Genomic DNA, 47,507 nt, shown 5'->3' with positions numbered 1-47,507 from the left:
CGCAGCTGATCGGGTGGACAGGTCCCCTGGGGTTGCGGGGTTGCTGCACTCGCCGGTCCGTCGAGCTGTGGTCGAGGAGCTGGCGGCGCTGCCACCGACCGAGCGCAACGTCGGTCTGACGGCACTCGAGCTGGGTCGGAAGTTGTCTCTGCACTCCACGACGATCCGTTTTCACGTCGACCAGTTGGTCGCGGCGGGGGTGCTGGACTTCTACTTCGCGCGCAGCGGCGGCGTCGGGCGACCCAGCAAGTGTTATGTGCTCCGGGAGCGGTCCCTGGGAGAGAGTGCGACGGGGCCGTCCGGGCGGGAGCCGTTCACGATGCTGGCCGGTGTGCTCGCCTCCGCACTGTCGGCCGACGAAGCGGACCCGCTCACGCCGGAGGAGGCGGGCATCCGGTGGGTCGCGCGGCGGGCCCAGCAGGCCCCGCCACGGCTGCACGACCAGTCGGCGCAGGGCAAGGTCGGCCAGGTCGTCGAGCTCCTTTCCGAATGGGGTTACACGCCGGACACCACGGTCGGCGACGACGGTGTGGTGGACATGACCCTGCGTGGTTGCCCCTTCCTCGAGCTGGCTCACACGCACCCCGACGTCGTGTGCGGGATGCATCGTGGCCTGCTTCACGGCGCACTGGAGGCCGTCGGGGAGGCCGGCGCCCGGGTCAGCCTTCAACCGTTCGTCGGGCCCGACACCTGCCGTGCCCAGATCCTGCTCCGCGGTGTGGACGCAGCGGCCGACCCGCCCTTGGCCGCTCCCGCCCACACGGAAACCACCAGCCCTACCGAACCCACCAAGGAACGCCCATGACGTCGCTCGAAGACCCGTTCGCGACCCTGCTGGCCAAGGAGCAGGAGCAGGGCGCCCCGGCGACGGGGGGCGAGGCTGCCCAGCGAGACCGGGCCGCGGCGAGGGTGGACCTGGGTCTGAGCCCGAGCACCGAGGAGGACATCGTCGACCTGCTCGCCGTGGGCGAGGAGCTGATGACCAAGGCGCGAGCCGGCGTCACCGGCCGCGCGGTCCGCGCCGTGGTCCGACAGTCCGGCCAGATGCTGATCCTGCTCGCCATGCCAGCAGGTGGTGGGCTGCCCGACCACGACGCCCCCGGCCCGGCGTCTCTGCAGTGCCTCTCCGGACAGGCTGTCCTCGTGGCGGGGGACCGGTCCTGGAGCCTGCGTCCGGGGTCGGCCGTGATGATCCCGCAGGAGCGGCACGAGGTCCGTGCGCTCACCGACAGCCTGTGCGTCCTGGCCGTCTCCCTGCCGGTCTGAGCGCCCGACCCGGCTCCCCAACCGCTCACGTACTGTCGGCCCTGTGACCCCGCACCTGTCCCCGCTGGTCGAGCCTGGACCAGCGCTGACCTCGGCTCAGGTCTCCCGCTACTCCCGGCACCTCCTCGTGCCCGGGATGGGCCTGGAGGCCCAGCGCCGGTTGCTCGCGGCACGGGTCGCGGTCGTGGGCGCCGGTGGGCTGGGCAGCCCGATCGTCGCCTACCTGGCAGCGGCTGGCGTGGGGCACCTGACGATCATCGATGACGATCGCGTGGATGCCACCAACCTGCAGCGTCAGGTGATGCACACGACTGCTTCGATCGGCGAGCCGAAGGTCGACTCGGCCGCCGGCTACGTCGCTGCGCTGAACCCCGACGTCTCCGTCGCGGTGCGTCATACCCGCATCACGCCGGACAACGCGGTCGAGCTGCTCGGTGGGCACCACGTCATCCTCGACGGTGCGGACAACTTCCCGACTAGGTATGCCGTGTCCGACGCCTCGGTCGAGCTCGGGGTCCCCGTGGTGTGGGCGGCGGTGCTGCGTTTTGATGCGCAGCTGTCGACGTTCGTGCCGGGGGTTGCCGACGCGGTGAGCCTGCGCGACCTCTTCCCGGTGCCGCCGCGAGCAGAGGACGTCCCCTCCTGCGCGGAGGCGGGGGTGCTCGGCGCTCTCGTGGGACAGGTCGGGTCCATCATGGCGGCGGAGGCGGTCAAACTGATCTGTGGCTTCGGTGAGCCGCTCGTCGGTCGAGTGCTGTTGGTCGACGCCCTCACCCAGCGCATCCGCGAGGTGCCGTTGCGCCCGGTCGGGGCTGATCTGGTGCAGATCGAGCGCGAGCCGGTCCGTGAGCTGATCCCGCTGGAGGAGATCTCAGTCGAGGAAGTGCGAGACCTTGGGCGCGAGACGTCCTCGCCGTCGCCGATCGTGCTGCTTGATGTGCGTGAGCCGGGGGAGCATGCGCTCGGCACGGTGCCGGGTGCCCTGACCGTGCCCGTGGGCGAGGTGCTCAGCTGGGACGAGGTCGATGGACACCTTCCCGGTGGGCCGGTCATCGTCTACTGCAAGTCGGGCCCCCGGGCCAATCGTGCGGCGGTGCACCTGGTCAAGATCGGCCACCCCGACGTGCGGGTGATGACCGGTGGGATGCTGGCCTGGATCGAGCGTGTGGACTCGAGTCTGCCGACCTACTGATGCCCTCGGGCCGACTTGCTCTCACCAGCCCACCTGCCACGGAAAGCCGCCACGAATCCCATGAACCAGCGCCCCGACCACCCTGTCGACCTGCTCATCCTGGCGGGCGGACGTGGCGAGCGGCTCGGGGGCGCCGACAAGGCTGCCCTTCTCGTCGGTGGCACCAGCCTGCTCAGCCGCATCCTCGGCGGGGTTGGCCCGGACGGCGCCGAGCCCCTCGGTGGTCAGGTCGTGGTCGTCGGCCAGACCCTCGTGCCGGACGGCATCTTGGTCACGGTGGAGGAGCCGCCGGACGGTGGCCCGGTGGCGGGGATCGCGGCAGGGCTGGAAGCCCTCGACGCCACCGACCGGCAGAGCGTGCCGGAGTGGGTCGCGGTGATCGCCGTCGACCAGCCCTCCGCGGCCAGAGCTCTGGCCACGCTGCGTGACCAACTGGCCGTGGTGCCCGAGAGTATCGACGCGGTGAGTCACGTCGACGCGTCCAACCACCGGCAGTGGCTGCTGGGCCTCTATCGGCGGGACCGTCTCCAGGCCGCGCTCACGTCGCTGCCGACGGTGCACGGCGCCAGCGTCCGCACCCTCGTCTCAGACCTCGCCTGGCTGACGGTCACCACGGACCAGAACGATCTGGGCGACGTCGACACCTGGGAGGACGTGCGGGTGTGGGAGGAGCGCCTCGCCCGGCCTGATCCAGATCTGAGAGACTGAGGCCATGGCAACGGTCAGGTACTTCGCCGCCGCCGCCGAGGCTGCGGGCACCACCATCGAGCACGTCCAAGCCGACGACCTCGGGGCTCTACTGGACGAGATCGTGCAGCGGCACGGTCGCGAGCTCGCCAGCGTCCTGGAGCGCAGCTCGGTCCTGCACGAGGGGCAGTATGTCCGCGATCGGGGCGTGTCACTGCCCAGCGACGCGGTCTTGGACGTGCTGCCACCCTTTGCCGGCGGCTGAGCCGGCGATCAGAGGCCCAACGGATCGCCGCAGTCTCGGCGACAAAGGGCGCGGCGTCAGCCGCCGATGGCGCTCATCGGACGTGGCGGCTGCAGGAAGCCCGGCTCGTTAATGCCGTGCCCGGGCAGTTTGGCGCCGATCGACGCGCAGAAGAGTGCCGCGAGTTCATCGTCTGAGGCACCCGCTCGCAGAGGGTCACGCAGGTTGGTCTCGCCGGTGGCGAAGAGGCAGTTGCGGACCTGACCGTCAGCCGTCAGCCGCACCCGGTCGCAGGTGCCGCAGAACGGCATCGTGACCGAGGCGATGACTCCGACCGTGGCTGGTCCGCCGTCGACCAGGAAGAGCTCGGCCGGCGCGCTGCCCCTGGTGTCGTCGGGCATCGGGGTCAGCTCGTAGACGGTCTGCAGCCGCGCCATGATCTCGGCGCCGGTGATCATCTGGCTACGGTCCCACTGGTGCTGGGCGTCCAGCGGCATCTGCTCGATGAAGCGCAGCTGATAGTCGTGCTCGAGGGCGAAGCCCAACAGGTCGGTCGCCTCGACGTCGTTGATCCCACGCATCAGCACCGTGTTGAGCTTGATCGGCGCCAGGCCGGCCTCCGCTGCTGCCTCGATGCCGGCGAGGGTGTCCTTGAGGCGGTCCCGCTTGGACAGCTCGATGAAGGTCTCGCGCTTGAGGGTGTCGATGCTGACGTTGACCCGGGTCAGTCCGGCCTCGACCAGCGCGCCGGCGACCTTGGCGAGTCCGACACCGTTGGTCGTCATGGAGATCTCGGGAGCGGGGTCGATCGCGGCCAGCCCGGCGACGACGTCGACCAGGTCCCGGCGCAGCAACGGCTCGCCACCGGTGAGACGGATCTCGTCGATCCCGAGGGAGACGGCGATCCGGGCCAGCCGCAGCATCTCCGGCGTGGTCATCATGGTGTCGCGGGCCAGCCAGGGCACGCCCGCCTCGGGCATGCAGTAGGTGCAGCGCAGCGAGCAGCGGTCCGTCACGGACAGACGCAGGTCGCGGTGGACGCGGCCGTACTTGTCGACGAGCGGCCCCCGCGCAGGCACGGGGCCGGTCTCGACGTCGGGAGGAGAAGCGCCAGTTGAGTGCTGGGTGGTCGGCGGTGGGCCGATCGTGACCCGTTGGGTCGTCATATCAGTGGTCACCTCCGGACACCTGGTCAAGCACGTGTGGCAGTAACGGTCCGAGCACGTCGATTCCTTCCTGGACCGCCGAAGGACGGCCTGGCAGGTTGATGATGAGGGTGCCCCCCACGCCATGGTCGTCGGGCCAGTCCGCCACGCCGACCAGGCCACGGCTCACGGCCGCGTAGGGGGTGTGTGCGCAGCCTTCGCGGCGCAATAATTCCGCCAGGCCAGGGTTCTCCCGGGTCAGGACCTGTCGGGTGCCTTCCGGCGTGAGGTCGCGCGGGCCCATGCCGGTGCCGCCGGTGGACACGACGAGCCGGTGCCTTGCCTGGATGGCCTCCCGCAGTGCGGCCGCGACCGATTCGACCCCGTCTGGCACGACCACCGGCCCGTGGACGTCATACCCCAAGGACGTCAGCGATTCTGCGAGGATCCTGCCGGATTCATCGCAGCGGCGGCCGTCGGAACTGCGGTCAGAGATCGTGATCGCGACAGCGCTGAGCTGGGTTCCGGGACGTCGGGGGTGGTCGTGGGTCATGACGTCAGTCTACGTAGCCACAGATCAGCCACGCAGTCCCGCACTCAGAGCAGCCGCGAGACCGCCCGCTGGGCGTCCTGCAGAAAACGCAGCACGACCCGCCTCTCCGCCTCGTCCAGCGCGGCGTCGATACTGGCCAGCTCGACGAACATCGGCATCAGGTGGCCCAGAAGCTCGTCCCGGCCGCTGGCAGTGGCGGCCACCACGGTGCGTCGCCGGTCTGTCGGGTGTGGCTGGCGCTCGGCATGTCCGCGAGCCTCGAGCCGATCGATGATCCCGCTGGCTGCTGCCGACGTCACCCCGAGGCGCTGGGCCAGCTCGCTAGGACCGCTGGGGTGCTCCATGACGTGCTCGAGGACGGCCATCTCGGTGTGGGTGAGCTGCGCCTTGCGGGCCAGGGCTGGGGTGGCGCGCGCGCTGGTGGCCAGCAGCAGGCGCAGGCTGTCCAGCGTCGAGCTGCGGTCCCAGTTTTCCACCCACTCGCCCGCAGTCTGATCGGCGGCACGCCGATCGTGCGCGCGGACCGGAGACGTGTTATTTTCCATCTAAAGTATCTCACTTAATTAGCAATCTCGTGACCTACAGGGTCAGCATACGACGGAGGTCACCACCGGTGTCCAGATTTGTGAACTTCATCATCGGTCGGCGCAGCGCCTGGGCCGTGCTCGTGGCCGCGTTGCTCGTCGCGGCGGTAGCGCTGGGCGGGATCGGTCAGGCGCAGCGGGACGGGACCGCTCTGGACGCCCTGCCCGTCGGCTACGACAGCACGGTCGGGCAGGAGCTGCTCGACCAGCTTCCCGACGAGGGCACCTCGACCGCGCTCATCCTCTTCACCACGGACACCGAAGACATCAAGGCCGCCCTCCCTGCGCTCGCCGAGGTCGTGGCGGGCGTGCAGGCCACGTATGGAGCGCCGGTGCCGCCGGGCGCTGCCCCCGCGCAGGGGGCAGGCGGACCGCCTGGGGGCGCGCCTGTCATCCCGGCGAAGGATGGGACGGCTGCCTTTACGGTCCTGACCCTTGATGCGCCGACCGCGACCGCCGCCGCCGAGCAGGTGAGTGGCCTGCGCGCCGCCCTCGATGCTGCTGTCCCGGACGGGATCACCGCACAGGTGACCGGGCCGGCGGCGATCCAGGCCGACCTCGCTGCGGTCTTCGACGGCGCCAACATCACCCTCCTGGTCACCACCGCGAGCATCGTTGCGCTGCTGCTGATCGTTACCTATCGCAGCCCCGTCCTGTGGCTCCTGCCGCTGTCGGTGATCGGGGTCGCCGACCAGGTCGCGTCGGTGGCGGCCACCCATGTGCTGCGTGCCACGGGCGTCCCGTGGGACGAGTCGACGATCGGCATCCTGTCGGTGCTGGTCTTCGGCGCCGGCACCAACTACGCGCTGCTCCTGATCTCCCGCTACCGCGACGAGCTGCGCCGCCATGAGTCACGCGCTGACGCGATGGCCGTCGCGCTGCCACGGACCGCGGAGGCTGTGGTCGCCAGTGCCAGCACCGTCGTGATCGGCGTCCTGTGCCTGCTCCTGTCGGCATTCCCGACGACCCGAGGGCTAGGGCTCGCGTGCGCGGTGGGCATCGTGATCGCTGCGCTCGCGGTCCTCGGGGTCCTGCCAGCCGTGCTCGTCCTGGTCGGCCGGTGGGTGTTCTGGCCGCGCGTGCCGCGGGTAGGGCAGGAGGGCCTGGCCGACCACCGTTCCCTGTGGCGCCGCGTCGGTGACGCCGTCGCCAAGGCTCCCGCCGCATACATCGTCGGTGTCCTTGCCGTCTTGGTGGTGATGGGAGCGGGGCTGACGCAGATGCGTGCCGGGCTGGCTCCCGCGGACCAGTTCCTGGAGACGCCTGAAGCCATCACCGCGGCGCAACGTCTCGGCGAGTCCTTCCCGGCCGGCACGTCCGACCCGATCCTGGTGGTGGCTCGCACCGACGATGCGGGGCAGGTGACATCGCTCGCGGACGCGGCCACCACGGTCGAGGGGGTCTCGCGGGCCACCGCGGTGGACCCGGTCGAGGGGATCGGCCAGGTGCAGGTGGTCATCGACTCCGAGAGCGGGACGCGCGGGTCCGTCGTCACGGTCGAGGCGTTGCGTCAGGAGGTCGCCAGCGCAGCCGCCGCTCACAACCTCGCCGACGTCTATGTCACCGGTGGCGAGGCGAGCATGATCGACGCTGACGACGCCAGCTCCCGCGACCGGTGGGTGATCATGCCGCTGATCCTGGTGCTGGTCGCCGGAGCGCTGATGCTCATCCTGCGGTCGGTGCTCGCCCCGGTGATCCTGGTGGCGACCGTGGTCGGCACGTTTGCGGCTGCGCTGGGGGTGTCGTGGTGGTTGTTCACGGGCATCTTCGGCTTCGCCGCGATCGATGCGAGCATGCCGTTGCTCGCCTTCCTCTTCCTCGTCGCCCTGGGGATCGACTACAACATCTTCCTGATCACCCGGACCCTGGAGGAGGCGCGCGACCACGGCACCAAGGAGGGTGTCCTGCGGGCCCTGGGTGCCACCGGCGGGGTCATCACCAGCGCCGGCATCCTGCTCGCCGCGGTCTTTGCGGTGCTCGGGGTGCTCCCGTTGGTCGTCCTCGCCCAGATCGGCGTGGTCATCTGCATCGGGGTCCTGCTCGACACCCTGATCGTGCGGACCGTGCTCGTCCCGGCGATCGTCCGCGTGCTCGGCGAGAGGTTCTGGTGGCCGCGCTCGGTCGTCGGCGCAGGCGGCAGTCATCGTCCCGAAAGGGTGGAGGCGCTTTGAGGGCGGACGCTCAGAGGATGAAGCGGAAGAGCGGGCTGTCGTGGGGGATCGGCTCGACCTCGATCGAAGACGCATCCATCCGCTGCAGCAACGGCCCCAGGTCGTCCTTGGAGCCCAACTCGATGCCGACCAGAGCGGGGCCCGTCTCACGGTTGTTGCGCTTGACGTATTCGAACAACGCGATGTCGTCGTCCGGCCCGAGCACGTCGGCGAGGAACTGGCGCAGCATCCCCGGCTCCTGCGGGAAGTCGACGAGGAAGTAATGCTTGCGCCCCTCGTGGATGAGGGAGCGTTCCATCACCTCGGCATACCTGAGCAGGTCATTGTTGCCGCCGGAGATCACGGCGACCACCGTCTGCCCGGCCTCGATGCCTAGGGAGTCCAAGGCGGAGGAGGCCAGCGCGCCGGCGGGCTCGGCAATGATGCCCTCGGTCTGATAGAGCGCGATCATCTCGGTGCAGACCCGCCCTTCGGGGACCGCGACCAGCTCTGGCGAGTGCGCGGCGACGACGCGATAGGTCCAGTCGCCCGCGCGCTGCACGGCCGCCCCGTCGATGAACCGGTCGATCTCCGGCAGCGTCGTCGGTCCACCCTTCCAGGTGGCCTCGATCATGCAGGCGGCACCGGCCGGTTCGACGCCGACGACCCGCACCTGCGGGTGGCGCTCGGACAGCCAGGTCAGGGCGCCGGACAGCAGCCCGCCACCCCCGACCGGCACGACGAGGACGTCCGGTGGGGCCGGCAGGTCCTCGACGATCTCGCGGGCGATCGTGCCCTGCCCGGCGATCGTGTGCGGATGGTCGAAGGCCGGCACCAACGTGGCGCCCGTGCGACCGGCGTCCTGCGCCGCAGCCGCCGCGGCCTCGTCATACGTCCGGCCTCCGATGATGATCTCCACCCAGTCGCCACCGAGTTGCGCCACCCGGTCCCGCTTCTGACGCGGGGTGTTGCCGGGCAGGTAGATCCGCGCGTTGACACCGAGCGTCGAGCAGGCGTGCGCCACGCCCTGGGCATGGTTGCCGGCGCTGGCACACACGACGCCTGCCCACACCTGCTCGCTGTCGAGCTGGGCGATGAGGTTGGCGGCGCCGCGACCCTTGTAGGAACGGACCGGCTGCAGATCCTCCCGCTTGAGCCAGACCCGGGCTCCGGTGGCCTCCGAGAGGCGGGTGCTGGACTGCAGCGGCGTGCGGGTCACCCGACCGCTGATGCGGACGGCGGCGGCATCGACGTCGTCGGCGGTGGGCAGATCCGGTAGGTCGTGCACGGCCCCCGTCGTGGGTGGCCCGCCGCGGACGGCGTCGTGACCGACGGCTCCGTCGCTCACGCGTCTGCCTGACTCATCTCGGCATGCTCGAGCCGGGCGATGGCCAGGTGCGCGAGAGCTGCGGCCTGGTCGGCGAGCACGGCGTCGTCGAAGAGGACCTCGGCCGAGTGGTTCCAGGAGACGGTCGTGGGGTCGAGCTCAGGTGGGGTGCACTGTAGGAAGAAGAAGGTGCCCGGCACTTCCTGGAGCACGTAGGAGAAGTCCTCCGAGCCCATGAGCGGGTCGGGCCGATCCTCGACGCGCTCGGTGCCGAAGACGCCGCGCAGCTCCTCCAGCACCCAGGCTGACTCGTCGGGGTCGTTGATCGTGACGGGATACTGCACCTGAAAGTCCACGGCCGCCGTGCAGCCGTGCGCCGCCGCGATCCCCTCGGCGAGGCGAGCGGTCTCCTGCCGCATCGTCTCCACGCTCTGCGCCGACAGGGTCCGCACGGTCGCGCCCAGAGCTGCGGTGTCGGGGATGACGTTGATGGCTTCGCCGCCGGAGAGCTGGGTGATCGTGAGCACGACCGGGTCGAAGACGCTGAAGCGACGGGTGACCATTGTCTGCAGGTCGGCCGCGATGGCGACGAGGGCGGCGACGGGATCGATCGCGGTGTGCGGCTGGGAGCCGTGACCGCCCTTGCCCGTGACGGTGATGTGCAGCGTGTTGGATCCGGCCAGCGCTGGCCCTGATCGCTGCCAGAAGACGCCGTGCTCCCCGGGAGAGACGTGGATGCCGTAGGCCGCGATCGGCAAGTCGCCGGAGGCCTCGAGCAGTCCCTCCTCGAGCATCACCTTGGCGCCGCCGTAGCCTTCCTCGCCCGGCTGGAACATGAACAGGACGTTGCCGGCCAGCTCTTCCCTTCGTGCGGACAGCAACCGTGCCGCACCGACCAGGCCGGCGACGTGCAGGTCATGCCCGCAGGCGTGCATCGCGCCGTTCGCGGAAGCGTAGGGCAGATCGGTCGCCTCCCTCACCGGCAGCGCGTCCATGTCGCCGCGGAGCAGGACCGTCGGGCCGGGGCGGCCCCCACGCAGCACCGCCACGATGGAGGTGGTCGCGGTGCCCGTCGTGATCTCCAGCGGCAGCCCCTCCAGGGCGTTCAGCACGAGCTGCTGAGTCTGCGGCAGGTCCAGTCCGACCTCGGGGATCTGGTGCAGCGCGCGCCGCAACTCTACGAGATCGAAGAGGTGGGAAGCGGCATCGGTGAGGAGCGTCATACCTCCCGATCCTAGGGCTGCCCCGGTCGCCCCGACGCCACGTCACCCCACCCTTTCCCACCGGACGGTCGCCGTTGCCGGACCAGACGGTCGTTCCTGCCACTCCGGACGGTCGTCCCGGTCAGCCGAAGAGGATCGCGGCCTCATCCCACTGGTCGCGCGGGACGCACTTGAGATGGCTGGTCGCGTCGGACAGGTTGACGTTGACGATGTCGATGCCGTGCAACGCGACCATCGTGCCCCAGAGACTGTTGCTCACCGCGTCGATGGCCGCGGTCCCGAAGCGCGTCGCGAGCACCCGGTCGTAGGAGCTGGGCACGCCGCCCCGCTGCAGGTGGCCGAGGGTCGTGTTGCGGGCCTCGATGCCGGTGCGCTCCTCGACCATCCGGGTGACTTGTTCCCCAATGCCGCCCAGGAGGGGGCGACCGAAACCGTCCACCCGGTCGCTCTCGACCTGATCGTCCCCGGCAAAGGTGAAGCCCTCGGCGACGACGACCGTCGGTGCACGGCCACGATCCTTCGCCTGCTGCACCCAGCTGCATACCTGCTCCCGCGTCACCGGGACCTCAGGGATGAGGATCGCGTGCGCGCCGCTGGCAATGCCGGCGTGCAGCGCGATCCAGCCGACGTGTCGGCCCATGACTTCCACGACCATGCAGCGCCCATGCGCCTCACCGGTCGTCCGCAGCCGGTCAATCGACTCCGTCGCGATGGAGACAGCAGTGTCAAAACCGAACGTCCGGTCGGTCGCGCTGAGGTCGTTGTCGATCGTCTTCGGCACCCCGACGACGTGGATGCCGTCGTCGTGAAACATGCGGGCCACGGTCAACGTGCCCTCGCCGCCAATGGCGATCAGCGCGTCGATCTCATGCTGGTCGAGGATCTCCCTGACGCGCGTGGTGTCCTGGCCGCCGTGGACGAAGGGACTGACTCGGGAGGTGCCCAAGATGGTGCCGCCCACCCTGGAGAGTCCGCGGACCTTCTGGCGCGGCAGCGGGACGATGAGGTCATCCACCAGCCCCCGGAAGCCGTCGCGCACGCCGACGAACTCGTGCTCGTAGATGCGGTCGCCCTTCAGGACCACTCCTCGGATGACCGCGTTGAGGCCCGGGCAGTCACCACCTGCGTTCAACAGCGCGATCTTCATACCGGGTCCGTCCTCGTGGGGGCTCTGACAACGCGAACGCCGGTCATCTGAGACCGGCGTCGTTCTCCGGCCCCAGGGTATGACGTGAGGTCACCCCACTGCCAGTCCGTCCAGGTCGGAGACGGCGGGGCACCGGCCGACGCGAGCCCTGTCGATGTGGGAGGCTGTGCCGCAGGCGGCTGCTGGACCGGGCGGCTCGCGTCCCTGTTTCGCTGATCCCCGGAGGAGCTCCCCAGTGTCAACCGCAGCAGTTAGCACCCGACCAGGAGTCCTGGCCGACCGTCTCGTGCGGCGCAGTTCTGTGCTCACCGATCTCGCGCTCGTCCTCAGCGGCACGGTGGTCGTCGCGCTCCTGGCCCAGGTGACCATCCCGCTGTGGCCGGTGCCGATCACCGGACAGACCCTGGCCGTCATGGTTGTCGGCGGGGCCCTGGGCCTGCGACGCGGTGCCGCTGCCCTGTCGACCTACCTGCTGGCTGGCCTGGCTGGCCTTCCGGTCTTTGCTGGCGGTCTGGCCGGACCCGCCTACCTGCTGTCCCCGACGTTCGGCTTCATCCTCGGCTTCATCGGCGCTGCGGCCCTGGCCGGGTGGGCCGCCGAGCGTGCCTGGGACCGCAACGTCGTCCTGGCCATGATCGGCTTCGGCCTCGCTACGGTCGTGCCGTTCGTCTTTGGCGTCCCGTGGATGGCGGCGGTGCTCGGCATGAGCGACCCCGCCCAGATCCTGGCCGCGGGGGTAACGCCGTTTATCGTGCCCGGCCTCATCAAGGCCGGCATTGCGGCGGTCGCCTTCCCGTTGGTGTGGCAGTTCGTGCGCCACGTCGACACGAAGTAGTTACGCCGCCACGCACCGCTCTGACGTGCGGATCAGCAGCACGCATCACGCACGCGCATGCTCAGCCGTCTTCGGCCTCCTCAAGGGCGGCGCGTGCGGCGTCGCGAGCCTGGCGGGTCGTCACGATGTCCTCCTGTGCTGCGACAAGTAGGGCGGCCGCCTCCTCGCGGGCTTCGGTGGCGCGATCCAGTTGCTTTCGGGCGCCAGCGAGCAATCGCTCGGCCTGCGCTACCTGCTCAGCCGCCACGGTCGCCTCACGATCGGCAGCCGTGTCCACCTCGGCCGCCTCTCGCCGAGCCGCCCGCGCAGCAGCCACGGCCTTCTCGCACTCATCGAGCTCCATCTCCAGCTCGGCGACCCGCTCTGTGTTGGACGCGTCTGAGTCTGAACCCGAGACCCCCGAACCCGAGTCTGGGTCTGGGTCTGCGACCGGGACCGCAACCGGCATTGCCAACGGTTCGTCCTGGTGCTCCGTCTCCTCTATGGGGTCGGTGTCGGGGGAGTCTGGATCCTCCGCGTCATCACGACCACCCTGGATCCGAGTCAGCACGACCCCGGTGCTGGTGCGCGCCACCGCATCCGCGACGTCGACCTCTCCGAACCCGCTGTAGCTGAGCGCTCGAGTCAGGCTCCCGCTGGTCGCGACTTCCGTTGCGGCTGCATCAGCCAGGGCGGCCACCCCGGTGTCTCGCACTTCTGCCTCAACCCCACTCGTCAGGCTCCCGCTGAGGGAGTGGGCGCGGGCAGCTGCGACCCACGCGGCGAGCACCTCATCGCGCTCCTCGCGCAGAGCGGCCATGCCACCCGCGTCGAGAGCCGCTTGGGCGTGTCGCAGACGGGTCCCGACGTTGACCAGCAGCCCCACCACCGGATCACCCGCCCGGACCAGCGTATTGATCGCGTCCGCCGACACGCTCGGTTTGCGCAGGGCACCGATCTCCTTGGCGACGTCCCGGTGGCCCGCGGCCTTCAACCGGGTCACCCACTCCTTTCGGACGGACACGAACTCCGCCGGGGCCACGCCATACACGGCCCAGACGGCACGGCTCAGGCCCTCCTGCGGCCCGGGGTCGCCGTCCACTGCTTCCATGACGAGGACAGTAGAGGACGGGCCACCGGAAAAGCAGCGGTGACCGTTCGGTGTGGCTGTGGTGACCATCCGGTGTGGCTGTGGCGACCGTCCGGTCACTTAGGGTGGCGTCGTGACCCAGGACCTGCACATCGTGCCCCTGCACGTGTTGGACACCGACGTCGACCTGCACGTCACCGGCCACGACGCGGCGGGCACTGCTGCCGCCATCGCACAACGTTGGCACCTCGCGCTGCGGGAGGGCGAGGGCAGCCTCACCGCCACCGTTGTCGAAGCCGCGCTGCTTCCCCCCGACCGCGACGAGGCCGCCCCGTGGACCCGGGAGGAGACCGTCGTCCACCACTCCGACCTGCCGAGGTTGTTGCAGCTGCTCACGCAGTCGGTGACCTACGCCGTGATCGGGGCGCGTTCGGGTGAGCTGCTGATGCTCCACGCCGCCGCGCTCGCGCACCCCGTCACGGGTGCCGCCGCGGGCTTCGTCGCCCCCGGCAACACCGGCAAGACCACCCTGTGCCGGACCCTCGGCCCGGAGCTGAGCTATCTGACCGATGAGACCCTCGGGATCCGTCGCGACGGCACCATCGCGGCCTACCTCAAACCGTTGTCCACCCGCCGCACCGACTGGCTGGGCGTCAAGGACGAGCAGGCGCCGGGTGCGCTGAGGCTGCAGGCGCCACCTGCGCCGCCGTGGATCGCGGGCCTGGTCATCCTGGAGCGTGATCCCGAGCACGCGGGGGAGCCGCTCGTCGAAGAGCTCGACACCCTCGACGCGGTCATCGCGCTGACGCCGGAGTCCTCGGCGTTCATGAAGACCGAGCGTCCCCTGCAATGGCTCGCCGACGTGCTCGAGCGCACCGGGGGAGCCCGCCGGGCAACGTACGGCGAGGTGGCGCAGCTGCGGCCGCTGGCGCACGAGATCTGCGGACGGCCTTCGCCGTGGTGACCTATCGGAGCGTCCCCGGCCATGACGAGCTGCACCGCCACGGGGAGTCACTCGTCCTGCTCGACGGGATGGTCCAGCGGATCTCCGCGCTCGGGACCGTGGTCCGCGCGCATGCCGTCGAGCCGGCCACCGTCGAGGCCCTCGCGGCTGCCCTGGAGGAGGAGTTCGGTGCGCCACCGGAGGACAGCACCGTCGAGATGACCCAGCGGTCCCTGGACGCCCTCGTCGAGGCCGGGTTGCTCGAACGTCTCGGCGACTGAATCGACCTATCCGCCCTTCTGTTGCACACTTGCGGTCGTGTCCCCCGCCCCGTACCTCGCGCTCGTGCTGGGGCTGGCTGCGATCTGCCAGCTCTTCGCCTACCGGGTGCGGGTCCCTTCCATTCTTTTCCTGCTCCTCACCGGATTCGCCCTCGGACAGCTGGTCCGACCCGATGACGTGCTGGGCCGGGAGGTGCTCTTCGCTGGCGTCAACATGTGCGTGGGGATCATCCTCTTCGAGGGGGCTCTGTCCCTGCGGTTCCGCGACCTTCGTGGTCTGAGCAAGGCGGTATGGCGACTCTGCACGGCGACAGTGGTGCTCGCTTGGGCGCTCATCACCTCCGCGGCACTGGTCGCCGGGATCGCCTGGGAGCTCGCGCTGCTCATCGGCGCTCTGCTCGTGGTGACCGGGCCGACCGTGATCGCCCCGATCCTGCGTCAGCTGCGACCGACCCGGCGCGTCGCCTCGATGCTGCGGTGGGAGGGCATCGTGGTCGACCCGATCGGCGCGATCCTGGCGGTACTGGTCTTCCAGGCGATCATCGTCGGAGCACCCGAGGGCGCGTTCGCGACCGCGGCCCTCACGCTCGGCAAGACCGTGCTCGTCTCCACGGTTCTGACCCTCGTCTTCGGCGGGCTGCTCGAGCTGGCCCTGCGCAAGCACCTGATCCCAGATTTCCTCGACGGCGTCATCTTCCTCTCGGTCGCCGTCGGTGCGCTGGTCGTCTCCAATCAACTGCAGGCCGAGAGCGGGCTCCTGACGGTGACGATGCTGGGCATCTACCTCGCCAACCGGCCCGGCCTCAACCTGACCCACGTCCGGGAGTTCAAGGAGGACCTGCAGGTCCTCATCGTCGGGGTCCTGTTCGTGCTCTTGGGCGGCCGCGTCAGCCCCGAACGCGTCGTGGCGATCGCGCCGACTGCCCTCATCTTCGTGTCCCTGCTCATCTTCGTGGTCCGTCCCGTGTCGATCTGGCTCGGGCTGATGGGCAGCTCGGCCACCCGCCAGGAGCGGACGCTGCTGTCCTTCATGGCCCCTCGTGGCATCGTCGCGGCCGCGGTCGCGAGCATCTTCGCGCTGGAGCTGGAGCGCGCCGCGTCCGAGGCGAGCCTCGCCGCGTCCCACGGTGGCCAGAGCCCGCAGGAGACCTTGGCGCTGCAGGCGTATGCCGAGCGTCTGAGCACGCTGCTGGACTCTGCCGTCGACCTGGTCCCTCTCGTGTTCGTCACCATCGTGGTGACCGTGGCTGTCTACGGGCTAGGGGTGGGACGTCTCGCAGAGCGGCTGGGGCTGGCCACCACGGTCCCCAGCGGAGTGCTCTTCGCCGGTGCGCCGGCGTGGGCCAGGCAGGCAGCGGACCTGCTGGCCAAGCTCGACGTCCCCACGCTGCTCGTCTCGCTGGCACCGGGGGAGGTGAGGCAGGCCAGGATGGCCGGGCTCCGGATCGAACGCACGCACATCCTGTCCGAGTATGCGGTCGAGGACATGGAGCTGGCGGGCATCGGCTCCTTCGTGGCGAGCACCTTTGACGACGAGACCAACTCGACCGCGGCCCGGGAGTTCGCCCGCACCCTCGGGTCCCAGCACACCTTCGCCCTGGGGCGCCAGGAAGATGGCGTCAAGGACACCCAGCGCACCGCGTCCAAGCTCACGACGCAGCTGGCTTTCGATCCGCCGTTGTCGGCCCCACAGCTGGAGCAGCGGCTCCACGAGGGGATGCAGGTGCGCCAGACCAAGCTGACCGAGAAGCACACGCTGTCGATGTTCAGGGAGCGTCAACCCGACGCTGTGCTGATGTTCTACGTCAAGGACGGCACCGCCCACGTCGTGTCGACGGAGACGACGGTGCCGGAGACGGACTCGACGCTCCTCGCCCTCGTCCGGCCGCGTGGCGGGCCCAACGCCTAGCGCTCGCCACGGCGTAATCTGCAGGTGTCCCCGCGAGGGCCTGTCCCCCCTCGCACACCTTTGAAAAGAGGCACCTCGTTTGACTCTGCCCGTCGGCGCGTTGCAGCTCGCGCCGCGCGCCCGCACCCTCGCCTTCGTCGCCCTCATCATGGGCGGGGTCGGCATCGGCATCACTGAGTTCGTGACCATGGGCCTGCTCCCGCAGATCGCGGACGGCGTCGTCGTCTCCATCCCGGCAGCCGGCCACACCATCTCGGCGTATGCGGTCGGCGTCGTCGTGGGGGCTCCGCTGGTCGCGCTCGGTGCCGCGCGGCTGCCGCGTCGCGGGGTGCTGCTCGTGCTCATGGTCCTCTTCGCGATCGGCAACGCCCTGAGCGCGCTCGCGCCCACTTACGGCACCCTGATCGGCGCGCGTTTCCTCGCGGGGCTGCCGCACGGCGGCTACTTTGCCCTGGCCTCGCTCGTCGCCGTCGGGATGGTGCCGAAAGGGCAGGGCGGTCGGGCCGTCGGCACCGTCATGCTCGGCATCCCGATCGCCATGGTGATCGGTGTCCCCCTAGGCACCTGGGCGGGTCAGATCCTCGGGTGGCGGATCGCCTACTGGGCCTGCGCGGTCATCGGGATCCTCACGGTGGTGCTGATCCGGATGTGGGTCCCACATTTCGCAGGGGAGCGCGATCAGTCCTGGCGCACCGAGCTGAGGGCCTTCGGGGAGGTGCAGTTCTGGCTAGCTCTGCTCACCGGTGCCGTGGGCTTCGGCGGGATCTTCGCGATGTACTCCTACATCGCCCCCACCATCACCGAGGTCACCGGTCTGCACCAGAGCTGGGTCCCGGTCTTCCTCCTCGCCTACGGCCTGGCCTCGATCGTGGGCACCTGGCTGGGCGGGCGGCTCTCGGACTGGTCGATCCTGCGGACGCTGGCCCTGACCGGCCTCGCGTCGGCGGTCTCGCTGCTCGCCTTCTGGCAGACGTCGAGGTGGGCACTGCCCGCGCTGCTCACTGTCTGTCTCATCGCGGTCGCCGGGTCGGGCTGGGTGGTCACCCTGCAGCTGCGCCTGATGAGCGTCGCCGGTGATGCCAAGACGATCGGTGCCGCCATGAACCACTCCGCGCTCAACATCGCCAACGCGCTCGGTGCCTGGCTCGGCGGCCTGGTCATCACTGCTGGCTATGGCTATCGCGCGCCCTCGCTCGTCGGTGCCGCCCTGTCGATCGCTGGGCTCCTCGTCCTGGGCACCTCGTTGCTGATCCACCGCAGGCAGCGCAGATAGGCAAGCCTCGCCACGCTGGCGGCGTGGTCCGGTCCAGCGACAAGGTGGGTGACATGAGCACGGAACTGCACCACATCGAGCCCGTCAGCTCCGCGACCGCCTCCCGGCTCAACTGGCTGCGGGCCGGCGTCCTCGGCGCCAACGACGGCATCATCTCCACCGCTGGCGTGGTCATCGGGGTGGCGGCCGCGACGCCGGAGCGGACCGCGATCCTGGTCGCCGGCCTGGCGACCCTTGCCGCGGGCGCGATGTCGATGGCGGTGGGTGAGTACGTCTCCGTCAGCACCCAGCGCGACAGCGAGCGAGCCATGCTGGAAAAGGAGCGGCGCGAGCTCGAGGACTTCCCCGAGGAGGAGCTCGAGGAGCTGGCGGGGATCTACCGCGCTAAGGGGATCAGTGACGAGCTTGCGCACCAGGTCGCGACCCAGCTCACCGCGCACGACGCCCTCGCCGCGCACGCCGAGGCCGAGCTCAAGATCGACCCTGACGAGCTGACCAACCCCTGGCATGCGGCGTGGGCCTCGATGGTGGCCTTCACCCTCGGCGCGATCCTCCCGCTGGCGGCGATCCTGCTCACGCCGATCGCCTTCCACGTCGTGGTGACCGTGAGTGCAGTCCTCCTCGCGCTGGCGCTGACCGGCGTGATCAGTGCCTACCTGGGTGGATCGGCCACCACCCCGGCGGTGGTCCGGGTGGTGCTCGGCGGAGCGCTCGCCATGGCCATCACCTGGGTCATCGGGACCCTGGTCGGTATGCAGGTCGGCTAGGCAACGACGCGCGCGCAGGGCAGTCACGGCATACCCTGAATTCATGACCGACCAGCCCACCACCCTCCTGATCCTCGGCGCTTCCGGTGACCTCACCCAACGGCTTCTCCTGCCGGGGCTGGGCACCCTTTTCAAGGAGGAGCCGCAGCGCGCGGTCACCGTGGTCGGAGCTGACCGCCTCGAGCTGAGCGACGACGACTGGCGCAGCAGGGTCCGTGGGGCGATGGCGCAGGCGCAACTGCCGGACGACCTGGCCGCTCCCGTGGTGGACGGCACCAGATATGTGCAGACGGATGCCCTGGACCAGGGTCAGCTGAGCTCACTGCTGGCAGCGACCACGGAGCCGCTGATCATCTACTTCGCGCTGCCCCCGTCGGTGACGGTCAAGGTGTGCGCGTTGCTGGAGAAGATCGGCGTCCCTCGGGGGACCCGGCTGGCGCTGGAGAAGCCGTTCGGGAGCGACCTAGCCTCCGCGCGCGAGCTCAACAAGCAGCTGCTGCGGGTGGTGCCGGAGAACGACATCTACCGGATCGATCACTTCCTGGGCGTCAACACCATCCTCAACCTGCTCGGGATCCGCTTCGCCAACCGACTGCTCATGCCGATCTGGTCCAACGAACACATCGATCGGGTCGAGATCACCTATGACGAGTCGCTGGCCTTGGAGGGCCGGGCCGGCTACTACGACAAGGCCGGTGCGCTCCTGGACATGATCCAGTCGCACCTGTTGGAGATCCTGGCTTTCTTCTCCCTCGAGGCGCCGGCGACGATGCACGCCGAGGAGATCCGCTCGCTCAAGGCGCAGGTGCTGCGCGCGGTGCACCCGTGGGGGCACGACCCCGCGTCCGCATCGCGGCGTGCGCGCTACACGGCGGGGACCCTCGGTGACCGGCAGATCCCGAACTATGTCGACGAGGACGGAGTCGATCCCCAGCGTGGGACCGAGACGCTCGCGCAACTGACCCTGCAGCTCGACAACGCCCGGTGGGCGGGGGTGCCGTTCGTGCTCCGGTCCGGTAAGGCGATCGGCACCGCGTGCAAGCGCATCACCGTCACCTTCAAGGCGCCGGCTCACGTGCCCAGCGGCTTCAAGGACAGCCCGAGACCGGACCGTCTCATCCTGGACATCAAGCCCGGCGCCGTCACGCTGGACCTGTCGATGAACGCCGAGGGCGATCCTTTCGAGCTGGAGCAGAAGGAGTTGCAGGCCGAGCTGGGCAAACCGCGGATGCTGCCCTACGGAGAGATTTTGGGCGCCATCCTGGACGGCGACCCGTTTATGACGATCCGCGGCGACGAGGCAGAGGAGCTGTGGCGGATCGTGGAGCCGGTGCTGGCCGAGTGGGAGGCGGGCCACGTCGAGCTGGAGGAGTATGCCGCTGGCTCGGCCGGGCCCGAAGGATGGGACAGGCCGCCCCGCTGACCCGCCTGGCTACAGTGCGGACATGGTATTCCGGGAGGTCGGGCAGAGGATCTGGACGAGCAGTCCGCTCACGCAGGCGCGGCGGGGCGCGCTGCGCGCAGGCACGTCGGCGCTGTCCAGCACCTACAGCGTCTACAAGGTCCACCCGGCGACGTGGCGGTTCACCGCGACGCACTACCAGCCGTGGATGGGCGACTTCGCCCGCTGGCATGCGTGGATGACCTGCCAGCTGGCCTCGCTCAACGTGCCCGCCTACCGGGCGCACCTGGCCGAGCACGACTGGCGCTTCCGCTGGTGGGACCTGGACAACTATCCGCCCACCGACAAGGAGTCCTACGTCAAACGGCACACGGAGGCGCAGCGCTCGCGGCGGGGTGTGCTGGAGCTGCGGGGCACCATCGTGGACGAGTCCTCCGGGAGTTCGGGCACGCCATACAACTGGGTCCGCGGCCGCGACGAACTGGCGGACGTGCACCGCAACGTCGCCGGCTTCGCCTCGCTGATGATGCGCGGGGAGGACCGGCTCTTCGTGATCAACGCCTACTCGATGGGCGCGTGGGCGACCGGGACCAACACCGGGATCGCGATGGCCAAGATCGCGATGGTAAAGAACACCGGCCCCGACCTGGACAAGATCGTCGACACGCTGCGCCACTTCGGTCCGGAGTTCACCTACCTGGTTGCGGCCTATCCACCTTTCCTCAAGGACCTGCGCGACCGCCTCGATGCGGAGGGCTGGGACTGGCCGGCGTGGCGGATGCACGGGTTGGTGGGCGGAGAGGGCATGACCGAGGCGCTGCGCGACTACTGCGAGGAGCGCTTCTTGACGGTGCGCTCGGGCTACGGCGCCTCCGACCTGACCATCGGGATCGGCGGAGAGACGGACCTGACGGTCTGGCTGCGCCGCGCGCTGCTGGCCGACCACGACCTGCGTGAGGCGGTGCTCGGGCCCGGAGAGGCCCGCACGCCGATGATCTTTCAGTACAACCCGCTGGAGACCTACCTGGAGACCACGCCCGAGGGTGAGCTGCTGTGCACGCTCACCTCGACGTCGGTGCTCTCGCCCAAGCTGCGCTACAACATCGGCGACGAGGCACGGTTGATGGACTGGCACGACCTGGCCGCGGTGCTGCGCGCCAACCCGGAGTGGCAGCTGCCGGCGCGGGAGGCGTTCCACAAGCAAGGTATGAAGCTTCCGCTCCTGCTGCTTTTCGGCCGCGCCGACTCCACGATCTCCTTCATGGGTGCCAACATCTATCCCCAGGACGTCGAGAACGGTCTGTACACCGACGAGCGCCGAGCCGCCCAGATCGCCTCCTTCACGCTGACCCTGGAAGACCGTGACGGCGACGCCACCAGCCAGACACCGACCATCCACGTCGAGCTGCGGCCAGAGGTGGCGCTGGCGGACGCCGAAAGGGATCAGCTGGCAGCCGACGTGCGCACGGGAGTGGTCGCCTACCTGGCCCGCACCAGCCGCGACTTCGCCCAGTCGCTGGAGGAGAGCGATCGCAGCGACGACATCGACGTGCGGGTCCACGCTGAGGGCACCGGGCCCTTCGCCGGCCAGCCCGACAAGCTCAAACGGGTCTACCTGAGTCGAGACGGGCGGAGCAGCTGATGGCGACCAGTGCACAGCAGCAGCAGGCGGGCGCGATCTTCGTCGGTGCCACCAGTTACAACTCCCCGTTGGCCTGGCTGCGCCTGAGCAAGCGGTGGAGCGCGATGATCCGAGGGCTGCAAGAGATGCCTGGCTACCTGCACCACCAGGTCTACTGGGATCCGCCGTTTGCCCTCGGCACGATCGGCTACTTCGCCACGCGGGAGGATCTGCTGACCTTCGCGCGCAGCGACATCCACCGTGGCCTGATGCAGTGGGTCACCGACGGCACCAAGCACGCCACCGCCGGCTACATCCGCCTCTACGACCTGCCGGCCGGTGACGCTGCCGCCGCCGGGGACCAGCAGCCCGAGGAGGAGGAGCCGGATGCGCACGCGTGACTTTTCCGCCGCCCCGGCGCTGGCCCAGGCAGAAGCGATGCTGACGCTGATGCCGCAGGGCGGGGACTACCACGTCGCGGCCTCCCCGCGCTGGCTCCTGCAGGTCCGCAGACAGCTGCGCTCGGCGCCCGGGCTGGTGCGCCGTGAGTGGCTGCGTCCCGGGCCCCGCCCGACCGGGGTGGTCGCCTTCTTCAACGAGTCCGCCCAGGCGCAGTCGTTGCTCGCTGCGCTCGAACAGGCCGGGGTCGCGGTCAGCGCCCAGCTGCATGTCGCCCACCCGACGGGCTACAGCAACGGTTCCTGGAGGGTGGAGAGCAGCGAGATGACCCACATCGAGCACTTCTCGCGGTTGCCCGGCGAGGGACAGCCACCGAGGGTGGCCGGTGGCCCCGGTGACGCGGCCTCGGAGGCCGGGTGATGCAGGTCCGTCGGGTCCGCACCCGTGCGGATCTGCGGGCCTTCCTGCGCCTGCCGGACTGGGATCCGCGTGTCGCCAGTCACGGTGTGCCGTTGTGGCACAGCTCGATCCGGCTGTGGTGGTCCGGCAAGGGGCCGCACCGCAGGCACGGGCCGGTCGAGCTCTACCTGGTCCGGGACCACACCGGAGCGGTCCGCGGCCGCACGACGCTGCATACCGACGCGCGCCTGGATGCCAAGCTGGGGGAGGCGACGCTGCTGCTGGGGGCGACCGAGTTTGCCGACCGGGAGGCGCTGGCGGCGATGGTGGGGTATGCCGTGCGCCAGGCTCGATCCCGCGGGTGCACCCGTCTCCTGGGGCCGGTGTCGTTGCTGCCCAACCAGGTCGGCGGCGTGATCACCTCAGGTTTCGACAAGCCGGGCTTCCTGGACGGGCCGTGGAACCCTGAGCACTACCCCGCCGACTGGGAAGCGCTCGGGTTCGAGCGCACCTGGACCGGAGCGACCTGGCGATGCGAGGACGTCGCGCGACTGGATCCGGACAGCGTCTTCCCGCTCCAGCCCTCGGACGATGCTCTGATCGTCCGACGCGGCAACCGGCGCCACCTGGCCGAGCAGCTCCCGATCCTGCGCCGGATGCTCAATGCCTCCTTCGCTGAGTTGGGCTATTACACCCCGATCGAGGCGGACGAGCTCGAGGCGGCGACCGACGGGCTGGCCCACCTGCTGGACGAACGGCTGCTGCTCTGGCTGGAACGCGACGGCGAGCCGGTCGCGTTCGTGCTCGTGGTGCCGGACCTGACGGGCTTCGTGCGCTCGCGTCGTGGGCGGATGTCGCCGGTGGACCTGGTGGCTCTGATGGCAACCAGGGGGCGCTACCGCCGCGACGCCGTGCTCATCATCAAGGGCACGGTGCCAGATGCTAGGGGCCTGGGGTTGATGCGTCGGCTCTCCCATGAGCTCCTCGTGGGCCTGCGCGCGGGTGGTTATCGGAACCTGTCCGTGACCTTCATCGAGGATGACAACTCCGGCTCGCAGTCGCAGTTCGTCGCGATGGGGGGAGAGCCGCTGCACGAAACGTGCTTCTACACGCGGCCGGTCGGGCTGGCGGACGACGACGACGACGAGGAAGGAAACCTCGTGCTCGCGGCGCGAGATGATTTGAGCGAAGGCAGCGATGCCCCTGCAACCACGCGGTTGCTGGCTCGTGGCGCTGACTGGGGCCGCGCCCCGAGCGCGCACAACACCCAGCCGTGGCGGCTCCGACCGGTGGACGAGCGGACCCTGGCCCTCGGCTGGCACGCTGACCGCGAGCTGAGGGTGGGGGACCCGACCCGGCGCGACCTGATGCTCTCCCTGGGGGCGCTCACGCTGGCGCTGAAGGTGGTGGCTCGTGACCTCGGGCTCTCCGCGGACGTGTCCTGGGCGGTGGACGAGGGCCGGCACGAGGCGGCCGTGGTCCACCTTCGGGAGTTTTCCCCCAGCGGGGATGCACCGAATCCTGCCCAGGGCTGGACGGTGGCCGAGCTGCAGTCGCGGCGCACCTCCCGCGCGGCGTTCCTGCGCCAACCCGGGGACGAGGACGTGCAGGACCTGGCCGCCGAGGCTGGGATCGAGCTGGCCCGCCTGCCCGATGATCTCATCGAGCGGCTCCTGCCTGCGGCGACCGCGCGAACCCTGACTGGGCCGGCCGCGGAGGAGCTGGGCTCCTGGCTCAGGCTCACTCCGAAAGATGCGCGGCATGACCTCGACGGGCTCAGTGCGGAGGTGTTGGGGTTGTCGCCTCCGCAGGCCGCGGGGCTGCAGCTCCTCACCGGCTCGCCCCACCTGCGCCGGCTGCTGGGCGCCAGCAGGCTGGACAGGGTCGTCGCTGCGGTCAGCGCGGTGCGTCCCCGCGGCACGGTCGTCGCGCTCTGTGCCGAGCCCGGCCTGGAGCTGGAGCAGCTGGGCCCCCTGGGGGAGCGGCTGCTGGCCACCTGGCTGGCAGGGCAGCGCGCCGGATGGTCAGCGCATCCGCTCAGCGAGCTGATCGACGACCCGCGCACCGCTGAAGCGCTGCATACCCACGTCTCGATCGCGGGTGGTCGCCCACGGCAGGTCTACGCGCTCTGGCGTTGGGGTGCTCCGGGCGCCGTGCCACCGCGAAGCCCCCGGCTCAGGGATTGACGCCCGAAGCGGCGTCGGCCGGGGACGTGGGCGTGGACATGGACTTGGCCGTCGACGCAGACGACGACGTAGCCGCCGGCGTGGAGATAGAGCGGCCCAACCGGGCGGCTCCGCGCTCGACGAGCTCGTAGAGCACCGGCACGAGGATCAGCGTCAGCAACGTCGAGCTGATCAGGCCACCGATCACCACGATGGCCAACGGTTGGCTGATGAAGGCGCCACCGCCGGTCACCGCGAGCGCCATCGGTGTCAACGCCAGGACCGTGGCCAGGGCAGTCATCAAGATCGGTCGCAGCCGGTGCCGGCTGCCCTCGACGACGGCGGTGGTGCGGTCCATGCCCCTGGCGCGATACTGGTTGACGAGGTCGATGAGCACGATCGCGTTGGTCACGACGATGCCGATGAGCATGAGCATGCCGATCATGGAGGAGATGTCCAGCGGGGTGTCGGTCGCCAGCAGCAGGCCGATCGATCCGGTGGCGGCGAAGGGGACCGACACCAGCAGGATCAACGGCTGAAGCAGGCTGTTGAAGGTCGCCACCATCACCAGATAGACGATGGCGATCGCCGCCAGCAGCGCCAGACCGAGCGCGCTGAAGGCCTTGGCCTGGTCGGCGCTGACTCCGCCCAGCTCCACCTGCACGCCGGCGGGCACGTCGAGGCCGTCCAGCCGCTGCTGCAGGTCGGCGCTCACCGCGCCGAGGTCGTCACCGGTGGATTTGCCGGTGACGGTGGCCGCGCGCAGCCCGTCGATGCGGGTGATGCTCACGGCTTCGTCCACGGTCGCCAGGTCGGCCACGTCGTCCAGCGTGACCGGGTCCCCGGCCGCGTCGGTCGCGACCTGGAGCTTCTTGAGCTTGTCCAGCTCACCGGCCTCGCCCGCCTTCACCACCACGTCGACGCGCTGGTTGTCCAGCTCGATCCGACCCACGGTGGTGCCGTCGGTGGCAGCCTGCACGACCTGCCCGAGCGCTGCCTCGGTCAGGCCCGCTGCGGCCGCGGCCTCGCGGTCGACGCTGACTCGCAGGGCCGGGATCGTGTCCGTCAGGTTGTTGGTGACATCGGCGGCCCCGGACTCCATCATCAGGTCAGTGACGTCCTTGGCGGTCGCCCGCAGAGCCTGCGGGTCCTGGGACTGCACGCGCACCTCCAGGCCGCTGGGGCCCATCTGCTGCCCGGCCTGAGCCACCACGGTCGCGCCCTTGGGCAGGTCGCGCTGGATCTGGGTGGTCAGCTCCTTGGCGAACTCCTCCCCGGCGATGCCCTCGTCCAGGGTCAGCGCCACCGTCGCCGTGTTGGCGCCGCTGCCCAGGAAGACGGATTCGATCCCACCGGGGGAGCCGACCGTGACCTGGTAGGAGGTGACGTCGTCGCGCCCGGCCAGCCAGGTCTCGATCTGACCGGCCTGGGAATCGGTCTGGTCCAGGGTGGTGCCGGTGGGCATGCTCAGGGTGGCCTGCAAGGTGTTCTCGCCCGAGCTGCCGATGAACTGGGTCTTGAGCAGGGTCGCCGACCAACCGGTCCCACCCAGGACGATCGCGGCGAGCAGCAGCGTCACCCACGGGTGGGCCAGGACGCCGCGCAACACGGGCAGGTAGGCGCGCTGGAGCACGTCGGGCCGGTCGGCATGCTCGGCGGTTTCGCCGTCGTGGCGCCCGCGACGGGCCCCGTGTCCCCCGGCCAGGAGCCAGAAGCCCAGCACCGGCACGATCGTCAGCGCGACGAGCAGCGAGGCCAGCATCGCCAGAGAAACCGTCACGGCGAACGGCTTGAACAGCTCGCCGACCTGACCTTCGACGAAGCCAAGCGGTAGGAAGACCGCCACCGTAGCCACCGTCGCCGAGGTGATCGCGCCAGCGACCTCGCGGGTGGCCTCGACCACCGCGGTGAGGCGATCCTGGCCCATGCCGATGTGCCGCTTGATGTTCTCGATCACCACGATGGAGTCGTCGACCACGCGGCCGATCGCGATGGTCAGCGCGCCCAGGGTCAGGATGTTGAGGCTGTAGCCGAGGACCTTGAGCCCGATCAGCGCGATGAGCAGCGACAGCGGGATAGACAGTGCGGTGACCAGGGTCAGGCGCACGGACAGGAGGAAGACCAGGACGACCAGGACGGCGAAGCCGAGCCCGAGCAGTCCCTCCGTCGCCAGGTCCTCGATCGATTTCTCGATGAAGGGGGCGCCGTCGTAGATGGTGACGAGCTCGCCGCCGTCCAGCGCGGTGCTGATGTCGGCGTCCATGTCCGCGAGCTGGTGGCTGATGTCGACGGCGTTGCCATCGGGGGTCTTGGTGATCGCCAGACCGACGCTGGGCTCGCCGTTGGTCCGCGTGTATGCCGTCGCCGGGCGCTCCTCCAGGCTCACCTTCGCGACGTCGCCAAGAGTGGGGATCTCCACCTCGCCAGCGGCGGCAGCGCTCGCGCCGTCCTGGTCGGGGATCGCTCCTGCCTCCGTCGCGGCTGCTGCTGCGGCCTCTGCGGTGGCTGCGGCCTGCGCGGCGGCCTGCTGCCTACCCACCACCTGCGGCGTGAGCAGGGGCAGGGCGGCGATCTCCTGCGCCGAGGTCAGCCGGGAGCCGACCTGGACCGGCAGCTCGGTCGCTCCGTCCAGCACCCGGCCACCGGGCATCACCACGCCGTTGGTCTGCAGGACCTGCCCGACGATCGCGGCGTTGACGCCCTGCTCCTTTGCCTTTTCCTCGTCCAGGTCAACGGTGATGACGCGGTCGGCGACGCCGGACAGGGTCACCGCGCGCACACCGTCGAGGTCCTCGATGTCCGGGATGACCACCCGCTGGAGGCGGTCGACGAGGTCGACGCTGTCCACGCCGTCCCCGCCGGAGGCGGCGAGCTGGATGATCGGGAAGTCGTCGAGGTTGCCGGCGAAGATCTGCGGGGTGGCGCTCTCGGGCAGGTTGGGCAGCGCGAGCACCGCGCGCTGCAGGTCGGTCTGGGCCGAGCCCATATCGGTGCCGTAGTCCAGCTCGATGATGACCGAGGAGAAGCCGTCGGCGCTGGTCGAGGACACCTCGACCACGTTGGGCAAGCCTTGGGCGGCGACCTCGACCGGCTTGGTCACCTGCTCCTCGACGACGGAGGCGCTCGAGCCCTGGGCGGGGGTGGCCACGACCAGCACGGGGAACTGCAGCGACGGAAACAGCTCGCGCGGAAGGGCGCCGGCGGACCATAGTCCCGCCAGGACGCTGAACAGCGTAACCAGGGCGATGAGCGCGCGGTTGCGGACGCTGAACAACGTGAGGCGTGACATGATAGTTATGGTAAAGCCAATAGTTAGCCTGACCCAAATGGAACTCGGAGGTGCGGTAACGATGGTCGCGCGGCCTGATGTCTCGCTGCTGTGCGCGCAGATTGCCGCGGCCGAGGCAGAGCTGCACACGATCGCCATGCGCCTTGCCCCGCCCCTGCCCATCCCGACCGACCTGACCATCCGGCAGCTGCAGGTGCTCGCGATCCTGCGGTCCGCGCCTGACTCCACCGGGCAGGCGTTGGCCGACCTTCTCGGGGTGTCCACGCCGACCATCAGCGGGATCATCGACCGGGTGGCGTGCAAGGACTGGGTGGAGCGCAGGCCCGACCCGCAGGATCGCCGTCGGGTGCTCCTGCGCGTGACTGCCGCCGCCGAGCACATGCTGGCCGAGCTCGAGGTCCCGGCACAGGAGGCCAAGGCGGTCGTCTTCGAGCGGCTCTCCGCGGACGAGCTGGCCGATGTGGCCAGGCTCTACGACCGGCTGCGCGACATCGCCCGTGACCTTCTCGCCGAGGGTTCCGACACCGCTTAGGCTGACCCGCCGGGCGCCGCCCACGTTGCCGGCGCCGGCCCACCTAGCCCCTGATCCACCCTGAGCGCGCAGGGATAGGTTGAGAGCATGAACCGCAGCGGCGCGTCATTTGCTTCCCCGTCGTCTCCCGCCCAGATTCGCAGCGTGGTCCTGGTCGGACCCCAGGGGACGGGTAAGAGCGCATTGCTGGAGCAGATCACCTCCGGGACGCTCGGACACGTCAAGGAGGCGGAGGGGGCCTCGACCGGACTGGGGGTGGCCAGCGCCGTGCACCAGCCGACGGGGACGGTCGTCACGCTGGTGGACAGCCCCGGACGACCCGACTTCGTGGGGGACGTGCGCGCAGGGCTGAGGGCTGCCGATGCCGTGCTCTTCGTGGTCGCAGCCGGCAGCGGGATCGACGAGGCGACCAGGATGCTGTGGCGCGAGTGCGAGGCGGTGGGGGTGCCGAGGGCGATCGCGGTGACCCAGCTGGAGTTGGCGCGCGCCGACTGGGACAGCGTGGTGGCTGACTGTCGCCGGGTCTTCGGTGCGGCAGTGCCGCTGGCGCTTCCCGTGCTCGAGGGCGATCCAGTAGAGCTCGCCGGGGTGATCGACCTGCTGGAGCAGAGCCGGACCGACGCGACGGGCGGCGTCATACCCCTGGCGAAGGAAGAGAAGGAGGAGCTGGCGGAGGCCCGCGGCACCCTCATCGAGTCGATCATCGAGCAGTCCGAGGACGAGTCGCTGCTGGACCGCTATCTCTCCGGTGAGGAGCTGGAGCCGGAGGGGTTGCGGGCTGACCTGTCCAAGGCCACCGCCACGGCCCGCTTTTTCCCGATCGTGCCCGTCAATCCACCGACGGGAGTCGGCGTCCCTGCGCTGCTGGACCTGATCGTCGACGCCTTCCCCTCACCCGAGGTGGCGTGGCTGCCGCAGGTGATGACGACCTCCGGCGGCGACTTCGGCGGACTCTGCGCTGATCCGGACGGGCCGTTGGTCGCACAGGTCATCCGCACCACCACCGATCCCTATGTCGGGCGCCTCTCACTGGTCCGGATCTTCTCCGGCACGCTGCACGCCGATGACCGGCTGCACGTCAGCGGTCACCTCGAGTGGGTCTACGGACGTGAGGTGGAGGGCCACCCCGGCCACGACGACGAGGACGAGCGGCTCGGTCAAATCACGTCGCCGGTGCCCGGTGGTGTCCTGACCCGCAGCTCGGCGATCGCCGGCGAGATCGTGCTCGTCTCCAAGCTGGTCACCGCCCAGACCGCCGACACCATCTCGACCGCGGCGGCGCCTGCTGTCGTGGAGCCCTGGCTCCTGCCTGAGCCGCTGCTGCCCGTTGCCATCGCGGCCGCGGCGAAGAAGGATGAGGACAAGCTCGCCACCAGCCTGCAACGCCTGCTCGCCGAGGACCTGACCCTGCGGCTGGAGCGCAACGCCGAGACGCACCAGCTCGTGCTGTGGACGATCGGGCCCGCGCACGTCGACGAGGTGCTCGCCCGGCTGGGCGGCCAGCACCATGTCGAGGTCACCACCGAGGAGGTCAGGACCTCGCTGCGGGAGACCTTCGTGCGGCGGGTGCAGGCCCAGGGGCGCTTGGTCAAGCAGTCCGGTGGCCACGGGCAGTATGCCGTGGTCAACCTGGAGATCGAGCCACTCCCGCGCGGTGCCGGCTTCGAGTTCGTGGACAAGGTGGTCGGGGGGGCGGTGCCGCGACAGTACATCCCGTCCGTGGAGCGAGGAGCGCGCAGCCAACTGCAGGCCGGTGTGCTCGCCGGTTATCCATGCGTCGACGTGCGCGTCACCCTGCTCGACGGCAAGGCGCACTCGGTCGATTCCTCAGATCTGGCCTTCCAGAACGCCGCCGCACTGGCCATGCGTGAGGCTGCCAACGAGTCGACGGTGTCCTTGTTGGAGCCGGTAGACACGGTGGAGGTCACCGTCGGGGATGACCATGTCGGGACGCTCCTGGCGGACCTGCGCGGTCGGCGTGCCCAGGTGCAGTCCACCCAGCCCGCCGACCTGGAGGGCTACACGATGGTCACTGCGGACGTGCCTCAGCACGAGCTGTCGCGCTACCCGATCGACCTGCGCTCCGTGGGCCGGGGCACCGGGTCCTTCACCCGGGCCTTCGCCCGCTACGACTACCTCCCAGCGGCGCTCGCGCGCGATCTCATCAGCTGACCGGGCGGTCGCTCCTGCCACTCCGGACGGTCGGTCCTGCCATCGGGACTATACAAATGGCCATTGGTGGTAGGTTACGGGCGTGAGGAGCCAAAGATGACCGAGGTCGCAGCGGACCTAGATCGAACGTTTCGAGCCTTAGCCGAGCCGCACCGTCGCGCCATCCTGTCCTCGGTCCGCCAGCAGCCCCGCGCGGTCGGCGAGATCGCGGCCGCGCTCGGGTTGTCGCAGCAGATCGTGTCGCACCACCTCAAAGTGCTGCGGGCCGCTGGGCTGGTGACCGGCTCGCGGTCCGGCACTCGTCATCTGTTCGCCGTGCGAGCGGAAGGCCTGGCTGTCGGGAAAGGGTTCTTCGACGACTTCTGGCCGGAGCGACTGAGCGCGCTCAAGCAGGCAGTGGAGTCGTCGGCTCGGACCAGTGATGGCTGAGCACCGGACGTCGATCGAGATCGAGGCGCCCCCGCATCACGTGTTCGACTTTTTGGTGACCGACGCCGGGATGACCTCGTGGATGGGGCAGTGGGCATCCCTGGACCCGGTGCCCGGCGGCCAGTTCGCGGTCGACATCGCCGGCTACCCGGCTCGAGGAGTGTTTCTCGAGGTTGATCCGCCCCGCCGGGTGACCGTCTCCTGGGGCTTTGCCGGCAACGAGGCCTTGCCGCCAGGTTCGTCGACGGTGACCTTCGAGCTGACGCCGATCAGCACCGGCACTCGGGTCGAGGTCGTCCACGCCGGTCTGCCGGAGGGGGACGTTCCTGGCCACATAGCGGGATGGAACCACTTCCTGCCCCGGCTCACCCGAGCCGTTGCTGGCGAGCAGCTCCCGCCCGACACCTGGACACCCGACGCTGAACACCAACGATCCGAAGGAGCCGCCATGCCGAACCTGGATGACGATGCCAACTCAACCGTGGACGCTTATCACCAAGCGTGGACCAGCGGTGACGTCGAGCAGGCACTGACCTACGTCTCGGAAGACGTTCGCTGCTTCGCCCCCGACGAGAGCGTCACCACGAAAACCGACTGGCGTGATTATCTGGCCGGCTTCGTGCCGATGCTGACGGGGACACCTGAGCACAGTCGAATGGCGGACGGCGATCGGGTCGCGCTGTGGTACTTCCCGCAGACCGAGGTAGCGAAGACGACCCTCGCGAGTGAGTTGTTCACCGTGCGAGAGGGACAGATCGTCGAGATCCGTCTCGCCTTCGATCGCCTCGGCTACCTCCCGCAACACCAGCAGCCGGCATGACCTCAACCTCGGTCGACCCGGCGCGCGCACTGATGGACCGGATCCGCACGTTTCTGCCAGATCGGGACCTGCGCGAGGTGCGGATGTTTGGTGTGCTCTCCCTCATGGTCGACGGCGCAATGGCGGTCGCCGCGCACAAGGACGGCAGCCTTCTCGTCCGCGTCGACCCAGCCGAAGACGCTCGGCTGCTGCGGCACCCAGAGGCGTCCCGCGCGGAGATGGGTGCGGGTCGCTCGATGGGCGCAGGGTGGATCCGAGTGGAGGCGACGGCGCTGGACGCGGACGCAGCCCTCATCGGCTGGCTGGAGGCCGCCGCCCGTAAGGCAGCGCGCCTCACCTGAGTCGAGCCTCACGATGAGCGGTAGGTAGCTCGCGGCTCTGCCATGCTGGGGCACATGCCGTCGAGGACAGGTGGCGAGTCCACCCATACTCCGCCGGGGCCGATGCCGACCGAGGTCGAGGCTGACCTGGCGGGACTGGACGCGGAGTTGGACCGGGTGGTGCCGCTCAAGTCCGCCACCAACCTGCTCATCGGCACCTGGAATGTGCGCGCTCTGGGCGGCTACACCGATCGATGGACGTCCCGCACGACGGACAGCCCCAAGCGAGACTGGCACTCGATGGCCTGCATCGCCCGGGTCCTGGCCCGCTTCGACGTCACCGCTATCCAGGAGACGAGACGGGAGACCAGTGCGCTGTTCGCGATCCTGTCGTTGCTGGGACCGGACTACAGGGTCATCGCCTCCGACGTCACCGAGGGCGACAAGGGCAACAGTGAGCGACTGGCGTATGTCTACGACTCGAGGCGCGTCCAGCCCTCGGGCCTGGTCGGTGAGATCGTCCTACCCCCGCAGGCCCAGAACAACGTCGACCAGTTTGCCCGCACTCCCTATGCGGCCGGATTCGTGCGGAACGAGGTCGAGTTCATCCTCACCACGGTCCACGTGCTGTGGGGCCTGCGGCCCGCCGACCGGTTGCCGGAGCTTGCCGCCTTTGCCCGGTGGATGAGGTCGTGGGCAGATCGCCCCAAGGACTGGAACCGTAACCTCATGGTGCTCGGCGACTTCAACATCGACCGGCACGAGGACCCCCTGTGGCAGGAGTTCTTCGCGACCGGGCTCTACCCGCCCGCGGTGTTGCACGATGTGAGCCGGACCATCTTCGACGACGACCGCGACCGCCACTCCTACGACCAGATCTCCTGGTTCACCCCCACCCGGCCGGACGGCACGACCGAGACCCGCCTTGAGGGCATCACCTTCGGCCAGGTCGGCGGCAACGTCGACTTCGTGCCGCACGTGCTCACCGGGTCAGGGCTAGACCGTTCCCAGATGTCGTGGCGGATCAGCGACCACTATCCCCTGTGGCTCGAATTCACGGTCTCGCAGGGAGCTTGGGGGTGAGCCCTAGAGGGAGCGCTCAGGCGGACTCGGAAAACCAGCACGCGCATCCGCCTCGTCGATGTCGTGCTTGCGCTCCCGCTCGCTCCTGGTGTGTCGCACGATGTGCACCGCCAGGACGACGAGGAGCACCAGCAGCAACGCCACCGGGATGCTGGATTGGGTCAACGCCCACCAGATCACCAGCCCCAGCCCGATCAGCGCATAGACGAGAGACATTTTCTTCGACATCGCAACCTCCAGTCGCTTCTTTCAAACTAGCACCGGCCGCCGCTGAAGTGTGGACTTAGCTCGCTAGACCCAGACGCGCCAGCAGGTGCTTCACCTCTGGGTCGGCGCCGCGGAAGCGGCGGTAGGACTCCATCGCCTCGATCGAGCCACCCCGGCCCAGGAGCTCACGGCGGAAGTGGTCGCCGGCGGCGCGCGTCATACCTCCTGCGTTGTCCTCGTCGCCCTGCTCGCGGAACCACGCGACCGTGTCGGCATCCATGACCTCGGACCAGAGGTAGGAGTAGTAACCAGCGGAGTAGCCACCGCCGAAGATGTGGTGGAAGTAGGCGGAGCGATAGCGTGGCGGCACCAGCGGGTGAGCGGCGCCGAGCCGCTCCAGAGCGGCAGCCTCGAAGGCCTCCACCCCGCTGCCGTCCTCGGGCAGGTCGACCAACGGCGTCTGGTGCCAGGCCTGGTCGAGCAGCATCGCCGAGAGCAGCTCGAGGGTGTCGCGGCCGCTCTCCTGGCGGTTGGCCACGAGCGCGTCGACCCACTCGGCCGGCACCGGCTCACCGGTTTCGTGGTGGCGGGCGTATGCCGCGATGAGGCTCGGCTCCCAGGCCCAGATCTCGTTGACCTGGCTGGGGAACTCGACGAAGTCGCGAGGGACGGAGGTGCCCGAGCGGGAGGGATAGCGGACATCGGAGAGCAGCCCGTGCAGGTCGTGCCCGAACTCGTGGAAGAGCGTGATGACGTTGTCCCACGTCATCAGGCTCGGTGAGCCCTGCGCCGGCGGCGGGACATTGCAGGTGTTGGTGACGACCGGCTGGGTGCCCAGCAGGTGCGACTGGTCGACGAGCGAGGTCATCCAGGCGCCACCCTGCTTGGTCGGGCGGGTGTAGGGGTCGATGACGACCGCGCCGAGGGTGCTGCCGTCCTCCTCCAGGACCTCGAAGACACGAGCCTGTGCGGTGTAGCCGACGAGCTCGGGACGCTCGACGAAGGTGATGCCGTAGAGCGCGGTCGCCGCGGCGAAGACGCCCTCGGTCAGGACCCGCTCGAACTCCAGGTAGGGCTTGAGCTGGTCGGTGTCGAAGGAGCTCGCTGCCGCCTCCTTCGCCGCCAGGAACTGCCAGTCCCAGGGCTCCAGCGTGGCGTCCGGGTCCAGATCGGCAAGGCGGGCGGCCAGGACCGCAGCCTCCTTGCCGGTCAGCTCCTGGATGCCGGGCGTGAGGCGGGCCAGGATGTCGTTGACCGCCTCCGTCGTGCGGGCGCAGCCGACCTCCTGGGCGTAGGCGGCGTGGTGGGGATAGCCCAGCAGCTCTGCCCTCTCGGCGCGCAGGCGCGCGATGGTGACCAGGCGGTCGCGGTTGTCGTGCGCACCGGAAAGTCCCCGGGTCACCGACGCGCGATAGATGCGTTCGCGTAGGCCGCGGTCCGCCAGGCTGTCCAGGAGCGGCTGGCCGGAGGTGTTGACGATCGGGATCAGCCAACCGTCGAGATCGCGCGCCTGCGCAGCGGCCCGAAGCCCAGCCTTGTCGCCCTCGGACAGGCCAGCGAGCTCTGCCTCGTCCGCGACGTGGACGGCGGCGGCGTTGCGCGCGGCGGTGAGGGCGGTGTCGAACTGCGTCGAGTGGGTCGCGAGCTCGGCGTTGAGCTCGCGCAGGCGTGCCTGCTGCTCCTGCGGCAGGTTGATCCCACCGCGCTCGTAGGCCTTGAGCCGCTCGGCGAGGTTGAAGGCGTCCTGCTCATCCAGCTCGATCTGCCCGCCCTCAGCAGCGGCATTGAGCTGACGGAGCCGCTCATAGAGGGCGCGGTTGAGCATGATCGCGTCGGTGTGCGCGGCCATCTTGGGCGCGAACTCGGCCATGATCGCGTCGCGTTCGGGGTTGGTGTCTGCCGAGCGTGCGACCCAGAAGGCGGCCAGCGCCCGGTCAAGCGTCGCGCCGCTGCGCTCGCTGGCCTCCAGGACGTTGGCGATGGTCGCCGGCGAGGTGTCGGTGGCGATCACGTCGAGCTCGGCGAGGTGCTGCTCCATCCCCGCGGCCAGGGCCTCACGCACGTGCGCGTCGGTCAGGGTGGCGTAGTCAGGCAGGGAGAAGGGCAGCGTCGAGGGGGCCAGCAGCGGGTTGGTCATGACTCCATCCAAACATCCACCACCGACGTCGGCGCGCGCGCGGACCGCGAGAAGGTGGTCGGGGCACTCGTTCGAGGGCTCCGGGTCCGACGGCGTGACTAGTGTTGAACCCATGACCGACACGGAACCCAGCACCGGCACCAAAGGCGAGGGCAAGGCCACGCAGACCTCTGCTGCGGCCGCAGAGCGCCCCGAGCCCCGCGACCTCCTGATCGAGACCAGCCACACCCTTGCCACGGCTGATGGCGACCTGACCTATACCGCGCGCACCGGCCGCATCGTGTTGCGCGAGGAGGAGGTGAAGGACGATGTCTTCGAGGGCTGGAAGGCGCGCGCGGAGCTGGCGGTCACGGCATACACGCTGGAGTTGGACGGGCCGGACGACGCCGCCCGCGCCACCAAGCGCAGAGACCGTCCGATCACGTTCGTCTTCAACGGCGGACCCGGGTCCAGCTCGGTGTGGCTGCACCTGGGCCTGCTCGGACCGCGGATCGTGGACGCAGGGGAGCCGCACCAGCCGACCCCTCCCCCCTACGCGCTCATCGACAACCCCGAGACGCTGCTGCGGGTCTCCGACCTGGTCTTCATCGACCCGATGTCGACCGGACAGTCGCGCGCGGTCGAGGGCGGCAAGGCCAAGGATTACCACGGCTGGAAGAAGGATGTCGAGCAGGTCAGCGAGGTGATCCGGCTGTGGTGCACGCGCGAGGACCGCTGGATGAGCCCGAAGTTTGTGTGCGGCGAGTCCTACGGGACGACGCGGGCGGTGTCGGTGGCGGCGCACCTCTTCGAGCGCTTCGGTCTGCAGCTCAACGGCCTCGTGCTGATCTCCAGCGTGCTCGACTTCGGCACCCAGGACTTCCGTTTCCTGCGACACGACGAAGCCTGCCTGTCCTACCTGCCGACCTATGCGGCGATCGCGCACTTCCACGGCAAACACCCCGGGCGGTCGCTGCGTGAGCTGCTCACCGAGGCGGAAGAGTTTGCCAGTGGCCGCTACCGCTGGGCGCTCTCGCGCGGCAACCGGCTCACCCAGGAGGAGAGGTATGGCGTGGCCGCCGACCTTGCGCGCCTCACCGGCCTCTCCGAGGACTACGTGCAGCGGTGCGACCTGCGCCCAGAGCACTGGCGCTTTTGCACCGAGCTGTTGCGCGACCAGGGCCAGACGGTGGGTCGGATCGACGGCCGGGTGGTCGGGACGCTGCACTCCGGGATCGCCGAGGGGATGGACGCGGACCCGAGCATCGACCTGATCATGGGGCCGTATGCGGCGGCGATCCATCACTACCTGCGCCACGAGCTGAGGTCCGAGCTCGACCTGCCGTATGCGGTGTTCTCGGACGCGATCGACACCTGGTCCTACAAGGAGTTCGAGGGCAAGCCGATCAATGTCACCGACAAGCTCGAGCGGGTGATGCGCGCCAACCCGCACCTGCGGGTCCGCGTCGAATACGGCTACTACGACCTCGCCACGCCCTACGGCGCGGCCGAGGACATGGTCGCGCACCTGCGGCTGCCTGACTCGGCGTTGGAGCGGATCGAGCACGCGTGGTTCGAGACCGGCCACATGCCCTATCTCGGCGAAGCGACCCGCATCGAGGAAGCCGAGGGGATCACCGACTTCGTCCGCCGGGCGAGCGTCAACTAGGAGTTGGCGTCGGCGGCGGGAAGGACCGGGGAGGGGACGTCGATGTGGGGCTCGTCCGGGGCTTCGTCGAGCTTGACGGCGATGACTCCGACGAGGATGAGCAGGCCGCCCAGCAGCTGGATCGTGGCCGGCATCTCGCCCAACAGCAGCCAGGCCCACAGCACGGCGAACATCACCTCGGTCAGCCCGACGAAGGAGGCGACCTTGGCGCCGAGTCGGCGGTTGGCGGCGATCCCGGTCACGTAGGCGATGGCGGCCGCAACGATGCCGAGCCAGATCAGCGGCACCCACCACGGGAGCGAGACCCCGGCCAGGACCGCGTCGGTAGTGCTGATCTCGAAGGGCACGATCTGCAGCATGCCGACCAGCAGGAGCATCACGGCGCCGACCGCCATGCCGAGGCAGGCGAAGGCGATCGGCGGCAGCCCGTTGGAGTCGTCGGCCCCGATAACGAAGAAGATGGCCAGGCCCACCGCAGCGCCGAGTCCGAAGAGCACCCCCAGCGTGCTGACCTGGACGTCGCCCAGGACGTCGAGGATGAGCACCAGGCCGAGGATGGCCAGCCCCATCCCGATCATCGTGAGTCGACGCGGCCGATGGCCGTTGGCCAGCCACAACCAGGCGACGACGAGGATCGGACCCAGGTATTCGATCATCAGCGCGACGGCGACGGAGAGTTCGCGGACGGCGAGGAAGTAGAACAGCTGGCAGCCACCGACGGCGAAGGTGCCGAACAGTCCGATCTGCACCCAGGTCTTGACCGAGCTCAGCAGCTGCCACCGACCGCGCATCGCTCGGGCCGTCGGCACCGCGAGGATGAGGGCGCCCACGGAGATCCGGACGGTCACCGCAGCGGCGGGCGACCAACCCTGGACCAGCGAACTCTTGGCGACCGCTCCCGCCGTGCCGAAGGTAGCGGCGCTCACGACCGCGAGCAGGAGACCGACGAGGAGCACGTGTTGCGCTGACGGCGTCTCGCGTGAGCTCGTCTCGCGCGGGCTCATCGTGGTGGCCTTTCGGGTCGAGGTCGCAGTCATGCGGGCCTCCTCTCGGCTCAGGGGCCGACATCGACGGCCACCGTGGGATCATGGGTGTCAGTCGTTGACGATCATGACGATAGACCCGAGGAGCGTCAGGAGTCAAAATGCAATTCACCCATGATACTGAGCTCGCGCTGCAAGGGGCTGCAGCCTTGGTCAACACTGCTGCTCAGGGCAGGTCCGAGGATGCCCTCGCCACCATCGGCGACCTCGACGACTTCGTCCGGACGTGGCGGTGGTCGGGGAGCCGCACCGGCGACCGTGCTGAGCTCGACGCCGTGCGTGCCCTCCGCCCCCAACTGGCCCAACTGTGGCAACGCGAAGAGCACGAGGTTGCCGCGATCGTCAACACGCTGCTGGCCGCAGCGCGGGCGCTGCCCCGCGTCGTCATCCACGACGAGTTCGGCTGGCACCTGCACGCGACCCCCGACGACGCGCCGCTGGCCACCCGGATGGCCGTCGAGGCCGCGATGGCCGTCGCCGACGTGCTGCGTGCAGATGAGCTGGGACGCCTTCGCACCTGCGAGGCCGATGACTGTGACGATGTCCACGTCGACCTGTCCCGCAACCGGTCACGACGCTTCTGCAGCACGACCTGCGGCAACCGGATGGCGGCTGCTGCCTACCGCGGGCGGGCGGCGCAGCGGGCGCAGGCCCTGAGCGCGGCTCAGTCGAGCTCGCCCAGGGTGTAGCCGTAGAGATCGGTCTGCTTCTCGTTGATCCAGATCTCCTTGACCCCGTCTGGATCAGCGATCTGCAGCGTGCGGCTGTGACCCTCGTCGATAAGCGCCGACTGAACCCCCGCGGCGTCCAGCAACGCCTTGGCCTCCTCGACGTTGCCAGCCCACTCGAACGCGAGCTCGGCCCCGACCGTGTCGGCGGCGTGGACGGCGAGGAGGCCACCGCCGTCGCAGCGGAAGTCCGTCCACATCTCGTCGTCGGCGAGGACCCGTGGACGGGCGTCGAGGGCGGTGAAGATCGATCGAGCGTGGCCACCGAGGGGGGTGTGCCAGATCGCCAGGGAGGTCAGCTCTCCTTGGGTCGGGCCAACACCTGCCGCGGCCGGGGTCACGCTGTCAAGGCTGAAGACAGTGCCGTCCTTGGCGTCGACCTGGGCGCTGGGGCCATGCGCCGTGTGCGCCAAGCTGATCGGGGCGCCCGCCGCAGCGGCTGCTTTGACGGCCCACTCCAGCGGGCTCGACGTCTCCAGGCCGATGGCGGAGGAGCCGGCGGGGCGGTCCTGGCTGCTGGCATGCAGGGCGATTCGCCCCGAGCCGAGCTGGTAGACGAGCCAGCCGGGGGCCTCGCTGATCAAGGTGCCGCCGAGAGCCGCCAGGATGGTGCGCCAGGCGGGGATGTCGGCGGTGAAGCGGATCGGTCGGGCGGTCAGATCGGCGATCGCGGTCATGGCGGTCACTTCCCGTCGAGGGTGGAGGGCGAAGGGGGCGTGGCGAGGTAGGCGAGCAGCACCTTCTCGACGAGGGCGGAGAGGCTGATGCCCTCGTCGATGCCGCGGTGCTTGATTTGGGTGATCAGATCCCGCGGCAAATACACGTTGAACTGCGATTTCTCTAGCATACCAAGAATGCTATCATGCTATATCGGGAACTCCGCAAGGGGTGTCCCTAAGATCGGGGTGCATGAGCCTCTACGTCGTCCATTACAGCTACTCCACCGACACTGCTGCCCGCGACGAGCACCGTCCGTCGCACCGCGAGTTCCTGAGCGACCTGGCCGAGGAGGGGGTGGTCCTGCTGTCCGGTCCCTACGCCGATGTCGACGAAGCGCCCGACGCCGCGCTGCTCATCCTGGCCGGCGACAGTGCCGCCGAGATCGCCGAGCTCCTGCGGGATGACCCGATGCAGCAACAGGGTCTGGTGGAGCAGGTCGCGGTCCGAGAGTGGACGCCGGTGCTCGGGAGCTGGGCTGCTGGACCCCTCGAGGGACAGCTCTGATCCTCAGCGCGCAGTGACATAGGTGCCGGCCCGGCCGTCAAGGAGAGCCTCGGCCTGCTCGAGGTTGCCGATCGCGGCCGCAGCGCCGGGGCCGGCCTCCTCCACGAAGCGGCAGACCGCCTCCACCTTGGGACCCATGGACCCTGCCGGGAGGTCGAGCGCGCGCAACTGCTCGGGAGTGGCGCGCCGAATTTCCCGCGCACGGTCGGTCCCGTAGTCCTCCATCACCGCCGGCACGTCGGTGAGCACGAGCAGCCGGTCGGCGCCGAGGCGGTTCGCGAGCAGGGCCGCGGACAGGTCCTTGTCGATGACCGCCTCGACGCCGTGGAGGTCGCCGCCCGGGGTGAGCACGACCGGCACCCCACCGCCGCCCGCGCAGATGACGATGGCCCCCTGCTGCAGCAGCCCATCGATCAGCCTCGTCTCGATGATCTCGCGCGGCTGGGGTGAGGGCACGACTCGGCGCCAGCCAGTGCCGTCCGCCTTCACCTGCCAGCCGTTCTTGTCCGCCAGCGCGCGGGCGGTCGCCTCGTCATACACCTCGCCGACAAACTTGGTCGGATTCCCAAACGCCGGGTCCTCTGCCTGGACCAGCGTCTGGTTGAGCACGGCGGCAAACTGCCGGTAGGGCCGCTCGTTGCCCAACGCCTGCAGGAGCCAGTAGCCGATCAGCCCCTGCGTCATGGCGCCCAGCGCGTCCAAGGGGTAGGGCTGTGTCAGGCGCGCATCCGCCGCGCTTTCTATCGCCAGCACCCCGACTTGTGGCCCGTTGCCGTGCGTGATGACGAGGTCATGGGCGTCCGTGAGCGGCGCGAGCGCCCGCATGGCTACGCGAATGTTGTCGACCTGAGCCTGGGCGTCCGGCACCTGGCCGCGTCGCAGCAACGCGTTGCCGCCGAGGGCGACGACGATTCTCATATCGAGAGTATGCCGTGCCGCGCCAGCTGGCCCTCGCCCTCGGGCGGCCAGACCTTGACTACCGCGTTCTTTTGGTAAGATTGCCCTTGCATATTGTTCGTGAGCCGCTTCGCTCGCACAAGAGGTCCCGCAGGAGGGGTTCCCATGACTGAACCCGTCCCGGCCTGCACGACAAGGACCCAGCGCCCGCCGCAGGACGCGGTCGCCGGACTGCCGAGCTGACGGCGGCATCATGGACTCCGGACTCTTCTCGAACTATCCCTTCGGCCTGGCTCTGGCCCTGCTCTTCGTCATCGGGATGCTGCGCGGACAGGCCACCTACTGGATCGCGCGCTATGTGACCGAGCAGGCGCTACGCCGCACTCGTCCCACCCGCGGTTGGCAGGTCCGGGTGCACCGCTGGCTCTCCAGCGAGGCAATCGGCCGGGGGCGAGATGCCATCCAGCGCTGCGGGATCGCGGCCGTACCCCTGTGCTACCTGACCGTCGGTGTCCAGACCGTCGTGCTCGCCTCGGCCGGGGTGTTGCGCACGCGATGGGTCCGTTTCACCCTGGCCCAGTCGCTCGGCGCGCTCGCGTGGGCGCTGATCTACTCGACGATCGGCTTTGCGGTATGGGCGGCGTTCTTCGAGCAGGCGCTCTCCAGCGGAGTCGCCGCAGTCCTGGTGGCAGCCGTGCTTGCCGCCGCGGTGGTCGCGTTTGCGCACCGTTGGTATGTCGTGCACATCCGGCGAGCGCGCATGGTCGCCGGCGACCATGGCCGCACTGGTCGGCCTGCCCAAGCCGGCGAGGAGCCCGTGGCGCAGCGTGGGCGCGGTGGATCCGGGTCGCTATAGCGACCCAAAGTCACCGCACAGCCTGACCCTGTGACGGTCGAACGCTCACGGAAGCGCGGGCGCGGTGGATCCGGGTCGCTATAGCGGCCCAGAGTCACCGCAGAGGATGGTCAGGACTCCCGAGCCTGCTGAGCCTTGGCGAGCTCCTGCTCGATGACGGAGACCATGTGCTCCGCCTCATAGGCGCCCTGCACGACCGACGTGTTGATGAGGAAGGTCGGGGTGGAGCTGATCCCGAGGGCGCGAGCCTCCTGCGTGTCGGCGGTCACCAGAGCGTCGAGGGCTTCGTCGTCCAACGCGACCTCGAACGCCTCCAGGTCCGGCACGCCGACCTCCCGCGCCATCGCGAGAAAGTCCTCGCGGGCCAACTCGGCATGGCCCTGAGTTGACTTGCCGAAGAGCGCCTTCTGGTAAGCCGCCAGCCGGTCCTGGGATGCAGCGGCCCGCGCCGCCACCGCCGACTGCTGAGACTGCTCCTCGAAGAGCACGAGGTCGCGGAACTCGATCCGAAGCGTCCCGTCATCGACGAGCGGCGTGAGCTCCGGTCGGATCTCCAGATGGAACTTGGCGCAGAAGGGGCAGCGGTAGTCGGCATACTCGATCATCACGACCGGCGCGTCGACGGAGCCGATGGCGAGCGGGTCGCCAGCGTCGCGTCGCTGAAGGTCGAGCATCATCTGCTGGACCTCCGGGGACGGGGGCTGCGGGGACGCCTCTGCGGGATCACCGGCGGGCGCGGGGGGGGCTGGCGCGGTGGGCGACGCGGGCGAGGCACCGGCACCGGCAACTGTCCCGGCACGGTCACCCACCGCCAGCCACACGATCAGTCCCACGACCAACGCGACAACGATGGTGGCGATCGCCCAGGCGATCGAAGCCACCCTGGAAGTGGGGGAGCGCTGATCGCCAGCGGGGGGAACGTCGGCTGGCATTGTCACCGGATCAGCGTGCCACATGCGTCACCATGGTCAGCATGCGTGCCTTCCTCGCCATCGTCCCGCCGCCGGAGGTGGTGGAGGCGCTCGAGGCCTTTGTCCAGCCACGCCGCGATGCGGTCGCCAGCCGCCGTGAATGGCGCTGGGTCAGGCCCGAGCACCTGCACCTGACGTTGGCCTTTCTGCCCGACCTGGAGGAGTGGCGCGAGGAAGTGCTGATCGAGGAGGGGCAGAGGTGGGCGGATCGACATACCCCTGCCGTCCTCACGCTCGTCGGTGCTGGTGCCTTCGCGGACCCGGGGGCGGCGCGGGTCCTCTGGGCCGGAGTGCGCGGGACCACCGCGCTGGAGCCCTGGGCCAAGGGCTTGCGCGCCGTGGCCAACCATGCCGGGGTCCGGGTCGACGGCACCCGCTTCCACCCGCACCTCACACTGGCGCGGGCCATCGGGCGCCCGCACCCCGCTGGCCAGTTGCTGCAGTCCCTGGACACCCTGAGCTCGCCCTCATGGGTGGCCTCGGAAGTGGTGCTGGTCGCTTCGCACTTGGGTCAGGGTCCCGGCGGCACGCCTCGGTATGAGGTGCGGCACGCTTGGCCTCTCCCCGCCTGACCGGGCACCAGGCGATCCTTAGGGGGTGACGGGCTGCGCCTGGGCGAGATCGCTGACCTGGACCCCCAGGTCCCTGCCGCAGGTGCGGTCGAGCGGGGTGCTCGCCTGCAGCGTGCGACCGTTGATGATGCTGATGTCGTCGAACTGCGGACGCCCGGAGACCAGGTTGCGGTAGTTGTAGCGCGTCAGGCTGGTCACCGAGCAGTCCTGACCGACGGTGAGGATGTCGAAACTGTAGGGGTGGCCGACGAGTTCGCCAGCGGTCGCCGGGTCTTCCTTAGCCGCCTCGCGCGCCTCGTCGGTCAACGGTGGGATGCGGAACTGGTTGACCAGCCCGCCGCCGGTGAACGACCCGAGCTGGATGTGCTCGTTGTTGAGGGCCTGCACGTGCATGTGTCCGTTGATCGTCACCAGCGTGGCCCGCACCCGGTTGGCCGCGTACGGCTCGTGGGTTAGGACCAGATCGGTGGGCGGCGACCCAGCGGTCGCCTCCGTGAAGGCCCGGGCCGCCTTGACCTGTTGGTCGGCGAAGTCTTCGTCACGTTGGTTGAAATAGCGGTGGTCGTTGAAGCCGCTGATCGAGACGCCGTTGACGTCGATCCGTTGGAAGGTGCCGGCGGTCGGCTCCACCAGGAGGACGCCGGGCACCCGCGCCATTCGTCGCAGCATGGCATCGTCGGTGAGGGAGAGCGCGTCGTGGTTGCCGCTCACGAAGATGTAGGGAACGCCGAGGCTCTCGATACCGGAGTAGATGTCGGTGAGGTCGCCCTCGGCCGGTTCACCGAAGTTGATCAGATCACCGGTGTCGATGACGGCGTCGATTCCTTCGGTGGCGATGATCGCCCGCATCAACGGATACTGGTTGAGTCCGTGGATGTCGCTGACCAGCAGAAACCTGGCTGCGGCCGGTGCCGTCTCGGCATCGGGGTTGAACTCCTGCCGCACCGCGTCGGAGAGGGCGAGCAGGTTGGTCACATAGATCGCGCCCTGGTCCGCCTTGCGGCTCAGATCGTCCAGGATCCCCCGGTTGGTCTGCACCAGGGACAGCAAGGACGTGGCCCGGAACTCCGTGACGTTGGCAGTCCGATAAGTGAGGTATGCGGCAGCGCCGGGCCCGGCCAGGGCCAGCGCCGTCGCCAGTCCGGAGATGAGCACGACGTGACCGGCATGCCGAGGCCGAGCCACGGCATACGCGAGGAGCGCCAGCAAGGTGGTCCCCATCGCCCCGGCTGCGAACTTCCACGCCACCTCGGCAACGCCGGAGTCGATTGCCGCCCGGAGCTCGTCCGGGTGCGGTTGCAGGTCGGCGGAGTTCAGCCGGCCGGTGCGCAGCAGATCGGTGACCTCGTCGCGGACCTGCACCTGCGCGGTGAGGCCAGGTGCGGGCAGGAGACCGTCGAAGGTGAGGATCACGTCGCCGACGACCGTGGGCAGCTGCACGGTGGAGTCCAGGCGCGGCTCCACCGAGACGTCTGCCGTGAAGTATCGGGTCTGTGTTTGCACCGGCCACAGCGCCGTGGTGGCGACCCCGCCCATGAAGGCGACCAACGCCAGCAGGGCCACGACGACGGTTCGTCGCAGCCCGGTCCTCACGCCGCGGGGGATGTGCTCACGGATGCGCATCACCAGACAGCCTAATCCCGTCCGGCTCGAAGTCTTTGTCCTCCTTCGGCGCTACCCTCCGGTCATGGACGCAGACGTCATCGTGGTGGGGGCTGGGCTGGCCGGGCTGGTCGCGACGAGCGAGCTCGTGGCCGCGGGACGCAGGGTCGTGCTCGTCGACCAAGAGTCCACGACCTACCTGGGTGGGCAGGCCTGGTGGAGCTTTGGCGGGCTCTTCCTGGTGGACAGCCCGGAGCAGCGGCGGATGGGGATCAAGGACAGCTACGACCTGGCCTGGCAGGACTGGCGGGGGAGCGCGGGCTTCGACCGGCTCGGAGCTGCGGCCGAGCCGGGTCAGGACGACACCTGGGGCAGCCAGTGGGCCAGGTCCTACGTCGCGTGGGCGGCGGGGGAGAAACGGGCCTGGTTGCACGAGCTGGGGGTGCGCTTCTTCCCGGTGGTCGGGTGGGCCGAACGCGGGGACGGTATGGCGACCGGGCACGGCAATTCGGTGCCGCGGTTCCATCTCACCTGGGGGACCGGACCGGGGATCGTGGCGCCGTTCGAGGCGGCCGTGCGTGCCGGGGTGGAGTCAGGGCTGGTCACGCTGCGAGGGCGCCACAAGGTCACCGAGCTCGTCGTGACCGGTGGTGCTGTCACGGGGGTGCGGGGGCACCTGCTGGCGACCGATGAGGTGGAGCGTGGGGCGCCGTCCAGCCGGGAGATGGTGGGCGATTTTGAGCTGTGTGCGCAGGCGGTGATCGTCACCAGCGGCGGGATCGGCGCCAACACCGCGCTGGTCCGAGAGTTCTGGCCGCAGCGCCTCGGCGCGCCACCGGAGGACATGGTGACCGGCGTGCCCGCGTATGTCGACGGGTCGATGATCGATCCGCTCGTGGCGGCGGGGGCCCTGTTGGTCAACCGTGACCGGATGTGGCACTACGTGGAAGGCATCCCCAACCATTCGCCAGTCTGGCCGGGGCACGGCATCCGCATCCTGCCCGGGCCGAGCTCCCTTTGGCTGGACGCGACCGGTCGGCGGCTACCCGCCCCCTACCTGCCCGGTTTTGACACCCTGGGCACCCTGGCCCACCTGCGCACCACCGACCCCGACCATGACCACTCCTGGTTCATCGCCTCGCACACGATCCTCGGCAAGGAGTACGCCCTGTCCGGGTCGGAGCAAAACCCGGACCTGACCGGGAAGTCGGTCAGGGGCGTGCTTGGTCGGGTCACCACCGATGTGCCCGCGCCGGTGCAGGCGTTCGTCGACCATGGCGCTGATTTTGTCGAGGCCGCAACGGTCGAGGAGCTGGTGGCGAAGATGAACGCTCTCGTTGGCCAGGATCTGCTCGATCCCGTCGCGGTGCGCGAGATCGTCGAAGCGCGGGACCGAGAGCTGGCCAACGACTTCGGTAAGGACACCCAGACCGCGCTGGTGCGTGCCGCACGCAGGTCGCGCGGTGACAAGCTGATCAGGACCGCGGCGCCGCACCGTTTCCTGGACCCCAAGCACGGGCCGCTCGTGGGCATCCGGCTGCGGGTGCTCACCCGCAAGACGCTGGGGGGAGTGCAGACCGACCTGCACAGCCGGGCGCTCGGCGGTGACGGTGAGCCGATCCCGGGGCTGTATGCAGCGGGTGAGGTCGCCGGCTTCGGTGGCGGAGGGGTGCACGGCTACCGCTCGCTGGAGGGGACCTTCCTGGGTGGGTGCCTGTTTAGCGGCAGGGCAGCGGGGAGGTCGGCCGCGGTCGATGTGCGCTGACCGGACGATCGACAGTCACCGCGCGCGGCGCCGCAGACGCACGCGCGTGCCCTCAGCCCCGCTGATGTGGTGAGGTAGGGCCGTGGACTGGAGCACGGTGCGTCGCAAGGCGGGGACGGCTGCCCTGCTGGCTTTCCGGCTGACGCCGAACCCGATCAAGCGCCACGTCGTGCGCCTGGCGGCACCCAGCTATGTCGCGGGCGCAGTCTGCGTGCTCGAGCATGAGGGCGAGGTGCTCGTGCTGTGGCAACCGCACCGGAAGGGCTGGAGCCTGCCGGGAGGCTTTTTGGACAAGGGGGAGGACCCTGCCGACGCCGTCCGCCGCGAGGTGGCGGAGGAGGTCGGGCTGGACATCGAGGCGGGCGACCCGGTGGCCGTGCGGGTGGATGCGTCCGGGCAGGGCATCGACGTGATCTTCCGGGTCCGACTGGACCACCGGCCGGTCCTGCACCTGGCGACCGAGGCCCGCAAGGCTCGGTGGGTGGACCCGGACGACCTGACCGACGCGGATCGCAACACCCTCGGCATCCTTGCCACCCTGCGCGCCGCCGACGCCCCGAGGCGCCCCGGCCGCCTCGCCTGATCGACCCTGCGGATTGACCCGGCGGATCGACCCCGCTGATCGGCCCTG

At 69.5% G+C, this 47,507-nt stretch carries 46 protein-coding genes; 30 read left to right on the top strand and 16 right to left on the bottom strand.

The window, feature by feature from the left end:
- The 5 genes from Q4P07_RS02595 to Q4P07_RS02575 form a co-directional block, all read left to right on the top strand.
- Positions 1 to 805: metalloregulator ArsR/SmtB family transcription factor (locus tag Q4P07_RS02595; RefSeq protein WP_303373330.1), on the top strand; the 805-nt coding region annotated here is incomplete at its 5' end.
- Positions 802 to 1,266, top strand: a complete 465-nt coding sequence (locus Q4P07_RS02590) for a hypothetical protein (protein WP_303373329.1) — start codon at positions 802 to 804, stop codon at positions 1,264 to 1,266. The genes Q4P07_RS02595 and Q4P07_RS02590, both read left to right, overlap by 4 nt.
- A gap of 43 nt (positions 1,267 to 1,309) precedes the next feature.
- Positions 1,310 to 2,458, top strand: coding sequence for a ThiF family adenylyltransferase (locus Q4P07_RS02585; RefSeq protein ID WP_303373328.1), 1,149 nt, complete (start codon positions 1,310 to 1,312; stop codon positions 2,456 to 2,458).
- Between the two features lie 60 nt (positions 2,459 to 2,518).
- Positions 2,519 to 3,166 (top strand): molybdenum cofactor guanylyltransferase, encoded by a 648-nt coding sequence (locus tag Q4P07_RS02580; RefSeq protein WP_303373327.1) that lies wholly within the window; start codon positions 2,519 to 2,521, stop codon positions 3,164 to 3,166.
- 4 nt (positions 3,167 to 3,170) lie between these two features.
- Entirely contained in the window at positions 3,171 to 3,410 is a 240-nt protein-coding gene (locus Q4P07_RS02575) for a MoaD/ThiS family protein (protein WP_303373326.1), read from the top strand.
- Between the two features lie 56 nt (positions 3,411 to 3,466).
- Here Q4P07_RS02575 and moaA read toward each other — a convergent pair whose 3' ends face one another.
- Genes moaA through Q4P07_RS02560 form a run of 3 tightly spaced genes read right to left on the bottom strand, consistent with a single transcriptional unit; the run spans position 3,467 to position 5,632 of the window.
- Positions 3,467 to 4,567 (bottom strand): GTP 3',8-cyclase MoaA, encoded by a 1,101-nt coding sequence (gene moaA / locus Q4P07_RS02570; RefSeq protein WP_303373325.1) that lies wholly within the window; start codon positions 4,565 to 4,567, stop codon positions 3,467 to 3,469.
- Positions 4,557 to 5,087, bottom strand: a complete 531-nt coding sequence (locus tag Q4P07_RS02565) for a molybdenum cofactor biosynthesis protein B (RefSeq protein ID WP_303373324.1) — start codon at positions 5,085 to 5,087, stop codon at positions 4,557 to 4,559. Before Q4P07_RS02565 ends, moaA begins: the two co-directional genes overlap by 11 nt.
- Positions 5,088 to 5,131: 44 nt before the next feature.
- Positions 5,132 to 5,632, bottom strand: coding sequence for a MarR family winged helix-turn-helix transcriptional regulator (locus tag Q4P07_RS02560; RefSeq protein ID WP_303373323.1), 501 nt, complete (start codon positions 5,630 to 5,632; stop codon positions 5,132 to 5,134).
- A gap of 68 nt (positions 5,633 to 5,700) precedes the next feature.
- Here Q4P07_RS02560 and Q4P07_RS02555 point away from each other — a divergent pair, with 68 nt between their 5' ends.
- Positions 5,701 to 7,842 carry an MMPL family transporter gene (locus Q4P07_RS02555; protein ID WP_303373322.1) on the top strand — a complete coding sequence of 714 codons (2,142 nt, stop codon included), beginning with the start codon at positions 5,701 to 5,703 and terminating at the stop codon, positions 7,840 to 7,842.
- A gap of 10 nt (positions 7,843 to 7,852) precedes the next feature.
- Here Q4P07_RS02555 and ilvA read toward each other — a convergent pair whose 3' ends face one another.
- The 3 genes from ilvA to Q4P07_RS02540 all read right to left on the bottom strand — a co-directional run bounded on the left by ilvA (position 7,853) and on the right by Q4P07_RS02540 (position 11,518).
- The gene (gene ilvA, locus Q4P07_RS02550) at positions 7,853 to 9,109 is read right to left on the bottom strand and encodes a threonine ammonia-lyase IlvA (RefSeq protein ID WP_303373362.1); all 1,257 of its coding nucleotides are present in this window, start codon (positions 9,107 to 9,109) and stop codon (positions 7,853 to 7,855) included.
- Between the two features lie 56 nt (positions 9,110 to 9,165).
- Complete coding sequence (locus tag Q4P07_RS02545) at positions 9,166 to 10,371, bottom strand: M20 family metallopeptidase (RefSeq protein WP_303373321.1); 1,206 nt, start codon at positions 10,369 to 10,371, stop codon at positions 9,166 to 9,168.
- Positions 10,372 to 10,492: 121 nt separating this feature from the next.
- The gene (locus tag Q4P07_RS02540) at positions 10,493 to 11,518 is read right to left on the bottom strand and encodes a 6-phosphofructokinase (protein WP_303373320.1); all 1,026 of its coding nucleotides are present in this window, start codon (positions 11,516 to 11,518) and stop codon (positions 10,493 to 10,495) included.
- A gap of 235 nt (positions 11,519 to 11,753) precedes the next feature.
- Between Q4P07_RS02540 and Q4P07_RS02535 the strand changes: the two genes are divergently transcribed.
- Entirely contained in the window at positions 11,754 to 12,353 is a 600-nt protein-coding gene (locus tag Q4P07_RS02535) for a biotin transporter BioY (protein ID WP_303373319.1), read from the top strand.
- A 61-nt stretch (positions 12,354 to 12,414) separates the two neighbouring features.
- Here Q4P07_RS02535 and Q4P07_RS02530 read toward each other — a convergent pair whose 3' ends face one another.
- The gene (locus Q4P07_RS02530) at positions 12,415 to 13,443 is read right to left on the bottom strand and encodes a hypothetical protein (RefSeq protein ID WP_303373318.1); all 1,029 of its coding nucleotides are present in this window, start codon (positions 13,441 to 13,443) and stop codon (positions 12,415 to 12,417) included.
- Positions 13,444 to 13,555: 112 nt separating this feature from the next.
- Between Q4P07_RS02530 and Q4P07_RS02525 the strand changes: the two genes are divergently transcribed.
- From Q4P07_RS02525 to Q4P07_RS02480, 10 genes are all read left to right on the top strand, one after another.
- Positions 13,556 to 14,386 (top strand): hypothetical protein, encoded by an 831-nt coding sequence (locus Q4P07_RS02525; RefSeq protein ID WP_303373317.1) that lies wholly within the window; start codon positions 13,556 to 13,558, stop codon positions 14,384 to 14,386.
- Positions 14,383 to 14,646 (top strand): hypothetical protein, encoded by a 264-nt coding sequence (locus Q4P07_RS02520; RefSeq protein ID WP_303373316.1) that lies wholly within the window; start codon positions 14,383 to 14,385, stop codon positions 14,644 to 14,646. Before Q4P07_RS02525 ends, Q4P07_RS02520 begins: the two co-directional genes overlap by 4 nt.
- 37 nt (positions 14,647 to 14,683) lie before the next feature.
- A complete protein-coding gene (locus tag Q4P07_RS02515; protein ID WP_303373315.1) occupies positions 14,684 to 16,555 on the top strand; it encodes a sodium:proton antiporter in 1,872 nt (623 codons plus the stop codon).
- Between the two features lie 79 nt (positions 16,556 to 16,634).
- Positions 16,635 to 17,828 (top strand): MFS transporter, encoded by a 1,194-nt coding sequence (locus tag Q4P07_RS02510; protein ID WP_303373314.1) that lies wholly within the window; start codon positions 16,635 to 16,637, stop codon positions 17,826 to 17,828.
- 53 nt (positions 17,829 to 17,881) lie between these two features.
- On the top strand, positions 17,882 to 18,595 hold the full coding sequence (locus Q4P07_RS02505) for a VIT family protein (protein ID WP_303373313.1): 714 nt from the start codon (positions 17,882 to 17,884) through the stop codon (positions 18,593 to 18,595).
- Between the two features lie 43 nt (positions 18,596 to 18,638).
- A complete protein-coding gene (locus Q4P07_RS02500) occupies positions 18,639 to 20,018 on the top strand; it encodes a glucose-6-phosphate dehydrogenase (RefSeq protein WP_303373312.1) in 1,380 nt (459 codons plus the stop codon).
- A gap of 22 nt (positions 20,019 to 20,040) precedes the next feature.
- Complete coding sequence (locus Q4P07_RS02495) at positions 20,041 to 21,639, top strand: phenylacetate--CoA ligase family protein (RefSeq protein WP_303373311.1); 1,599 nt, start codon at positions 20,041 to 20,043, stop codon at positions 21,637 to 21,639.
- Positions 21,639 to 22,019, top strand: coding sequence for a hypothetical protein (locus Q4P07_RS02490; protein WP_303373310.1), 381 nt, complete (start codon positions 21,639 to 21,641; stop codon positions 22,017 to 22,019). The genes Q4P07_RS02495 and Q4P07_RS02490 overlap by 1 nt, the downstream gene beginning before the upstream one ends.
- Complete coding sequence (locus Q4P07_RS02485; protein WP_303373309.1) at positions 22,006 to 22,437, top strand: hypothetical protein; 432 nt, start codon at positions 22,006 to 22,008, stop codon at positions 22,435 to 22,437. The genes Q4P07_RS02490 and Q4P07_RS02485 overlap by 14 nt, the downstream gene beginning before the upstream one ends.
- Entirely contained in the window at positions 22,434 to 24,602 is a 2,169-nt protein-coding gene (locus tag Q4P07_RS02480) for a hypothetical protein (protein ID WP_303373308.1), read from the top strand. The genes Q4P07_RS02485 and Q4P07_RS02480 overlap by 4 nt, the downstream gene beginning before the upstream one ends.
- Here the strand turns inward: Q4P07_RS02480 and Q4P07_RS02475 are convergent.
- On the bottom strand, positions 24,592 to 27,870 hold the full coding sequence (locus Q4P07_RS02475; RefSeq protein ID WP_303373307.1) for an efflux RND transporter permease subunit: 3,279 nt from the start codon (positions 27,868 to 27,870) through the stop codon (positions 24,592 to 24,594). The genes Q4P07_RS02480 and Q4P07_RS02475 overlap by 11 nt on opposite strands.
- A 61-nt stretch (positions 27,871 to 27,931) precedes the next feature.
- Here Q4P07_RS02475 and Q4P07_RS02470 point away from each other — a divergent pair, with 61 nt between their 5' ends.
- The 6 genes from Q4P07_RS02470 to Q4P07_RS02445 all read left to right on the top strand — a co-directional run bounded on the left by Q4P07_RS02470 (position 27,932) and on the right by Q4P07_RS02445 (position 33,226).
- Positions 27,932 to 28,402, top strand: a complete 471-nt coding sequence (locus Q4P07_RS02470) for a MarR family winged helix-turn-helix transcriptional regulator (RefSeq protein WP_303373306.1) — start codon at positions 27,932 to 27,934, stop codon at positions 28,400 to 28,402.
- Between the two features lie 87 nt (positions 28,403 to 28,489).
- On the top strand, positions 28,490 to 30,574 hold the full coding sequence (locus tag Q4P07_RS02465; protein ID WP_303373305.1) for an elongation factor G: 2,085 nt from the start codon (positions 28,490 to 28,492) through the stop codon (positions 30,572 to 30,574).
- A gap of 96 nt (positions 30,575 to 30,670) precedes the next feature.
- Positions 30,671 to 31,003, top strand: coding sequence for a helix-turn-helix transcriptional regulator (locus Q4P07_RS02460; protein WP_303373304.1), 333 nt, complete (start codon positions 30,671 to 30,673; stop codon positions 31,001 to 31,003).
- Positions 30,996 to 31,823 (top strand): SRPBCC domain-containing protein, encoded by an 828-nt coding sequence (locus Q4P07_RS02455; RefSeq protein ID WP_303373303.1) that lies wholly within the window; start codon positions 30,996 to 30,998, stop codon positions 31,821 to 31,823. Before Q4P07_RS02460 ends, Q4P07_RS02455 begins: the two co-directional genes overlap by 8 nt.
- Positions 31,820 to 32,164, top strand: coding sequence for a TfoX/Sxy family protein (locus tag Q4P07_RS02450; protein ID WP_303373302.1), 345 nt, complete (start codon positions 31,820 to 31,822; stop codon positions 32,162 to 32,164). The genes Q4P07_RS02455 and Q4P07_RS02450 overlap by 4 nt, the downstream gene beginning before the upstream one ends.
- A gap of 54 nt (positions 32,165 to 32,218) precedes the next feature.
- Positions 32,219 to 33,226 (top strand): endonuclease/exonuclease/phosphatase family protein, encoded by a 1,008-nt coding sequence (locus Q4P07_RS02445; protein ID WP_303373301.1) that lies wholly within the window; start codon positions 32,219 to 32,221, stop codon positions 33,224 to 33,226.
- Between the two features lie 3 nt (positions 33,227 to 33,229).
- Here Q4P07_RS02445 and Q4P07_RS02440 read toward each other — a convergent pair whose 3' ends face one another.
- Positions 33,230 to 33,454 carry a hypothetical protein gene (locus Q4P07_RS02440; protein ID WP_303373300.1) on the bottom strand — a complete coding sequence of 75 codons (225 nt, stop codon included), beginning with the start codon at positions 33,452 to 33,454 and terminating at the stop codon, positions 33,230 to 33,232.
- A 55-nt stretch (positions 33,455 to 33,509) separates the two neighbouring features.
- Positions 33,510 to 35,570, bottom strand: a complete 2,061-nt coding sequence (locus Q4P07_RS02435) for a M3 family metallopeptidase (protein ID WP_303373299.1) — start codon at positions 35,568 to 35,570, stop codon at positions 33,510 to 33,512.
- Positions 35,571 to 35,682: 112 nt separating this feature from the next.
- Between Q4P07_RS02435 and Q4P07_RS02430 the strand changes: the two genes are divergently transcribed.
- Positions 35,683 to 37,218, top strand: coding sequence for a S10 family peptidase (locus Q4P07_RS02430; RefSeq protein WP_303373298.1), 1,536 nt, complete (start codon positions 35,683 to 35,685; stop codon positions 37,216 to 37,218).
- On the opposite strand, the gene Q4P07_RS02425 is transcribed toward Q4P07_RS02430, so the two are convergent.
- A complete protein-coding gene (locus Q4P07_RS02425; protein ID WP_303373297.1) occupies positions 37,215 to 38,255 on the bottom strand; it encodes a DMT family transporter in 1,041 nt (346 codons plus the stop codon). The two genes, Q4P07_RS02430 and Q4P07_RS02425, sit on opposite strands and share 4 nt — an antisense overlap.
- Before the next feature lie 107 nt (positions 38,256 to 38,362).
- On the opposite strand from Q4P07_RS02425, the gene Q4P07_RS02420 reads away from it, so the two are divergent.
- Complete coding sequence (locus Q4P07_RS02420) at positions 38,363 to 38,950, top strand: CGNR zinc finger domain-containing protein (RefSeq protein ID WP_303373296.1); 588 nt, start codon at positions 38,363 to 38,365, stop codon at positions 38,948 to 38,950.
- On the opposite strand, the gene Q4P07_RS02415 is transcribed toward Q4P07_RS02420, so the two are convergent.
- Positions 38,926 to 39,666, bottom strand: coding sequence for a hypothetical protein (locus Q4P07_RS02415; protein ID WP_303373295.1), 741 nt, complete (start codon positions 39,664 to 39,666; stop codon positions 38,926 to 38,928). The genes Q4P07_RS02420 and Q4P07_RS02415 overlap by 25 nt on opposite strands.
- A gap of 5 nt (positions 39,667 to 39,671) precedes the next feature.
- Positions 39,672 to 39,836 (bottom strand): CopG family transcriptional regulator, encoded by a 165-nt coding sequence (locus Q4P07_RS02410; protein WP_303373294.1) that lies wholly within the window; start codon positions 39,834 to 39,836, stop codon positions 39,672 to 39,674.
- Positions 39,837 to 39,898: 62 nt separating this feature from the next.
- Here Q4P07_RS02410 and Q4P07_RS02405 point away from each other — a divergent pair, with 62 nt between their 5' ends.
- Positions 39,899 to 40,213, top strand: coding sequence for a YciI family protein (locus Q4P07_RS02405; protein WP_303373293.1), 315 nt, complete (start codon positions 39,899 to 39,901; stop codon positions 40,211 to 40,213).
- A gap of 3 nt (positions 40,214 to 40,216) precedes the next feature.
- Here Q4P07_RS02405 and Q4P07_RS02400 read toward each other — a convergent pair whose 3' ends face one another.
- Complete coding sequence (locus Q4P07_RS02400; protein WP_303373292.1) at positions 40,217 to 41,131, bottom strand: carbamate kinase; 915 nt, start codon at positions 41,129 to 41,131, stop codon at positions 40,217 to 40,219.
- 232 nt (positions 41,132 to 41,363) lie between these two features.
- Between Q4P07_RS02400 and Q4P07_RS02395 the strand changes: the two genes are divergently transcribed.
- On the top strand, positions 41,364 to 41,966 hold the full coding sequence (locus Q4P07_RS02395) for a DedA family protein (protein WP_303373291.1): 603 nt from the start codon (positions 41,364 to 41,366) through the stop codon (positions 41,964 to 41,966).
- A 110-nt stretch (positions 41,967 to 42,076) separates the two neighbouring features.
- Here Q4P07_RS02395 and Q4P07_RS02390 read toward each other — a convergent pair whose 3' ends face one another.
- The gene (locus tag Q4P07_RS02390) at positions 42,077 to 42,898 is read right to left on the bottom strand and encodes a thioredoxin domain-containing protein (protein WP_303373361.1); all 822 of its coding nucleotides are present in this window, start codon (positions 42,896 to 42,898) and stop codon (positions 42,077 to 42,079) included.
- Positions 42,899 to 42,939: 41 nt separating this feature from the next.
- Between Q4P07_RS02390 and thpR the strand changes: the two genes are divergently transcribed.
- Positions 42,940 to 43,509: an RNA 2',3'-cyclic phosphodiesterase gene (gene thpR, locus Q4P07_RS02385; protein WP_303373290.1), complete on the top strand. Its 570-nt coding sequence runs from the start codon at positions 42,940 to 42,942 to the stop codon at positions 43,507 to 43,509.
- A gap of 18 nt (positions 43,510 to 43,527) precedes the next feature.
- On the opposite strand, the gene Q4P07_RS02380 is transcribed toward thpR, so the two are convergent.
- Positions 43,528 to 45,132 carry a metallophosphoesterase gene (locus Q4P07_RS02380; RefSeq protein WP_303373289.1) on the bottom strand — a complete coding sequence of 535 codons (1,605 nt, stop codon included), beginning with the start codon at positions 45,130 to 45,132 and terminating at the stop codon, positions 43,528 to 43,530.
- Between the two features lie 64 nt (positions 45,133 to 45,196).
- Between Q4P07_RS02380 and Q4P07_RS02375 the strand changes: the two genes are divergently transcribed.
- Positions 45,197 to 46,876, top strand: a complete 1,680-nt coding sequence (locus Q4P07_RS02375) for an FAD-binding dehydrogenase (protein ID WP_303373288.1) — start codon at positions 45,197 to 45,199, stop codon at positions 46,874 to 46,876.
- A gap of 82 nt (positions 46,877 to 46,958) precedes the next feature.
- Complete coding sequence (locus Q4P07_RS02370) at positions 46,959 to 47,459, top strand: NUDIX hydrolase (protein ID WP_303373287.1); 501 nt, start codon at positions 46,959 to 46,961, stop codon at positions 47,457 to 47,459.
- Positions 47,460 to 47,507: the final 48 nt, after the last annotated feature.

The sequence above is a fragment of the Ornithinimicrobium sp. genome (genome assembly GCF_030537745.1).
In the GTDB taxonomy this organism is placed as follows: Bacteria; Actinomycetota; Actinomycetes; order Actinomycetales; family Dermatophilaceae; genus Ornithinicoccus.
The sequence above is the reverse complement of the archived record's forward strand: the minus strand, read 5'-3'. Positions and strand labels throughout refer to the sequence as shown.

What these genes read in the sequence shown, in the direction of transcription:
- Q4P07_RS02530 (WP_303373318.1), bottom strand. Translation starts at nt 13,443, where the DNA reads ATGGAAGCAGTGGACGGCGACCCCGGGCCGCAGGAGGGCCTGAGCCGT.
- Q4P07_RS02475 (WP_303373307.1), bottom strand. Translation starts at nt 27,870, where the DNA reads ATGTCACGCCTCACGTTGTTCAGCGTCCGCAACCGCGCGCTCATCGCC.
- Q4P07_RS02440 (WP_303373300.1), bottom strand. Translation starts at nt 33,454, where the DNA reads ATGTCGAAGAAAATGTCTCTCGTCTATGCGCTGATCGGGCTGGGGCTG.
- Q4P07_RS02470 (WP_303373306.1), top strand. Translation starts at nt 27,932, where the DNA reads ATGGTCGCGCGGCCTGATGTCTCGCTGCTGTGCGCGCAGATTGCCGCG.
- Q4P07_RS02450 (WP_303373302.1), top strand. Translation starts at nt 31,820, where the DNA reads ATGACCTCAACCTCGGTCGACCCGGCGCGCGCACTGATGGACCGGATC.
- Q4P07_RS02400 (WP_303373292.1), bottom strand. Translation starts at nt 41,131, where the DNA reads ATGAGAATCGTCGTCGCCCTCGGCGGCAACGCGTTGCTGCGACGCGGC.
- Q4P07_RS02420 (WP_303373296.1), top strand. Translation starts at nt 38,363, where the DNA reads ATGCAATTCACCCATGATACTGAGCTCGCGCTGCAAGGGGCTGCAGCC.
- Q4P07_RS02375 (WP_303373288.1), top strand. Translation starts at nt 45,197, where the DNA reads ATGGACGCAGACGTCATCGTGGTGGGGGCTGGGCTGGCCGGGCTGGTC.
- Q4P07_RS02410 (WP_303373294.1), bottom strand. Translation starts at nt 39,836, where the DNA reads ATGCTAGAGAAATCGCAGTTCAACGTGTATTTGCCGCGGGATCTGATC.
- Q4P07_RS02580 (WP_303373327.1), top strand. Translation starts at nt 2,519, where the DNA reads ATGAACCAGCGCCCCGACCACCCTGTCGACCTGCTCATCCTGGCGGGC.
- Q4P07_RS02485 (WP_303373309.1), top strand. Translation starts at nt 22,006, where the DNA reads ATGCGCACGCGTGACTTTTCCGCCGCCCCGGCGCTGGCCCAGGCAGAA.
- Q4P07_RS02560 (WP_303373323.1), bottom strand. Translation starts at nt 5,632, where the DNA reads ATGGAAAATAACACGTCTCCGGTCCGCGCGCACGATCGGCGTGCCGCC.
- Q4P07_RS02415 (WP_303373295.1), bottom strand. Translation starts at nt 39,666, where the DNA reads ATGACCGCGATCGCCGATCTGACCGCCCGACCGATCCGCTTCACCGCC.
- Q4P07_RS02500 (WP_303373312.1), top strand. Translation starts at nt 18,639, where the DNA reads ATGACCGACCAGCCCACCACCCTCCTGATCCTCGGCGCTTCCGGTGAC.
- Q4P07_RS02435 (WP_303373299.1), bottom strand. Translation starts at nt 35,570, where the DNA reads ATGACCAACCCGCTGCTGGCCCCCTCGACGCTGCCCTTCTCCCTGCCT.
- Q4P07_RS02590 (WP_303373329.1), top strand. Translation starts at nt 802, where the DNA reads ATGACGTCGCTCGAAGACCCGTTCGCGACCCTGCTGGCCAAGGAGCAG.
- Q4P07_RS02490 (WP_303373310.1), top strand. Translation starts at nt 21,639, where the DNA reads ATGGCGACCAGTGCACAGCAGCAGCAGGCGGGCGCGATCTTCGTCGGT.
- Q4P07_RS02460 (WP_303373304.1), top strand. Translation starts at nt 30,671, where the DNA reads ATGACCGAGGTCGCAGCGGACCTAGATCGAACGTTTCGAGCCTTAGCC.
- Q4P07_RS02395 (WP_303373291.1), top strand. Translation starts at nt 41,364, where the DNA reads ATGGACTCCGGACTCTTCTCGAACTATCCCTTCGGCCTGGCTCTGGCC.
- Q4P07_RS02425 (WP_303373297.1), bottom strand. Translation starts at nt 38,255, where the DNA reads ATGACTGCGACCTCGACCCGAAAGGCCACCACGATGAGCCCGCGCGAG.
- Q4P07_RS02445 (WP_303373301.1), top strand. Translation starts at nt 32,219, where the DNA reads ATGCCGTCGAGGACAGGTGGCGAGTCCACCCATACTCCGCCGGGGCCG.
- Q4P07_RS02390 (WP_303373361.1), bottom strand. Translation starts at nt 42,898, where the DNA reads ATGCCAGCCGACGTTCCCCCCGCTGGCGATCAGCGCTCCCCCACTTCC.
- Q4P07_RS02495 (WP_303373311.1), top strand. Translation starts at nt 20,041, where the DNA reads ATGGTATTCCGGGAGGTCGGGCAGAGGATCTGGACGAGCAGTCCGCTC.
- Q4P07_RS02575 (WP_303373326.1), top strand. Translation starts at nt 3,171, where the DNA reads ATGGCAACGGTCAGGTACTTCGCCGCCGCCGCCGAGGCTGCGGGCACC.
- Q4P07_RS02540 (WP_303373320.1), bottom strand. Translation starts at nt 11,518, where the DNA reads ATGAAGATCGCGCTGTTGAACGCAGGTGGTGACTGCCCGGGCCTCAAC.
- Q4P07_RS02465 (WP_303373305.1), top strand. Translation starts at nt 28,490, where the DNA reads ATGAACCGCAGCGGCGCGTCATTTGCTTCCCCGTCGTCTCCCGCCCAG.
- Q4P07_RS02545 (WP_303373321.1), bottom strand. Translation starts at nt 10,371, where the DNA reads ATGACGCTCCTCACCGATGCCGCTTCCCACCTCTTCGATCTCGTAGAG.
- thpR (WP_303373290.1), top strand. Translation starts at nt 42,940, where the DNA reads ATGCGTGCCTTCCTCGCCATCGTCCCGCCGCCGGAGGTGGTGGAGGCG.
- Q4P07_RS02455 (WP_303373303.1), top strand. Translation starts at nt 30,996, where the DNA reads ATGGCTGAGCACCGGACGTCGATCGAGATCGAGGCGCCCCCGCATCAC.
- Q4P07_RS02405 (WP_303373293.1), top strand. Translation starts at nt 39,899, where the DNA reads ATGAGCCTCTACGTCGTCCATTACAGCTACTCCACCGACACTGCTGCC.
- Q4P07_RS02565 (WP_303373324.1), bottom strand. Translation starts at nt 5,087, where the DNA reads ATGACCCACGACCACCCCCGACGTCCCGGAACCCAGCTCAGCGCTGTC.
- Q4P07_RS02380 (WP_303373289.1), bottom strand. Translation starts at nt 45,132, where the DNA reads ATGCGCATCCGTGAGCACATCCCCCGCGGCGTGAGGACCGGGCTGCGA.
- Q4P07_RS02505 (WP_303373313.1), top strand. Translation starts at nt 17,882, where the DNA reads ATGAGCACGGAACTGCACCACATCGAGCCCGTCAGCTCCGCGACCGCC.
- Q4P07_RS02430 (WP_303373298.1), top strand. Translation starts at nt 35,683, where the DNA reads ATGACCGACACGGAACCCAGCACCGGCACCAAAGGCGAGGGCAAGGCC.